We start from the raw sequence: 57,671 nt of genomic DNA, 5'->3' as shown, positions 1-57,671 counted from the left end.
CTTTCGTACGTATTTTAGATGAAGAAAAGAATGCGGAGCTAATTCGTTACGATTTAGGAGAAGATTTCTCTATTGAAACAGCTGTTGTAGTAGGGGAATTATACCGTCATGCAGGTGACTGGAAGTTCAATGCAATCGGAAGTGGATTCCAAGGTGGATTAGCTTCTCTATGTAACAATTTCGGTTTAGATGTAGAGTAATAGCTTCGTATATCCATCGGTGAAACAGATGTTTACTGGTGGATATATTTTTTAAGATTAAAATATAGAGGTGAATATAAATGGTTATTCAATTGCAAAAAGGACAGAAGATTGATTTAGGTAAGACAAGCCCAGGTTTAACAAAAGCGGTAATTGGTCTTGGATGGGATATTAAATCTTATGACGGTGGATCAGATTTCGATTTAGATGCATCAGCATTCCTATTAGATGCGAACGGGAAATGTACGAAGGAAACTGATTTTATTTTCTATAATAATTTACAGTCTCCTTGTGGATCTGTTTTGCATACAGGGGATAACCGTACAGGTGAAGGTGAAGGCGATGATGAGCAACTTGTTGTGGACTTAAAGAAAGTTCCGGCAGATGTGAACAGAATTGCTATTACAGTTACAATTTATGATGGAGAAGGCCGTAATCAAAACTTTGGACAAGTTGGAAACGCGTTCGTTCGTTTAGCGAATGAAGAAACGAATGAAGAAGTTCTTCGTTTTGATTTAGGGGAAGATTTCTCCATCGAAACAGCAGTTGTCTTTTGTGAATTATACCGTCATAATGGACAGTGGAAGTTTAATGCAGTAGGAAGCGGTTTCCAAGGTGGCTTAGGTGCGCTTGTAAGAGCGTATGGCTTGGATGCATAGAAAGGAAACGATATTCGTTTCCTTTTTTTGACCTTTCTATAAATCTAGCAAAGAATAGGGGATAAAGGTAAGATGAGTATTTTGCAAGGAATCCTTGATACGTATGCTCAGTTTTTCGACTTGGACATGTGGATTAGAGTGTTGCAAGATCCAGTATCTTGGGGATTAATAGGTACACTTGTTGTACTTGAAGGTTTGTTATCTGCTGATAATGCACTTGTATTAGCAGTAATGGTAAAACACCTTCCGGAAGAAAAACGTAAAAAGGCATTATTCTATGGACTTATTGGAGCTTATGTATTCCGATTTATTGCGATTGGAATTGGAATGTTCTTAATTAAATTAGCATGGGTAAAAGTGTTAGGTGCACTTTACTTAGCTTGGCTTTCAGTTAAATACTTCATTGATAAAAGAAAAGGTAATGCAGAAGAAGAGGAAGCTCATGGTATGAACCAAAATAGTATTCTCTTCAGAATGTTTGGTGTCTTCTGGGGAACAGTTGCGATGGTTGAATTAATGGATATCGCGTTCTCTGTAGATAGCGTACTTGCTGCATTTGGTGTATCAAATGAAGTTTGGATTCTATTATTAGGTGGAATGCTTGGTATTTTAATGATGCGCGGTATCGCTGGTGTATTCTTAAAATTGTTAGAGCGTATTCCAGAACTGGAAACGACAGCATATATTTTAATCTTAATTATTGCAGCAAAAATGTTACTGTCTGTTATTCATATTGAAATAAGTCATGCAGTGTTCTTTATTATTTTAGTTGTAGCATTTGGAGCAACATTTATACTTCACTACATGAAGAATTCTGGACAAGCTAAAGAAGAAGTTGCAGCGACTAAAAATAATCATAAATAATTGAAATGGGTTTGCTCGTTTTACGAGCGCCCATTTTTTATAACCAAAAATAGTTTATAATAGAAGAAAGACTTAGAAAAAACGTAAATGTTTTTGGAGGTGAACTGTTGTGTTTTCACGTTTTACACTTCAACCATATGGATTAAAAGATGAATCAGATTTAAAGCAATTTGAAACACTTTTAGAAAAACGCCCACAGTATGAACTGACAGAGAATGAGATGAAATTTAGTTATATAGCATGTAGAATCCTTGGTGTTCCTAATGATGTAGATGAATATTTTAATGAGTTATTTGATTATAGTGAAGCGAAAGGAATCGAAGTTTTACACGAAAAAAATTTAAACAAAGTGATTGATTCGGAAAAGCTTCGTCATATTCAAGAAGTGTTCGGATTACATCAAGAAGCACCAAATGGTCTGACAGTAAATAGGTTAGTGGCACACTTATCTGGGAAACAACTTTTACCGAAAGTAGACAATCCTGACTTACAGCATTATATACATACGTCGTTTATTTCTGTATTGAAATTATACGAGAAACAACATAACCAATCGTTAAAAACAGAAGGATTCCGTCGTTTCTTAATTGATATAATTAAATTAAGTGAAAATTACGTAGCGAAGTGGTTTTCTACGGTTAATTATAAGAAACAAATGCCACGTATCGTTTGGTACGGTGATGCGACGGAGAGCCGTATATATTTCTTATACTTCCTTATTATGCTCGGCTGCGATGTACTTTATTATCATCCAGAAGGAAAAGATGGATTTGAGAATGTTGATGAAGAGGGAAAAAGTTTTGTTGTGTCTCATCCAGGTCGTATTTCTCTTGAGCCATTTCCAGATCGCCGCCGCGAACGTGTTGCAACAGTAGCGTATCAAGCTTCAAAAGAAATTGAGCAAGTACTTCACCACGATAATTCACTGCTGTACAAGCCGTGGCAATTCCGTTCATATACGCCTGTAGCTCGTACGCTCAAAACAACGTATGATGAACTCTTTTTAATTACGAAAGAAAAGGCATTTGTACGCCCGACATTCTTTGTTGAGAATAAACACATATATATCCCTTCTTTATTTGCGAAAATATCAGGTGTTTCAAAAAATGATAAAGAGTATTTTCAGCGATTAAAGGCTGTTACATCATTTGATAACAGTTTATTAATTAATACATTCCCGTTTACGAAAGAACAAAAAGCAAATTTCCAATATCATTACCGAGATGCTTTAGACCGCGGGGGGAAATTACATCCAGATTTAATTATGAACAGTCATTGGTGGCCGCATAAACGATTGCCAGAAGGATTACAACATGGTATTGCAGAGGCGATCATTCATGCGTGCGAAAGTGAAATGTGTAAACCAATTGCAAAAGAGACGAAACAAGATGTAGCGCTATATGTTTTCGCACAACTTTCTCAAATACCACCGAACATTTTAGAACAGCTTGAGAAATTTGATTATTCACAAGATGTACCGAAAATTGTTATATTTAATAATGAGAAGAGCGGAGAATTAACTCGTTCTGATGCTGTTTTATTACTATTTTTAAATCAAATAGGAGTAGATGTATTCCACTTCAATCCAACGGGACGAAATGATATTGAACCGTATATTGATGCAGCAGCATTTGATTCACATTGGCTTGAAGAAGTTAATTTCGATCTTGAGTTTCATGGTTCATCAGCCTATAAAAATTTATCACAAACAATAAAAGGACTATTTCGTCCATTTTTATAAGGAAAGGGAGAATACCATATGAATAACCCAGTCGTACTAGATTCGAAAACAGAATTAAATGAGCAAACAGCACAAGATGTTCGCTTGCAACTTAGACAAGATGCAGATGTGCAACGTATTTATAATGCGGTAGATATTAAGGATCAGTTAGAATTAATTGAACTTGGAAAAGAACCTTCTATGGAAATTTCACGTTTTGCTGATCAAATTTTACATACAATGTCTTTATCAAAAATAGAAGACTCTGGAGAATTATTAAAACAGCTTGGTAAAATTATGGACAGATTCGATAGCAAAGACTTTGCGGAAGAGAAAAGTGGTTTCTTCTCACGTATGTTCAAAAAAGCGGATAAAATGATTGAACAAATTTTTAGCAAGTATCAAACGATGGGCCGCGAAATTGATAAAGTGTATGTGGAAATTACGAAGTATCAAGATGAAATGAAAAAATCAATTGGTACGTTAGACGGTTTATATGAGCAAAACTTAAAATATTATTTAGACTTAGAAAAATACGTAGTAGCAGGGGAAATGTTATTAGATCGTTTAAATACAGAGTTAGTTCCGATGTATGAAGAGCGTGTACGTAACAATGACCAATTAGCAGGTATTGAATTAGAATCACTGAAAAACTCTGTTGAAATTTTAGAGCAGCGTATTGATGATTTAGAAAAAGCACGTATGGTTGCGTTACTTACAGCACCACAAATTCGTATGATTCAACGTGGTAACAATAAATTAATCGGTAAAATCAATACAGCATTTATTACAACGATTCCTATCTTTAAAAATGGTATCATTCAAGCGGTAAATGCGAAGCGTCAAAAGCTAGTGGCAGATTCTATGGCTGAACTGGATCGCCGTACAAATGAATTACTTAAGAAGAATGCACAAAATATCGCAACGCAAAGTGTGGAAGTAGCGAGATTATCTGGTTCTTCTAGTATTAAGATGGAAACACTTGAGGAAACTTGGAACATTATTTCAAGAGGTATGCAAGAAACACAACAAATTGAAGAACAAAATAAACGTGAGCGTGAAGAAAGCCGCAAACGAATGGCTACGTTAACTGAGAACATTAAAAAAGAATTACAAGGATAAATTGAAACTTTAATCAGCGGGGACATCTCCCAAAAATAGTGAAATAAATGAAAAGGCAATGAGGAGCAGTCCTCATTGCCTTTTAGTTTCTCTTCACTAATTTAATGATCTCATTCACAACAAGTGGAATGATACTTAATAAGAGAACAAATCCCCAATCTCGCATCGTTAATGCATGCACACCGAATATATTTGCAAGAGGTGGGATGGAGATGATACAAACTTGCATAAGAACACCGATAAGAAGGGAGAAAACTAAATATTTATTTGTAAAGATCCCAATTGAAAAAATGGATTTCGTTCTCGAACGCAAGTTAAATGAATGAACGAGCTGAGAAAAACTAAGAACGACAAATGCCATCGTTTGAGCATGTAATAGAGCATCTTCATCAATTTTCTCTGGGAAAAGAGGGAATAAATTTGTATCACCGGTATAGAATTTTGCTCCGGCGATAAAGGCTGCCAGCGTTAAAAGTCCAATGACAGCTCCATTGAAAATAAGAAAAGGAACGCTACCACTAAATAAGCTTTCTTTCGCATGTCGTGGTTTTTCCTTCATCACGTCTGGATCTTCAGGATCAACCCCAAGTGATAATGCAGGCAGTGTATCTGTAATTAAATTAACCCACAAAATGTGAATAGGTCGTAGTGGTGTTGCCCAGCCGAGTAAAATGGCTAAAAATAAAGCAATAATTTCTCCGAAGTTACAAGAGAGTAGGAAGAGAATTGATTTTTTTATGTTCCGATAAATATTTCTACCTTCCTCAACAGCCTTCACGATAGATGAGAAGTTATCATCCGTTAAAACGACATCCGATGCTCCTTTTGCAACGTCTGTTCCCGTAATGCCCATCGCTACGCCAACATCTGCTTGCTTTAAAGACGGTGCATCATTGACGCCATCACCAGTCATAGAAACGATATTGCCTTTTGCACGTAATGCTTTTACGATCTTTACTTTATGTTCTGGAGAGACCCTAGCGAATACATGTAAGTGATCAATTTTGCTTGCTAGTTCTGTATCTGAAATGTTATCTAATTCAGTTCCAATCATAATTTCAGATATGTCTTCAGCAATGCCAAGTTCTTTGGCAATGGCGAAGGCGGTATCTTTATGGTCACCAGTAATCATAACTGTGCGAATACCGGCCTTTTTACATTCTGTAATTGAATCTTTTACTTCAGTTCGCGGTGGATCAATCATACCGACAAGACCAATAAAGATGAGGTTTTCTTCGAGATGACCTATATCCACATCGCTTGAATTGTATTGTTTAAATGCGAATGAAAGTACTCTTAAAGCCTCTTGAGACATTGACCCGGCAACTTCTAATATTTGAGTTTTATCAGCCTCTGTTAGACCCTCGATTTTACCGTTTTTAAATATGTGGGTACATCTAGGTAAAAGCTTATCGATAGCACCTTTCGTCATGCTATAGTAGCTTTCATCGTATGTATGCACGGTTGACATCATTTTACGATCGGAATCGAAAGGCATCTCGTTAACACGCTCATGTATCTTTTCTAAATGATCTTTTTGCATGTTAAAAGTGCTTCCCGCAACGAGAAGAGCGATTTCTGTAGGGTCCCCTGTTTGTGAGTCAGAACCGTAAGACGCATCGTTACATAGCACCATATTTTCTAACAATAGGCGTTGCGCATCGTTATTTACATTTAAATTTTCTAAGTGATTGTATGTGTTATCGCTATAAAAGTGAGTAACGGTCATTTTATTTTGTGTTAACGTACCTGTTTTATCTGAGCAAATAATTGTGACAGAACCAAGAGCTTCAACAGCTGGTAGTTTCCGAATGATAACATTTTGTTTAATCATGCGCTGTACACCAATTGCAAGAACGATGGAAACGATAGCTGGCAACCCTTCTGGAATAGCTGCAACGGCTAAACTAATAGCAGTCATAAACATTTCTAACGTATCCCGGCCTTGTAAAAAGCCGATGAGAAACATAACGATACAAATAGCTACAGCGACAAAGCCTAAATACTTTCCGACTTGTGCCAAGCTTTTTTGAAGTGGTGTCATATCATCGTCTGCTTCATGTAAAAGGGTAGCAATCTTACCAATTTGTGAGTTCATGCCAGTTTCAACAGCAACACCGACGCCTCGGCCATATGTTACAAGAGTAGACATAAAGGCCATGTTTTTTTGATCGCCTAATGGTACTTGCTCATCACTTTGCATGGAAGGGTGGGAGATTGCATCTTTATCAACAGGGACGGATTCACCAGTTAGAGCAGATTCTTCAACTTTTAAATTTGCGGTTTCGATAAGTCGTAAATCACATGGGATATATCGGCCAGCGTCGAGCATAACGATATCACCGGGAACGACGTGCTCAGATGGAATTTCTTTTAGTTCACCATTTCGCTTGACGATTGCTTTAGGTGTCGCCATCTTTTTCAATGCCTCTAAAGCTTGTTCTGCTTTTGATTCTTGGACGACACCAATAACAGCGTTTAAAACCACAACGAGCGCGATAATACTTGCATCAGCCCATTCACCTACAAAGGCTGAAATAAGAGCAGCAATAATAAGGACATATACGAGGACATCATTAATTTGGGCGAAAATCCGCTGCCATAACGTGCGTTTTTGTTTTGTAGCTAATTCATTAGAGCCGTATTGCTTTAAACGTTCATTTACGATTTCATCTGTTAAACCGTGTTGTTCGTTTGTTTCTAGATCAATTAACGTTTGATCTTTCGTCTTACTGTACCAATTGCTCATAAGTAAGCACCTCCAGTAAAAACAGTTAGCAATGGTAGTGTTGCTATTATTTGTGAGTAGTATGTATCGAGAAAAAATCTAAGGTGAGGTTCTACTTCCATTGTACAATATTTTACAGTTTGTTGAGGGAAAGAGAAGAGTTGTCATGAATTTGTTGGAAATAAAAAAGAGCCTCATAAGTGAGGCTTCTTACTTTTTAATTAATGTACCTAATTCTTCTGTAATAGCTTGCATTTCACTAATGCTGAATGTTTCACGTTTCATAACATGATCATAAATGTCACGTAAGTCTTCGTACATTTCTTCATTAAAGCTAGCAGCTCTCATCGCTCCAGCATTAACCATACGTAATTTTTCTTTAATAGCTTCGACCATATATTCAACGTTTTCTTCTGACTTTACGGATAAATCCACCGAAGTGTCCCCCTTTAAAATAACATAAGGCTATCTTAACATTTTTTATCATTTTCGTTAATGAATCTTTTCAATCCTATTAAATTAGTAGGGATTTCCTTTATATTTAATAATTGGTTGTTTATACTATAAGTATATATTAAGAAATGCACCAAGAAGGGAAGAAACAAAAATATGGTTCAAGTATTGTTTGTTTGTCTTGGGAACATTTGCCGTTCTCCGATGGCAGAAGCAATTTTTCGAGATCTTGTCGTAAAAGAGGGACTCGAAGAGAAAATTGTCATTGATTCTGCAGGAACTGGAGATTGGCATGTTGGCCATCCGCCACATAAAGGAACACAAAAAATTTTAAAAGAAAATGCAGTCACTTTTGAAGGAATTAAAGCAAGGCAAGTAGAAAAAGAAGACTTAACAAAGTTTGATTATATTATTGCCATGGACAACAAGAATATAGCAGATTTAAAAAGTTTAGGTAAAACTGGAGGCTATATTGGTAGACTGTCCGATTTTGTTCCAGACGGTGGCTGGACAGACGTTCCCGACCCTTACTATACAGGGAATTTCCAAGAAGTATATGACCTTGTAACAGAAGGGTGTGCAAAGCTATTAGCTTTCATTCGAAATGAACAAGGAATATGAGGAAGCTTAGAAAGAAATACTTTCTAACATAAGAAATGAAAGGGTGAAGGAATATGGCAAAGAAAAATAATATTGCTCGAAACATTGCGATTGGTGTAGCTGCAGGTGTAGCTGTATCTATGTTGAAGAAGGAAAACCGTGAAAAAGTAAAAAATACTGCGGAAAAAGCAAAAACAAAGATGATTGAAATCGGCGAAAATGCAAAAATCAAAGAAAAAGTGCAAACTGTTACAGATAAAGGGCGCGAACTCGCTGACTTCAATGTAGTAAAAGCGAAAGTAGCAGAAATTAAAAAATTGACGCCGTCTGTTGTAGAGACGTTAAAAGAAACGAAAGAAATTTTTAGTAAGAAAAAGGTTGAGCCAGCAGAGAAGCCAGAAACGATTGAAATTCAAGCTGTATCTACAAAGGTAGATGAGCTGAAAGCAGAGGAAGAGCCAGTAGTTGCTGAAGATGGCGGTATGAAGGAAGCGCGTGAATTATTTATGAAAGACTCAAGTGCAGAGGAAAAAAAAACTGAAGCGTACATTGAGTTAAAGCAAGATAAAGAAGAGAAGAAAAGCGTTTAAACATATATGAGAAAAATTTTAGAAAAGGTGAGGAGACATCGTACTTATTCGTTTGGTAAAGACTTGTATGACCGAACGATGCGCGATGATGTAGCGGGCTTGGCAGCACAGCTCGCTTATTTCTTCTTGCTTGCGATTTTTCCTGGGCTTGTTTTCTTAATTACGCTTCTTGGATTCATTGACCTTCAAACAGAAAGTGTGCTCAATTTATTAGAACCGTACGTACCCGAAGATGCAATGGCCTTAATCGAAGTAAACGTTGATAAAGTTGTAAATGAGCAAAATGGTGGTTTATTATCATTTGGTTTATTATCGATGTTATGGTTTGCTTCAAACGGGGTAAATGCGGTTATGAATGCTTTTAACCGCGCGTATGATGTAACAGAAACACGTTCTTTTATTAAAACGAGAGCTTTATCAATTGTGTTTACGTTAGCAATCATTTTTATGATTGTGTTTGCGCTAATTGTTCCAGTGTTTGGACAAGTGATTGGGGCAGCGGTATTTAAAGCAATTGGTTTATCGGATAGTTTTTCTTACGTGTGGAGTATTACGCGGTTAGTAGCGAGTTTCTTTGTTTTATTCGCATTGTTTAGTTTTTTATATACATTTGCACCAGATCGAAAGTTAAAAAGAAGAGAAGTCATTTCAGGAGCAACATTTGCTACTGTAGGATGGATTGTGGTATCGTACTCATTTGCTTATTATGTAGATAAATTTGCGAATTACGCCAATACATACGGTGGTCTCGGTGGTATTATTATTTTAATGTTATGGTTTTACTTAACTGGATGGGTAATTTTACTTGGCGGTGAAATTAATGGTTTACTCCATCATTATAGAACGGGTGACAATAATTCCCGTAATGAAAAGTGAGCTCTTGTTCCATAATAAAAGGGAACAGGGGGGATATTTCATGAGTAATAATAAAAAGAACCACAACAACAAAAATAACAATAAACAAAAGAGCAGTTCGCATCCAAAGCATAAAACGAGTAGTAGTGCGAACGGGCATAATAGCTACCATTAAAAAAACGGGTCCTCTATGAGGGACCCGTTTTTATCCCGCTTTAATGGGCAGTAAGCCCCCCACCTCAAAATTCAGCGAAAGCAAAGAAGTTAGGTGGGGGATCAACTGCCCATAAAAGTCCGATTGGTTCAACTAATAATCAGTGGGGGATGAAGAAAAACCCCCACTGATTAAAGTTTCACTTTATTTGTTTCCTTTTAATAATCGTAAGCCATTCAAAATGACAAGAATCGTACTTCCTTCATGCCCAATAACACCGAATGGAAGGGCTAAAAATTGCAAGAAGTTTGAACAAATCAGCATTGCAATTACAACTAGTGAAAAGATTACGTTTTGCTTTACAATACGGTTCATACGTTTTGACAAGCGGATTGCTTGGGAAAGTCGAGATAATTCGTTTTTCATAAGTACAACGTCTGCAGTTTCTAAAGCTACGTCCGTTCCTTCACCCATTGCTACACCAATGCTCGCGGTAGCGAGTGCAGGGGCATCATTAATACCATCGCCGACCATTGCTACTGTCCCATATTTTTCTTTTAGCTTCTTAATCGTTTCAACTTTTGTTTCTGGTAAACATGATGCGTAATATTCCTTTATATTACTTTCAGAGGCAATTGCTTTTGCCGTTTCTTCATTATCACCAGTAATCATAATTGCTTCGACACCAATGCTTTGTAATTCGCGAATAGCAGCTATTGTTTCTTGGCGAAGTGTATCTTTTAAAGCGATAAGTCCAAGAATACCTTCTTCATCACTAATATAAACGACAGTTTTACCTTCTTTTTCAAGTGAGGCAGAAATACCACTATGAAATGTCTTTGTTTCTTCACCGATAAAATCAGCTTTACCTATTTTATAAGCTTTGTTTTCGAATATACCTTTTAGCCCGAAACCAGTTACATCTTCAACATTTTCTGGTTTTTTTATTGCAATGTTATACGTATGTTGTGCATATTTAACAATAGATTCAGCTAAAGGATGTGTAGAGTGACTTTCAATTGCTGCTGTAATAGAAAGTACTTCTTTTTCTGTCATATTTTCTCGAACATATACATCTGTTACGGTAGGTTTTCCTTGTGTTAATGTTCCTGTTTTATCAAAAGCGATTGCTTTTACTGAAGCGAGGCGTTCTAAATGTATGCCACCTTTAAAGAGAATTCCATTTCTTGCTCCGTTAGAAATTGCAGATAACGTTGCTGGTGTAATGGCAGCAACGAGTGCACAAGGAGATGCGACTACAAGTAAGATCATAGCGCGATAAAATGTTTCATTCCAGCTCCAGTCCAGTAAGAAATGAGGAACGAACATCATAAGTGCAACAACGAGTAGTACACCTTTTACGTATGTCCCTTCAAACTTTTCGATGAATAGTTGTGATGGTGATTTTTCACTTTGTGCACTTTGGACAAGACGGATAATCTTTTGGAATAATGTTTGATCGCTCGGCTTCGTAATTTTCACTTCGATAGCACCACGTAAATTTACAGTACCGGCAAATACTTCATCACCGAATTTTTTTTCATTCGGAATAGGTTCTCCTGTAATAGCAGCTTCATCGATATTTGTTTCACCGTTATGAATTGTGCCGTCAGCAGGAACACGCTCACCTGGTTTAATTAAAATAATGTCGTTAATTTGTAATCGTCCTACAGGAACACGTTCCTCGGTTCCATTTGAAATACGTAATGCTTCTTCAGGTTGTAAATCAAGAAGCGCTGAAATTTCTTTTTGACTTTTACTTAATGTATAAGATTCCATCGCACCGCTCAGTGCAAAGATAAAGATTAAAATCGCGCCTTCTGCCCAGTAGCCAATGATAGCAGCACCGATAGCAGCAAAGAGCATGAGCATTTCGACATTTAGCTCTTTCTCTTCAATTGTATCTTCAATACCTTCTTTCGCTTTTGCATATCCACCAACTATATAAGCAAGGATATAGCAAGTAATGCCTACATTCATTGCATCGTTCTTTGTGAATAACCAACCAGCTAAAATGAAAATACCAGATGCGATTGCAAAGATAAGTTCATAATGTTTCTTTAATGTATCCCATAAAGAGGGATGAGAAATAGACTTTTGTACTTGTAATGTTTTTACTTCTGAGTTCATTACTACTCGCTCCTTCCAAATTCTTATTGAGAAAAAGAATCAAAATCGAAACCCCTATAAAACGACGAAAGCTGCCATCCATAATGGATAGCAGCATTTCTGTTGAATCTGATTTTAATAGTTATTATGTTGTAATTATTCTATAGTATAGCATATGTTTTCGTTAGATGATATGTTTTTGTTTGCGTATAAACTGAAAACTTGTGTTTTCACACTTCCTTTGGTATATATGAATATTGTTCATAAAAAGATCGGAAAGGAAGACAACAAGTGAAGACAGAGAAATTTTTTACCCATCCGATTGGCGTACTGATTGCTGCAATAGTAGCGACTTTTTTATGGGGGAGCGCATTCCCTTTTATTAAATTAAGTTATGCTGAACTTGGAATTCAGCCACAAGAAGTTGGGGAGCAAATATTATTTGCTGGTTATCGTTTCTTTTTATCTGGAGTCATGCTCTTATTATTCTTTAAAGTGTTAGGAAAAGATATGAGCTTCAAAAAAGGAACGGGGAAGCAGTTAGTACAAATTGGTTTATTTCAAACATTTCTTCAATATATATGTTTTTATATTGGAATGAGTTATAGTTCTGGCATTGAAGGAGCTATCATTTCAGGAACATCATCATTCTTTCAAATTTTACTCGCTCACTTTTTATATAAAGATGACGCTCTCAATATGAGAAAAATAATTGGGGTCTCTATCGGCTTTTGTGGTGTTATTTTAGTAAATGTACCGAGTGATGGTAGTTTGTCATTCCATTTCGGAATCGGTAGCTTATTGCTTCTTAGTGCAGCAATGTTGTATTCATATGGAAACATATTGGCGAAAGAAGGTAGCAAAACATTAGATGTTGGCTATATGACAGCATACCAAATGATTTTTGGTTCTATCGGGCTATTATGTATAGGGGCGTTGCAAGTTGGAGTCATGCCATTTACATTTAGTGTACATGCAATACTTATGCTTATCTACTTATCTTTCTTATCAGCAGCAGGCTTTTGTATTTGGAATACAATTATGAAGTACAACAAAGTTGGAAAAGTATCAATGTACATGTTCTTTATACCCGTATTTGGTGTGTTATTATCGAGCATGATTTTAGGAGAAGCAATTCATTCATTTGTATTATTCGGTTTAGCATGTGTAGCCGCGGGAATTATCGTGGTGAATCGTACGCCAGCTAAGCAGAAAATAGAGCAAGAAAAACAAGTAGCATAAATAACAAGAAAACGATTACAATGGAAGAACAGTACTGTTCTTCTTTTTTTATATAGAAAAAGGATAATAGACTAGGTATAACGAAAAAAGATACAAAAAGCATTTATTGAGGAGAACATGTTATGAATTTACTTTACATGGTGTTAATTGGACAAATCATTCTTTTTTTAATTGGTGCAATGTACGCAATAGGACAGACAAAAAAGACAAGAAATAATATGCCGCTACCTTTAGCGGTACGTCTTATTCTTAGTTTTTCTTTAACAGCAAGTGCAATTTGGATATGGTTACAAGATCCATCAGTAGAGTATAGTACGTGGGTTGCACTAGGTATGACGTTATCAACTGTAGGAGATTTATTTATGGCAGGTTTGATTCCAATTGGTCACAGGTTAATTGGAGGGATGATTACTTTCGCGCTTGCACATTGTTTTTATGTAAAAGCATTTTTGCAAACAGGCATCTCATGGAATGGTTTTTGGATTGGTTTACTCGTATACGGACTCTTTCTCATTATAGGATGGTTCTTCTTTATCCGAAATGAGAAACAAGATAAATTGTTTACGATAGGAGCTCTAATTTACGGACTGTGGGTTGGAGGAATGGCTTGCTTTGCATTCGCCTTATACTATGAAAATACAGGAATATGGTGGATACCGGCTTTTGGCGGTTTACTATTTGTGATTTCTGATTTTATTATAGGCGTGACAGATATTGGAGGGCGCAAATTAAAGTATGAACCACTTTGGATTTGGTTTACATATGTAGCGGCTCAAATGTGTATTGTATATGTGGGAATATAAAAAGATACGCTCAAAATAGTAGATAGACTATTTTGAGCGTATCTTTTTTACTATTTTACTTCAGCCGATTTTTGAGATGGAGTTTTACTGCCGACAAATAGTGAGATAAATATAAATTATGTAAAATAAGAAGTTTATGGTAGTTATTCCAAGTTTACAATATTATGATTTTACAATTCAGAATTTTGTGGAAATTAAGTGGTTGAAGTCCTTATAATAAAAGTAAAAAGATGATGAGATGGTGGAATGATGCAAAAGAAAAAACGTTGGCGTGAATTCTTTGGAACAATTGCAATTGCATGTTTGTTGGTGCTTTTGGCAAAAATCTTTTTGTTTTTTCCTACGACTGTAAAAGGAGCGTCCATGAAGCCAACGTTACAAGATGGGGATAAGGTGATTGTTAATAAGTTGGCAAAGCAATTTGAAAGTTATGGGCGAGAAGATATTATTGTTGTGAAGACAGATAATTTTTATGTGAAAAGGGTTATTGGTTTGCCTGGTGATGTCATTGAGGTGAGAAATGATCAATTATATGTGAATCATGAAGTGATACAAGAAGCGTATTTGTATAGTAATAAAAAACAAGCTGAAAAAAAACTTATGAATTTAACAGAGGACTTTGGACCGATTACAATTCCTAAAAATAAGATTTTTGTTATGGGAGATAATCGCTTAATAAGCAGAGATAGTAGAAATGGTTTAGGACTTATTGATAAAGCGGATGTATTAGGAGAATTAGCGGCAATTTATTACCCATTTGAACATATGAAAATAATGAATTAAAGTAAAAAACCAAGCAAATTTCATTTGCTTGGTTTTTTATCCCGCTTTAATGGGCAGTAAGACCCCCACCTCAAAATTCAGCGAAAGCAAGGAAGTTAGGTGGGGGATCAACTGCCCATAAAAGTCCGATTGGTTCAACTAATAATCAGTGGCGGATGAAGCCCCCCCACTGATTAAAGTTTCACTTTATGTTAAATCGTAGGAGACTCATTAAATTCATAGACATCTTCATTGTTTTTGTTCGTACTTAAAACGAATTTGTGCTGCAATAGTTGCAGTTTAAAGAATGCTAACGGATCGTGATAAGTTTCTGGGTTGCTTCTTAACGTTGCTAATGTTTGCTCGTCTTCCTGTATTTCAAGTTGAGCGGATTCTACATTTTGTTTCAGTATGCTAAGTGGATCTTTAAAGAACATCATGATATCTCGTTCTAATGCGCCTTCAAATACTTCAAATTGAAGGAAGAATTGTTTTGAGATTGTTTGAGCAATTTCCGTATAATCTTCCGTTTCAATGTATTGTTTATATTTGTTTGCGAGCATAGATTGATTTTTTTGCATGTTACCAAATAGTTTTCCCGCACTCTTTAAGAAAAATTGTGTTGGTGTAAAGCGTAATAAAATATTGATGTTCGATACTGTAATTCGGTTTGTCATACGTACAACATCCCGGTGCCAGTCATCTAGTAATTTAAAATCGCAAGGAAGTTTCATACGTTCTTCTTTATATAATTTATTAAACGTTTCACTCATTTCATCTAAATAAGATTGAGCTTGAATAAATTCATTATGCGCTGTTTCAATCCACTCTTGAATAAATCCAGTAAATTTAGGAAGAAGCACTTGCTGTACATGTTTTTGAATGCGTTCGTTCATTGCAGCATTTAATTCTTCATGAACTAATTTGAAATCACTATCTTCTTGAACAAGGTCAGAACAGCTCTGTAATAATTCAGGAATTTGAGAATGGATATCTCGTGTGATTTCTTCTTTCGTTAAAAGATAAGATTCTGTAATAGAACGAATTTTATCTTTTTCAAGAGCAGTAAGATTGTTAATAAATCCGTTTAGTTTTACTGAGATATGTTTATTCCAGCGTACTGATTTCACTAATGTATTTTCTAATTCCACACGTTCATTTATAAGGTATGCGATTGTTTTTTGCGTAAACCATATTAGTTTTTTTACACGTTCTTGTTCTATGTCGCGTTCTGCTAGATTAGAAAGAATAGACTCTGTCACGTCTCCAAGTTGCTGGCTACTCTCTTGTGACGGAGAGTATGGGAAGAACTTTGCATTCGGGAAGTGGACTTTAATCTTACTCATTAGTTTTTCATTATTGGCCGCACTATTTGTGTGTAATACGAAATGAATTTGTAAGTTTGGCACTTGTTCACGTAAATAAAGTAATGTATCAAGCTCTTCACCATGCAATGGTGAAGCAGAATTTAATACGTAAATAAGGCTATCTGCTGCTTGTAAGTATTCAAAATGTGAGCTGTTTTTATCAACTTGCCCTTGAACAGATGGCGTAACAAGGAATGCAAATTTATTCTTTCTCAAAAATCTACTTGGTAACTTAATTTCTATACACTTCTTCTCAAGTTCTGACTCGGAATCGGAAGGTGTAGCCATTATTTGATGGAATTCATCAAAGTTCGGTATATTGTGTACATCTAACGCAGTGAATTCTGTTATTTCAGTTTGGCTATCATCTTTAAATAGAATAGGAGTTGTTACAGTCTCAGTTAAGATGTTCTCTCCTAATATTGAATTGATGAATGATGATTTATCATGGTCACTAGTTCCCGCTATTAGTAATTGTGTAACATTTAAATCACACAGTTCATGAACGAGTAACGTAAATTGATGACTTAAATCCACATCATTTTTTTCAGCCCATACAGCAATTGTTTCGAATAAATGAGAAACGGTTTCCATATCTACATTTGTTTCAGCTGTTGAATTAGAGAGTAGGGCTCCTGCACTTTTTACGAGTAATGACTCTAAAGTTGTAGGTGAAACTTCATTCCATGCTAACACTGCAGCAGAGACAAATAGGGCATCTTTTGCTTTCGTTAAACTAAACCAATTTGTTAATAAATCTGGTACAAGTCCCTGCATTTCATGCATGAAATGTTCACCAGTAATTAATTCAAAGTACGTATCTTGGTAGCGTTCAATAATTTCATGCCAATCGTCATTGTTGTCTGTTTCGATATGTAAGAATAAATGATTTATTGTTTGAATCCAAGGTAGATGCAAGTTCTCATTTTGATAGCTGTTCCAAAGAGCAATAACAAGTTCTTTAAATTGGACTTGATCAATTGCATATAAAGCTTTTAAAGATTCATAGAAATATTCTGGTTTGATTTGTTTCGTAAATCCTTGATTCACATAATTGATTAAAGTATCGAACCAGTGTAATGATTGTGTTCGAATTCCTTCTTGAACGGCAAGTTCGATGGCGTTATTCCAATCTTCTTGTTTTTCATAGAATGAGCGAGCGATTGCAGTAATATTTGGATAGTCAGGTTGAAATGCAACAGCCTCGCTAATCGTCTTAAATGCTAGACCTAAACGATCTTGTTCGATGTAAAGAGAAAGAAGTTGTAAGGAAACTTCCATTGTAAGAGTTGTATCTTCCGTTTGGATAGATTGATATATTTCTTCTGCTTTTGGCAAGAATCCTAGTTCAAAATAAGAATCTGCAATATTTTTGGTTGCCCAAAGTGCAAGTTCGTTATTTACTTTCTCCCATTTAAATATTGCGGCTTCGAAGTCTTTATTTTGGTAATAAAATTCACCTTGAGCAAAGCGGATATTAGAAATGTTGGAGAATTCGTTTGTAGATTCATTTATATATGCTTCACCGAGTACTTCCGATACTGGAGTAGAAGTTTCTTCTGTTAAAAATGTTTTATAGTAAACCTTTTGGATAAATTGATTTTCAATGGTCATGTTCGTTCCCCCTGTATAATTTAGAAAAATGATGTTGTATGTAAAGGGTGCATGTTCTTTTTATAGGTAGAAGTTGCATTATATCGACCAAACTACGTTTTTGCTAGATATATCATTTTTCCTGAGAGTTAAACCGCTGCGAAAAGTAACTTTCCTTTATTGTAACAAAAAAACAAGCATATGAATTTTTATTTTTTTAATCCCGCTATTTATGGATAATGAGACTATCACTTCAAAAAGCGGTGAATACAGGGGAAGTAGGCGAGAGGCGAGCACACGATTAATGGTTCATTAAAGGGATGGATAGAAGTAGAGTTCATTATAAAAACAATGTATAGTGAATATGTATACCATGTTTGTCTGAAAGATAGAAAGGGCACAATGTGGAATAACGATCGTGCATAGGATGTGTCTTCCGAATGGAACAACATATTGGCGAGTTAATCGCGCATTATGGGTATTTTGGAATTATTATAGCGTTGGCAGGTGGGATAGTCGGATTACCGATACCAGATGAGTTTTTATTGACTTTTGTTGGTTATAACGTTTCAAAAGGAGTTATGTCAGGAACGGCTGCTTTTTTAAGTGGGATGGCTGGTGCGATGTTAGGTATTACATTAAGCTACATATTAGGTTTAAAACTTGGACTTCCTGTTTTAAAAAAATATGGGCCAAAAATTAGAATTAAGGAACATCATATTGAAAAAACACACATTTTATTTGAAAAATATGGTCCATTTCTTTTAATGATTGGTTACTTTATCCCCGGAGTACGTCATTTAACAGCATATTTTGCTGGGGTGTCGAATTTAACACTTTGGCGTTTTTGTTTGTATGCTTACGGTGGTGCGCTTATTTGGATAAGTGTTTTTATTGGACTTGGCTGGAAGCTAGGAGAGAAGTGGCGTTTCGTTGAGTATAGTTTACATCATTATGGAATATGGATTTTATTCATTTCAGTAGTTGTTACAGGCGTTGTGTGGTTTTACATAAAGAAAAAGAAAAACCGCTAATAGCGGTTTTTTTAGCTGAAAGCAATAAATAGTACACCAGCTGTAATAAAGACTACACCAATGCCAGTCATAAAGTTTAACTTCTCACCGAGTATAATCATAGCGAGGATGATAGAAAATACGACGCTTAATTTATCGACAGGAGCCACTTGTGAAACTTTCCCTGTTTTGAGGGCAAGAAAATAAAATAGCCATGACGAAGCACCTGCAACCCCACTTAATGTGATAAAGAGCAGTGCTTTTTTATTTAGCAGTACGTCGCCAATATTTTGAAATTTACCTTGTATAATAATAACACCCACCATAAATAATGCCATAATAATAGAACGAACCGTTGTTGCAACATTGGCATCGATTCCATCTAAACCAATCTTTCCGAAAATAGATACAAGGGCAGCAGCAATTGCTGATAATAGTGCGAATAAGAGCCATGAACTCATAGTAAAATTCCTCCAATCTTACATTATTATACATGAAAATCATTCTCAAGTATAAAGTGAAATTTTAATCAGTGGGATTTTACCGCCTCGCAAATGGCTGGATAGATAATGAAATAATCCCACCTTATATTTTTAATAAGGTGGGATTATTATACTACTCTGCAATTTCTTCATATAAAAAGTACGTTACATTATAAATATGTTCTACTTCATCGTCTGTCATAAACAATAATTCGTCACGCTCAATACCTTTTTTCTTTTCAATAAACTCAATCATGTTTTTGCGTTCTTCTCTTTTCATCAATTTTATTTCTCCTCTCAATCTGTTTTAATACAGTTTATTTAAGTTACTGCTATTATATAACAGAATCTTTAGAAAGTTCCACCTATTTTATTGTTTTTTTCAGAAGAACTTTTCGACAAAACAAGCCCACCTAAAGGGGGCTTATTTTATTTTATAGTCGTAAAAACTCGGGCTCCGTCGTACCGGCACCATCGATGTAATAAATTGTGTCGGGATTGATTTTTATTAATACGTAATTAGGGTCTTCAGGACCGAGTAACCAGCGTTTTAAGCTGTTATTCCAAAACTTGTTTTTTAATGTGGAGTCTTCCTCGATTGAAGCTAAGCCTTCAACTTCAATATAATCTTCATCTAATTTTTTTCCTTCTCGTCCAAGTAGTACATAGACATTTGGATTGTTTTCAATATCTGTTATCTTTTTTGATTTTCGATCTGTTGCAATATATAACACAAAATCTTCGTGGAAAAACATCATAAAGGTACTATGAGGTTTATTTTCACGTACAGTAGATAATACACCAGTTCGTTGACCACAAATAATAGTTTCAATTTTTTCTTTTAAATGCATGCTTTTAACCCCTGTTCATAATTTATTGTTTTCTTCGTTTAAACAAGATAATTTGAATATCTTTCATACTGTTTTCTTCAATCCGACTTTTTAAACGTAATTGTGATGAAATCGGACAAGTTAGGAGAAGAATAATAATAATAACGAGGAGAAATACATACGATGGAAGGATGAAAAGCATGTTTAACAAAATATTTCTTATCGTAGCGCTTATAGGTGTACCACTTTCTATACTTGGGAAAACACTTCATTGGCCTCAAACAATTATGTTCGCTGTGTATTGTATTACGATTATCGCATTAGCGGGTTTTATGGGAAGGGCGACAGAAAGCTTGGCAATTGTATCTGGCCCTAGAATAGGTGGATTATTAAATGCTACTTTCGGTAATGCAGTTGAACTAATCATTTCAATTTTTGCACTTCAGGCAGGGTTAATTGAGGTTGTGTTAGCCTCTTTAACGGGTTCTGTACTTGGAAATTTATTATTAGTAGGAGGGCTATCCTTCTTTGTAGGAGGGCTTAAATACAAAAGACAAAGTTTTAATGTGTATGATGCAAGGCATAATTCAGCTTTATTAATATTTGCTGTTGTCGTAGCCTTTGTTATTCCAGAGATTTTTTCAATGAAGATGGACGCTGGAAAGACGTATCAATTAAGTATCGGTGTTTCTATCATTATGATTATTATGTACCTTGCTGCGCTGCTATTTAAGCTTGTTACGCATCGTGGTGTATATCAACATAAAACGGATGAAGTAGCTCATGAGGAAGAACCAGAGTGGTCGAAAGGTAAAGCGTTACTCATTTTAGCAATAGCGACAATTGCAGTAGCTTATGTGTCAGAGGCGCTTGTGCATACATTTGAGACAGTTGCAAAGTCGTTTGGTTGGTCAGAGTTATTTATAGGGGTTATTATCGTTGCAATTGTTGGGAATGCAGCGGAACATGCATCTGCAATTATTATGGCGTATAAAAATAAAGTAAATATTGCAGTTGAGATTGCAATAGGTTCTACGTTACAAATTGCCATGTTTGTTGCTCCTGTATTAGTACTGCTTTCTATGTTTTTTGCACAAAGGATGCCTTTAGTATTTACAATACCAGAACTTGTTTCTATGATTACAGCTGTTTTCTTAACGATTGCGATTTCAAATGATGGAGATACAAACTGGTTTGAAGGAGGTACTTTGTTAGCAGCGTATGTCATTATGGGAATTGGTTTTTATTTATTATGAAAAATAGGCATAACAATTGTGTTGAGAGAAAACAATAAACAAAGTAGTATATATACATTTACGTAGGAAGGAGCCAGACAGGTGAAACGAGTATACAGCATATGTCTTTCAACTATGGTCTCGTTTATTCTATTATTTCCTAACATGAGTTTTGCAAAGACAACGGTAGAAACAAAAATGCCTTCATCTGTTTTAAATATTTCTAAAGACAATACGTTTCCAAATGATGCGCAAGATTTGCCGCGCTTACAGCCGAGTAAGTTTGCTCAAGAACTATTGAAAACAGCAAATATTAAAATTGAAAATCCGGACTTAATTCGAATGTTTAATGAAACGACAATTTCGAATGCGCCGCTTGCGGTAGGGTACCGAGCGAAGATTTATTTAGGTCAATGGGCTTTGAATTATGAATCGGTTGATACATCGATTAATTGGGAATATAAACAAGTAAACCGCAATGTGTACGATAATCGTGGAGGAGATCGTTTATATCCGCTACGCTATAAACAAGAAACGCAAAAGACGGTTGAAGGTGATTTAACAGCAGATATGAAAAATACTGCGGATGTGAAAAAAATGATGCTTCTCAAAGCACTTGAAAAAGTACAATTGCCGCTTTCATTTAAAACGACCATTGGTTATGGTACAGGGCATGAGCGTGTGTATAATATTAGTCCGAGTCAACTTGGATATTTATACGCTTATACACCAGCAGTAAATGAAAAAGGAAAAGTAACATTTGGAGAAGTATATCTTGTATTAAAAGGCAATCAAAAGAGGCTTGTCGTGAAAAACATTACATCACAAGGAATCGGAGCTGCTATTCCAATTCATGATCATTTATATTTTAAATTCATATCTTCTTCTCACTCGCAATAATATGAAAAAAACGTCAGCTTATAAGCTGACGTTTTTATTTATAATGTAATATTTGCTGTTTTTGATAAGAAATCTTCTGTCGGATAGTAGCTGTTTTTTACAAGAACATTCGGTCCAAGGCATTTTACTGCAGGACAGTGACAGCTTAATGATTGTGCTGTTTTTGAGGCACTCCATTTGTCATATGCTTCTTGTAGTGTGTTTGTTTGTACGTTACCTAGAAGGGGAACGTCACCGAAATCAGTTACAATAATATTTCCATCGAAAATGTTGACGTTTAAACGAGAACGGCCATCTGGATCGTTACGAACTGTTACATTTTTGCTTTCTTGTAATTTCTTAAATGTGGCGATATCTCGCTCGTCATCGCTACAAGCGTAGAAAGGTAAAGTTCCAAATAACATCCATACATTTTCATCGCGAATTTCTAGTAAATGCTCAATTGCATCACGAATTTCAGCTTTTGTTAAAATCTCTAGATTACTCGCGAAGTCACTTGGATACATTGGGTGAACCTCATGACGTTTACATCCCATTTCTTCAACGATTTGACGATGAATATGTTCAATGTGTGGTAGAGTTCGTTTATTCAGCATCGTTTCGGCTGATACGAGTACACCTGCATCTGATAGAGCTTTACTATTTGTAATCATGCGTTCAAATAATTTTGCACGTTGTTCATACGTAGGTTTACGCTCCATCATTGCAAATCCGCCTTCAACGAAGTCGTCAATTGTTCCCCAGTTATGAGATATATGCAATACGTCTAAATAAGGAATAATTTGTTCGTAACGTGCTAAATCTATAGTTAAGTTTGAGTTGATTTGAGTGCGAACGCCTCGTTCATGGGCGTATTTTAAGAGTGGTGTTACATAGTTGTCGACGGATTTTTTTGAAAGCATAGGTTCTCCGCCAGTAATACTTAAAGAACGTAAATGAGGAATCTCATCTAATCGTTTTAATAAAAGATCCATCGGAAGCGGATTCGGGTCTTTCGGCTGTAACGTGTAACCAACAGCGCAATGCTCACAGCGCATATTGCATAACGTCGTCGTTGTAAACTCAACATTTGTTAATAGTAGTTTGCCGTACTCTTCAAGGTCCATATACGCTTCCCATGGATCGTAAGAAGGAGTAATCGGCTTCATTTTTTGTGATATCGTCATATGAAATACTCCTTTGACTATTGAAATAACAATTTGTCCATTCTCTATAATAGAAGAATATGTGCTTTTTATAAAGTGAAACTTTTTTGTGAAAAAAGAGATAGGGCTTACATTTGAATGAATTACTGTGACAAAATTGATGAAATTACATATCCACAGCAATCATTTTTGCGGTATAATAAAAGCAACTCGAATTAAAAGGAGAGTGCCTTCATGGGAAAAGCAATTCAAGATAAAGATACACAATTAGTATATTTAAAAGAACGTTTAAATATGTTCATTGAAGTAATTGATACAATTGAACCTGAAGAAGTAGAATTAGAAGATGTGGATCGTCTTCTTGCAATGTTAGATGAATTAGAATTAAAATGTGAGCAATTTAAAAAAGACGAATAATATATTAAAAAGGCTGCCAATTCCAATTTGGTAGCCTTTTTCTGTGCGGATAATAGAAGGACGATAGAAAAAGAGGTATAATCAAGTTGTGAAAAATTTCATTTATGCTTGAATAGCGTGAAACAAATAAAAAGCTGAAGAGCATAACAATGGGATTTTCATCTCATAACGTTTTGGTAGCGTTCACAATTGAGGGGGAAGTAACAATGGAAAAGCTTCAAGAAAGCATGTATCAACTAATTGTTGAAACGTCAACGAACTTACCGAAAGATGTTCGTCGTGCGATTCAACAAGCAAAAGAACGAGAAAATGCAGGGACTCGTTCTGCGATGGCACTTGGCACAATTACGAATAATATTAAAATGGCTGATGATAACATCTCACCAATTTGCCAAGATACAGGGATGCCAACGTTTAAAATTTATACACCAGTTGGTGTGAATCAACTAAAGTTGAAGGAAGCTATCTATCATGCGCTTGAGCGGGCGACAAAAGATGGTAAACTGCGTCCCAATTCTGTTGATTCTCTTTTTGGAGACAATAGTGGAAATAATTTAGGACCAGGTACACCGGTTATTAAGTTTGAACAATGGGAAAAAGATTATATTGATGCACGTTTAATTCTAAAGGGTGGCGGCTGTGAGAATAAAAATATTCAGTATAGCTTACCATGTGAATTAGAAGGACTTGGACGAGCTGGCCGTGATTTAGAAGGGATTCGTAAATGCCTTCTTCATGCAGTATATCAAGCACAAGGTCAAGGATGTAGTGCAGGTGTAATTGGTGTTGGTATCGGGGGAGACCGCACATCGGGTTACGAATTAGCAAAAAATCAATTATTCCGTACATTAGATGATGTCAATCCAGTACCAGAGTTACAAAAACTTGAAGAGTACGTATTAGAAAATGCGAATAAGCTTGGCATTGGTACGATGGGATTTGGCGGAGAAACAACTTTACTTGGCTGTAAAATTGGCGTGTATAACCGTCTGCCAGCTAGCTTCTACGTATCTGTTGCATATAATTGCTGGGCATATCGTCGCCTTGGCGTAACAATCCATCCTGAAACAGGTGAAATTATGGATTGGCTATACCAAGAAGGTGACGATACACTTCAGCAAGAAGCACAAGAAAAAACAGAGCAACGTGAGATTGTATTACAAGCTCCAATTACAGAAGAGCAAATTCGTGAACTTCGCGTTGGTGATGTTGTAACAATTAATGGCATGATGTATACAGGGCGTGACGCAATCCATAAGCATTTAATGGATAACGATTGTCCGGTAGATTTAAATGGACAAGTTATTTATCACTGTGGTCCAGTTGTCGTAAAAGATGAAAATGAAAACTGGCAAATTAAAGCGGCGGGTCCAACGACAAGTATTCGTGAAGAACCGTACCAAGGCGATATTATGAAGAAATTCGGTATTCGCGCTGTCATTGGAAAAGGCGGTATGGGTGCGAAAACATTAGCGGCTTTAGAAGATCATGGTGGTGTATATTTAAATGCAATTGGCGGTGCAGCACAATATTATGCTGAATGTATTAAAGAAGTAAAAGATGTTGATTTCTTACAATTTGGTATTCCAGAGGCAATGTGGCATTTACGTATTGAAGGATTTAAAGCAGTTGTAACGATGGATTCTCATGGTAATAGCTTACATGCAGATGTTGATAAAACATCACTCGAAAAATTAGCTAGCTTTAAAGAGCCAGTATTTAAGTAAACAAAAATGCATCTCGAATCATTCGGGATGCATTTTTTTGGCATATATAGAAAAACATGTTCAGCATGAAAGAATGCGTAGAAACAGAAACTACAAGTACGATTATATATGGAAAGGAGACTATTTATGAAATATAAATGGTTATATATCGGTCTCATTTTTTCAATTATGATGGCACTTGTTCCAGTTTCAACATTAGCTTATACAAACACTCCACATAACTGGGGAATCCCGCGCCCTAAAAATGAAACAGTACCAGATGCTGGAAAGTTATATACAGATTTACTACAAAAAAATGGTGGGTTTTATTTAGGGGATACAAAGAAAAAAGATATTTATTTAACATTCGATAATGGGTACGAGAATGGATACACAGGAAAAATCTTAGACGTATTAAAAGAGAAAAAAGTACCAGCAACGTTCTTTGTAACGGGTCATTATATTAAAACACAAAAAGATTTGTTATTAAGAATGAAGGATGAAGGACATATTATTGGAAACCATTCGTGGAGTCATCCTGATTTTACAACGGTAAATGATGCGAAACTTCGTGAAGAATTAACGAGTGTAACAGAAGAAATTAAAAAAGTAACTGGGCAAAAAGAAGTAAAATATGTACGACCGCCACGAGGTGTGTTCAGTGAAAGAACGTTAGCTCTTACGAAAGAAATGGGCTATTATAATGTATTTTGGTCACTTGCATTTTTGGATTGGAAAGTGGACGAGCAAAGAGGATGGCAATATGCACATAATAATGTCATGACGATGATTCATCCAGGATCTGTTTTATTACTTCATGCAATCTCGAAAGATAATGCAGAAGCACTTGCGAAAATCATTGATGATTTGCGCGAGAAAGGGTATCATTTTAAAAGTCTAGATGACTTAGTAAAAAGCAATCAACCGTAAGCATGTATGCTTGCGGTTTTCTCATGCTATAATGATGTGTAAAAAGGATGGGGAAACGTATGTGGAGCGAACATGTTACGTTAGAGTATCCGTATCATTTTGAAGAGGTATTAAAACGGTTATCTTTTGATCCTCTTAACGTCATTCAATTAGATGAGAAAGTTATTTATGTCCCGCTTTGTATAGATGAGGAACAGGTTGTTGTTCGCTTGCAAGGGATTGGTACTGTTCAAAATCCACAGTTTTGGATTTCTAGTCAAACAGGAGATCCGGAGAAAGTCATGAAACGAATGAGAGCCATTTTTCATTGGAATGAACCGTTTCAAGATATACAAAATCATTTTTTAAACACATCATTACGTCCACTATTTGAAACATATGCTTATACTCCAATTATTTTAGAATTTGATTATTTCGCTTGTCTTCTTCGCTGTATCATTCATCAACAAATAAATTTGAAATTTGCTACTGTGTTAACAGAACAGTTTGTGAAACGATATGGAACAGAGAAGAATGGTGTATTCTTTTTCCCCACTCCGGAAATAGTAGCAAATATTTCAATAGAAGAATTGAGAGAGCAGAAGTTTAGTCAACGAAAGGCTGAATATATAGTAGGATTAGGTCAGAGTATTGTCAGCGGTACATTAGACTTAGCGAGTATAGAAATCAGGGCGGAAGAAGAGGTTTCGGCACAATTGTTACCGATTAGGGGGATTGGTGCATGGACAGTGCAAAACTTTTTAATGTTTGGGCTTGGACGGAAAAATATGTTTCCGAAAACGGACATTGGAATTCAGCGTGCGGTGCAAGGGATATTTCAATTAGATGATAAACCTGATGATGTATTTTTAGAAAAAGTGAAACAAGAGTGTGAACCATACTGCAGTTATGCAGCGTTATATTTATGGAAAAGTATAGAGTAGAGGTGTAATAATGATACAAAAGCAACATGAGAGTAAGTTGGAAGTTGGTCAAACATTTCCTGTAACAATTAAGCGTCTTGGGATTAACGGAGAAGGCGTTGGCTATTTTAAGAGACAAGTCGTTTTCATTCCAGGGGCATTACCAGGAGAAGAAGTTGTTGCAGAAACAACGAAAATTCAGCGTGGCTTCGCTGAAGCGAAAGTGAAAAAAGTTCGTAAAGCTTCACCACATCGTGTGAAAGCACCATGTCCGGTATATGAAGAGTGTGGCGGTTGTCAGCTGCAACATTTAGATTATAAAGAACAATTAAATCAAAAGCGTGATATCGTTGTACAAGCATTTGAGAAGTATATGAACAACAGCCTGGAAGAGAAAATTCGTCCAACGCTTGGTATGGAAAATCCATGGCATTATCGTAATAAGAGTCAATTACAAGTGGGACGTAAAGACGAAAAGGTTATTACAGGGCTGTATAAGCAAAACTCACATCAGTTAATTGATATTGCTCATTGCATGATTCAACATAAAGCAACGAATGAAGCGACAAAAGTTGTACGACGTATATTAGAAAAGTTAAATGTTTCTATTTACAATGAGAAAAAACAAAAAGGCTTAGTACGCACAATTGTGACACGTACTGCAGTTCAAACAGGTGAAGTGCAAGTTACACTTATTACAACAAAAGAAGAATTGCCAAATAAGGAGCAGTTTATCGCAGAAGTACAAAAGCAAATGCCTAGTGTGAAATCAATTATGCAAAACGTGAATTGGCGTAAAACATCAGTTATTTTCGGTGATAAAACATTTAAATTAGCTGGAAAAGAAGTAATTCAAGAAACACTAGGTGATTTATCATTTGAATTATCAGCACGTGCATTCTTCCAGTTGAACCCGGAACAAACGGTTGTTTTATATGATGAAGCGAAAAAGGCAGCTGCTTTAACAGGCGATGAGAAAATTGTAGATGCGTATTGTGGTGTTGGTACAATCGGTCTTTGGCTTGCAAATGATGCAGCGGAAGTACGTGGTATGGATGTAATTCCAGAAGCGATTGAAGATGCAAGAAAAAATGCGAAGCGTCACGGATTTACAAATACGAAATATGAAGCGGGTAAAGCTGAACAATGGTTACCGAAATGGGTAAAAGAAGGATGGCGTCCAGATGTAATTGTTGTCGATCCACCACGTACAGGTTGCGATGATAAATTACTGGAAACAATTTTAAAAGTGAAACCGAAACAAGTTGTTTATGTATCTTGTAATCCTTCTTCATTAGCACGTGATGTACAAGCATTAATGAAGAGTTATGAAGTGGAGTATGTGCAACCAGTTGATATGTTCCCGCATACAGCTCATGTAGAAAATGTAGTGAAGCTTGTTAGAAAGTAAAGTGTATTCATATTCCCTCACGATATGAGGGAATATTTTCTATGAAGGAGAGTAAAATGAATAATTATAAATTAACGATTCAGTACGATGGTGCACGTTTTAAAGGATGGCAACGTCTCGGTAATAACGATAATACGATTCAAGGGAAAATCGAAAGTGTTATATCTGAAATGGTCGGAAAAGAAATTGAAATTATCGGTTGTAGTAGAACAGACGCTGGTGTACATGCTTTGAATCAAGTTGCTAACTTTCAAAGTGATGAGAAGTTAGTGGAACATAAAGTGAAAAAATATTTAAATCAATATTTACCTAACGATATTAGCATTACGGATGTAGAAGAAGTTCAAGATCGCTTCCATGCTCGTTACAATTCTAAAGCAAAAACATATCTTTATAAGATTTGGAATGAAGAGCATACAAATCCATTTATGCGTAAATACAGCATGCATGTGAATAAAAAACTAAATGTGAAAAGCATGAAAGAAGCTGCGAAACATTTAGTTGGTTCACATGACTTTACTGCTTTTTCAAATGCGAAATCAAAGAAAAAGTCTATGGTTCGAGAAGTATACACACTTGATGTGATGGAAGAGGCAGGATTTGTACAAATTAGAGTAAGTGGTAACGGATTCCTTCATAACATGGTACGAAAAATTGTTGGGGCATTAATTGAAGTTGGATTAGGACAATTAGATGCAGAAGCAATTCCACACATTTTAGAGGCGAAACAACGCAATCAAATTAATTGCCTTGCTGAGGCGAGTGGTTTGTATTTGGAGGATGTTGAGTTTTAATAGTCAGTAAAAAAATCGAGCTGTGTAGGCTCGATTTTTTTATGTTTTGGCATTAAGAAGATTTTTCTTTCTTCATACGTATCTTCAAATTCCAAAAAACAGCAAGCATAATAGCTGCAAAGGAGCCGCTAATTGTTGCGAATAGCTTTGCGTAAGGAAAGCTGTTCATATCCATGAGTAACATCATACATACAAGGGTAGGGAAGAAGGCTAAGTATTGTAATAACTTTAATTTGTTATTATTACTCATATATATCATTCCTTTCTAGTATGTTATATGTTTATTGTAGCATATTTTACCAATTTGTATTTCCACTTGGAAGTAGATTGATCCTGCATTAACAGGAAATAAAGGTCCAATTGGTGAGGGTGGGCAAAACCTCCACAGATTAAAGTTTCACTTCATTTCATATGTGTAAATGCAATTTTTTAATTCGATATTGTAAGTTTTGCCTACTTAATCCCAAAAACTTTGCAGCTTGTGAGATATTACCGTGGTACTCTTTCAGAATTTGATTGATGTAGTTCTTTTCCATTGCCTCTATTGTGTGCTTTAACGTTTTAGGTGCATCAGCATCGTTATTAGTTAGGAAAGGTTGCATATTGAATTCTTTTTTTATTCGTTCGCGAAAGCGAGTGGGAAGATGAAACGCTGTAATGATATTTTCTTCTTCAACTAAATTCATTGAACCTTCAATGATATGTTCTAGTTCTCGTACGTTTCCAGGCCAATCATATGCATACAAGAATTCTCTTACATGTGCATCTAAATTCGTCACGCTGAGCCCAAATTGAATGTTGTACTTTTCGATAAAGTGCTGAACAAGAGCTGGAATATCTTCTTTTCGTTCGCGTAAAGGCGGGAGACATAAAGTAACGACGCTTAATCGGTAATATAAGTCTTCCCGTAATCGATTGTGTGTAATAGCTTCAAGAGGGTCCTCATTAATAGTTGCTATAATACGAACATCAATTTCTTTTTCTTGTGTGCCTCCGATTCTTCGTATTGTTTTTTCTTGTATAGCTCGTAGTAATTTCGCTTGAAGAGCTGGACCCAATGAGTTGATCTCATCTAATAATAAAGTGCCTCCGTTTGCCTCTTCAAATAAACCAGCTTTATCGATGGCTCCTGTAAATGCACCTCGGTTCGTACCAAATAATAAGCTTTCCATGAGTGTGTCAGGTATGGCGGCACAATTTTGTGAAATAAATGGTTTTGTGGAACGCTGACTTTCATTATGGATGCTTTGTGCAAATAGTTCTTTACCGGTTCCTGTTTCTCCTACGAGAAGTATGGATGAGGATGTACGAATTACTCTCTTCGCTTCTGTAATGACGGATTGAATAGCACTAGAATCACCGATTATGTGATCAAAGGTAAACTTATTATTTGTTTTTCGAGAAAGGTTCGTTTTCATTGTTTGTTTGGAATGGCTAATCTCTGTTGAAATTTCAATAGCGCCTTTAATTTTTCCGTTTTCTATTATAGGGAAAGTGTTGTTAATCGTAGTAATTTCTTGTCCTTTATTGTTAAAATACGTTTGTTTTATATTTTTGTTTGTTTTTCCTAATTTTAATGCCTCTATAAGAGTACTATTTTTATTTTCTTCAAATGCGAATACTTCTAAAGGACTTTTATATAGCACATCTGAGCGTTCCATTGATTCAATTTCCATCATTTTGCGGTTGTAGATAATCGTTTTACTTTCCTCATTAATAATATGAATCCCGATATCGAGCTCATTGAGTAAAGTTTCATATAGCATATTCATTTCAATGATCTGTTTAAAATTAATTTCTTCTGTACGCATAGATTATCTTCTCCTCATTTCACCCTATGAAGACTGACTTTTTATAATTTTATTAAAATTCTTATAAAATCGCAAAATTTTTTTGCTATTTTCCTTTTAAAACTTCTCAAATGATAGAAAAATTTTGCGGTTATGAAGATTTTTTTTTGAGAAACCTTCATTTTAAATAGGAATTGGAGATTGGTACGCATTTTGCATAAATAATAGTTGAAATCTCTAAAGGAGGGATATGCAACGTTTCAGTAGCGATTAATAAGAAGGAGGAGTTTATAAAGTGAAGATGGTTATAGAAGGCGTGTATAGTCCTTGTTACGGGAAAGTAGAGAAGCTATTTGTTGCGGAAAGTTCATACGTATACGAGTGGGAGAAATTAGCGTTAATTGAAACAATAGATAAACAGAAAGTAGAAATTAAGGTAGGAATCAGTGGGTATATCGAATCATTAGAAGTAGTAGAGGGACAAGCTATCGCTGATAAAAAGTTATTAATAACAGTGAGGGATGATCTTTTAATAACAGGTAGTGATTAATACTATGTATTTTGCTCTTTTCAATAATTATTCTTATTATGAAGATTTTTAAAAACGCTTACATGAAATGGGGGGATTTATATGATGGATCAAAACCAAGGGTTAAAAAGGGAATTAAAAAGCAGGCACATATTTATGATTGCACTTGGGGGAGTTATTGGTACCGGTCTTTTTTTAGGATCTGGGTATACAATTCATGAAGCTGGGCCTGGAGGAGCGATTGTAGCGTATCTTGTTGGAGGATTTGTTATGTATTTAACGATGCTCTGTCTTGGAGAGTTAGCTGTTGCGATGCCTGACGCAGGATCTTATCAAACGTATGCTACAAAGCACATTTCCCCTGCAGCGGGTTATGTAGTTGGATGGATGTCATGGCTAAACTGGTCTGCTACGATAGGTATTGAGCTGATTGCAGTTAGTATTTTAATGAAACGATGGTTTCCTGATGTACCGTCATGGATTTGGTGTGTAGTGTTTGCGGTACTGCTCTTTGCTATCAATGCGTTATCTTCAAAAAGTTTTGCAGAAGTTGAATTTTGGTTTGCAAGTATTAAAGTCATTACAATTATTGCATTTATTATTCTAGGCGGGGCAGCGATGTTTGGTTTTCTAGATATGAAAGGAAACGAACCAGCACCGATGTTCTCCAGCTTTACTGATTATGGTGGGTTGTTTCCAAATGGATTATCAGCTATTTTAATTACGATGATTGCAGTTAATTTCTCTTTCCAAGGCACGGAACTAGTTGGTATTGCGGCTGGAGAGAGTGAAAATCCAGAAAAAACGATCCCGAAGGCAATTAATAATACAGTTTGGCGTATACTGGTGTTCTTTGTGTTATCTATTTTTATTCTTGCAGGACTATTTCCTTGGCAGCAAGCGGGAGTAATAGAAAGTCCATTCGTAGTTGTATTTGATAAAATTGGTATTCCTTATGCGGCTGATATTATAAATTTCGTTATTATTACAGCAGTTCTATCTGTTGCGAATTCAGGGTTATATGCAACTTCTCGTATGCTATGGTCTATGTCTAATCAAGGAATGATTAGTCCGATTTTTGGTAAGTTATCTAAAAATGGTGTTCCTATTTATGCATTGATTGTAAGTACAATTGTAGGTTGTCTCTCATTACTATCAGGTATTTACGCGGAAGATACAGTTTATTTATGGCTACTTTCTATTGCTGGATTTGGGGCGATATTAGTTTGGGCATCTATTGCTCTATCTAACTTATTAGCTAGAAGGGCATATATTAAGCAGGGCGGGGATGTGAAGGACTTGAAATTTAAAACACCGCTATATCCATTCGTACCACTGCTTGCGTTAGTATTAAATATAACAGTAATCGTAGCTATGGCTTTTATCCCAGAGCAAAGAATGGCGTTATATTGTGGAATTCCATTTATGATTGTTTGTTTACTGTTTTATCGTGCGACAAAAAATAAGGGAAGCAAGATAGAACATGTTGAAAAAGTAAATACAACAGAAGCAGAAAGTTTATAAATATATTAGAAACCTATGCTGAAGAAAGAGACTGTAAAATTGTAAACAGTCTCTTTTTTTGTGACAATAAAGCTGGAAACATACTATGTATGCAAAGGGGAATTAGTGATGAATCAAGAAGTTTCACAGCTATTAGAACAGATTGATTTACGAAAAGACGAATTACTAGAGCTTACAAAGACCTTAATTCGTTTTGAAACACCGGCACCGCCGGCGAGAAACACAAATGAGGCACAAGAATTTGTTGCAGATTTTCTAAGAAAACGAAATTTTAGTGTTGATAAATGGGATGTATATCCGAATGACCCGAACGTTGTTGGGGTGAAAAAAGGGATAGAAAGTGACACACATAAAAGTCTTATTATTAACGGACATATGGATGTAGCTGAAGTGTCAGCAGATGAGGCGTGGGAAACCAATCCGTTTGAGCCGTTTATAAAAGATGGTTGGTTAGTTGGACGTGGTGCGGCAGATATGAAAGGTGGACTGGCTGGAGCGCTATTTGCTATTCAGCTTTTACAAGAAGCAGGCATTGAATTACCTGGAGATTTAATCTTTCAATCAGTAATTGGGGAAGAAGTTGGAGAGGCAGGTACACTTCAATGCTGCAAAAGGGGATATGATGCTGATTTTGCAGTCGTAGTGGATACGAGTGATTTACATATGCAAGGACAGGGCGGCGTAATTACTGGATGGATTACTGTGAAAAGCCCTCAAACGTTTCATGATGCAACACGTAGGCAAATGATCCATGCTGGCGGACGTTTATTTGGAGCGAGTGCGATTGAAAAAATGATGAAAATTGTGCAAAGTTTACAAGAATTAGAGCGTCATTGGGCAGTTATGAAAACATATGAAGGCTATCCATCTGGAACAACAACAATTAACCCAGCTGTTATTGAAGGTGGACGGCATGCAGCGTTTATTGCGGATGAGTGCCGGTTATGGATAACGGTGCACTTCTATCCGAATGAAACACATGAACAAATAATAAAAGAAATTGAAGAGTATATTGGGAAAGTAGCAGCTGCCGATCCATGGTTAAGTGAAAATCTACCACAATTTAAGTGGGGAGGAGAATCAATGATTGTGGATCGTGGCGAAATTTTTCCTTCTTTAGAAATAGATAGTGAACATGCAGCAGTAAAAAATCTTAGCTCAGTACACGAAGCAATTCTATCTAAAAATGCAATTTTAGATATGTCTGCAACGGTAACGGATGGTGGTTGGTTTAGTGAATTTCATATTCCAGCTGTTATTTACGGACCAGGTACACTAGAAGAAGCTCATTCAATAAATGAGAAAGTTGAAGTAGAACAGTTAATTGAATTTACAAAAGTAATAACCGCATTTATATATGAATGGTGTCATACAAAAAAATAGATTAGTATGTGGAAATCGTACAGGTATGTATACTTGTACGATTTTTTAGTGAACTATTTCAGAGTTGAACAGAAACAACTGAAATAGTTCTTTGTTTTTCTATGTCTTTCGCTTTAGTTCGATTAATTTCTCTTTCGCTAATTCAACAGCAATTGCATCATCTAAATAGCCAATTGGAAAGAGATAGTCGGGGATAATGTCTGTTGATAAAATGAAATATAATAATGCGCCTCCGAGAACTGCACGTTCCTCGTTTGAAATAGTCTCATTGCAAAATTGTTGATACATATCTGTTAATTGTTCAATAAAAGGGCCAGCGCTATCAATTTGTTCTAATTTACTCGCGAAGCTTTCATGAATCCGTTTTTCACCTTCTGTTGTTTGAGCATAGCGTTCATAGTTTTCAAGTTCTTGTTTTACGCGCGTTGTTGTGTAGTCGAAATCGAATAAGTTAGAGGATTGCAGCGTTTGCTGAATGGTATCAAGAGATGTGTACATATCCGTCTTCTCTTTATTAATGTGAGGAGAATCAGGATACATTTCATCAAATAACAATTGGGGTGGAACTTGCAAACATTCTGCAAATTTTTGTAGATGTTTTTGTTTTGGTGGTTGTTTACCATTCATAATTCTTGAGATTGTTGCGGGATCAATATTTGTATGCATTCCTAATTGGCGCATGGATAAGGCACGCTCTTTTAAAAGTTTTTTTATTAATGTACTAAGCCGCTCATTTGGATTTTCTTTAGGCATAGTGAAGGCACTCCTTTCTTATTGTTGAAAAAATGTTGAGCATTTATTACATGTATATGAAACAGACAGGCACAGTTGCTCAACATTTTCATAATATGCATGGAAAAGTGAGAAAAGGGGTGGCTGTTTATGAGTACTGCAGGTTTATTTTCAATTTTTTTAATCGGAATTGCTTCTAATTTAGATAATGCAGGTGTTGGGATTGCATATGGCATTCGTAAAATTCGAATTTCGTGGTTTAATAATTTTATCATTGCATTTTTTGGATTTTTATTTACTTTATTAGCTGGATTTTTTGGGAACTGGATCGCATTATTTATTTCAGAGTTTACGGCAAATTTGATTGGGGCCATTGTTTTAGGCATAATTGGAGTGTTTATTTTATGTCAGCCTTTCTTGGGGCAAAGAAATATCGTAGACTCTAAAGATGGTAATGTACTTATGGGGATTTTACGTGATCCAGAAAAAGCAGATTTCGATGGATCTAAAACAATTAGTTTTTCTGAAGCAATTGTGTTAGGCGTTGCATTGTCTATTAATAATATCGCAGGTGGATTTGATGCTGGGGTAACAAACTTGAATCTGTGGCTTACGGCATGTATTTCTGGGGTGTTTAGTTTTATTTGTATTAGTGGTTTTGCGTATATAGGAAAACGATTTTTAGCAGCATACTTAGGGAAATGGGCTACTGTTATTGCAGGCGTGCTATTAATTCTTATTGGGATAGATCAGTTATTGTAACATACAATGTTCGAGCATTTCCTCGGAAATACTCGAATGAATTGCATATATCGACATCGAATGTGCAATTACCGAAACGTTACTGTTTATATAAATATGAAAGCACCTACATAGGTGCTTTTTCAACGTATATCTTCAATTAGTTGTTCCGATTCTTCATGCATACTGTACTCACTTAAAACTTGAATACAGAGCCACTTTAATTCTTCGATAGTATGTTCAAGTTCTTCAGGAAGCACGTGATGAATGTCTTCAAGTCCCATTCCGAAATGAATAAGTTCAAGCACTTGATCATCGATGTTCCGATCCATTAATAGTTCAAGTACTTCTAAATTGAATATGTATCGGTGAGCTTCATCGAGTGAAACCACTTTTAACTTCAAGCTTTCTACAATACTCAATATAAAAAGAAGTATTGTTTTTTCAAGAACAGGCTGTTTTTCCATTTGAAATATTAGTTTCATCTTTCACACCTCCACATATAGCGTTAGGTTGTACTATATTATTCAGGAGGGGGGAGCAAATATGCATAATATAGAGAAACTTTCAGTACGGTTTTTGTGAGGGGACGGATAGCTGATAAAGTTGAGTGTTTTATGTAATAAAAAAATCCTGCTAGTATAGCAGGATAGCTCTCAATTAAAAAATGCTCCAACCTTCTTGAGCAGAAAGAAGTTCAAGAATTTTAAAACCAGCGATACTATTTCCGTTTGCATCTAAAGCCGGTCCGAAAATACCAATTCCCATTTCTCCTTTTACACAGCCGAAAATGCCACCAGCTACACCACTTTTTGCTGGAATACCAACACGAATCGCAAATTCACCAGATTCGTTGTACATACCACATGTAACCATAAATGTTTTACAGATTTTTGTAATATGTTTAGGGATAATTTGTTTTTTCTTATATGGATCATATCCATCCATCGCAAAAATTAAGCCGATACGTGCTAAATCGATACAGTTTACTTCAACTGCACATTGACGAGTGTATAGATCCATAAGTTCTTCGATGTCACAATCGATAATTCCGTTTTGTTTCATATAGTAACAAAGTGAACGGTTTAAATAAGCTGTCTCTAATTCTGAATTGGCAACTTTAGAAGAATAATTAATAGTAGGATTATCTGTTATTTCACGTACAAAATGAAGGATACGCTCCATTTTTTCTTCATTATCTTTTCCTGTTAACATGCTTGTAATGGCTAATGCTCCTGCATTAATCATTGGATTAAGTGGCTTAGAAGGACTTGTCGTTTCTAACTTAATAATAGAATTAAATGGATCACCAGTTGGTTCCATTCCAACTTTAGAAAATACGTATTCTTCACCACGATCTAAAAGGGCAAGTGCAAGTGTAATTACTTTTGAAATACTTTGAAGAGTAAATAGTGTTTGTGAGTTGCCAGCATGGATGTATTCTGTTTCTTTATGGAAAATGGCAATCCCTAAATCATCTGGATTTGCATTTCCTAGTTCGGGGATATAAGTAGCAAGCTTTCCTTTTTTCGTATATGGTTTTACTTGTTCTAACAACTGTTGTAAGTTGTTTGTTTCAATGCACTGCATAGTACCAACGCTCCTATTTCGAATTAAATACGTTTACTTTTCCCGATATGCTCGGAAATAAATAATAACATGAAAAAGTGGAATGATAAAACGAAAGTTACATGTTCTATAGTAGGTATTTCGTTTCGAGTATTCTATATTTAAAAAGGAGAATTTTCCTTTTATATAACAGTTTGGAAATAGGAGATTTATCCATAAAAAATTCAAAAATAAAAACTACACATCTATACAACTATATGTTATTATGGTTATGTAAATAGAAAGCGTTTTCTAAGGCGTACTTATAATGATAACGATTTCATAAATTTGATAGGGGGAATTAAAATGTTGCAGTTTCTACAACGTATTGGTAAAGCGTTAATGCTTCCAATCGCCGTACTACCAGCAGCAGGATTATTGCTTCGTTTAGGACAAGAAGACGTATTTAACATTCCTGTTATGGCACAGGCCGGTGCAGCAATTTTTGATAATTTAGCACTTATATTTGCAATTGGTGTTGCAATCGGTTTGTCTATTGATGGTAGTGGAGCAGCTGGACTTGCCGGAGCAATCGGATATCTTGTTTTACAAAATACAACGAATGCTCTAAGTAAGACATATTCAGCAGCAGAGTTAAATGATAAATTAAAAAGTGTTCAAGATTTAGTCGGTTCAGTAGATCCAACTAAATTAGCAGATACAATGACAAAGGTTTCAAAAGCAGCGGCGTTAACGCCGAAAATTAATATGGCCATACTCGGTGGTATTATTGCAGGGGTTGTTGCTGGGTTACTATACAACAAATTCCATAAGATTAAACTACCAGAATGGTTAGGATTCTTTGCAGGAAAACGTTTTGTACCAATCATTACTTCAATCGTAATGCTTCTTTTAGGATTAGTATTCGGTCAGATTTGGCCAACAATTCAAAGTGGTATTGATGCAGTAGCACATGGCATCGTGAACTTAGGTTCAATTGGTGCTGGTTTATTCGGATTATTAAACCGTTTATTAATTCCAATTGGTTTACACCACGTAATGAACACATACTTCTGGTTCGTACTTGGTGACTTTACAAATGCAGCTGGCGATATCGTTCATGGTGATATTGCACGCTTCTTTGCAAAAGATCCATCAGCAGGTATGTTTATGACTGGTTTCTTCCCAATCATGATGTTCGGTTTACCAGCAGCATGTTTTGCAATGATTGCGGCTGCTAAACCAGAAAAACGTAAAATGGTTACAGGTATGTTAGGTGGTCTAGCATTAACTTCATTCTTAACTGGTATTACAGAACCAATTGAGTTCTCATTCATGTTCTTATCACCAGTATTATATGGTATTCATGCTGTATTAACAGGTCTGTCCTTATTCATTACAACAACACTTGGCATTCACGATGGTTTCTCATTTAGTGCCGGGGCAATAGATTACTTCTTAAACTTCGGTATTGCAACAAAACCATTGTTACTAGCAGGAATCGGTTTAATTTACGCAGCAATTTACTTTGTAGTATTCTACTTCTTAATTAAGAAGTTCGACCTAAAAACTCCTGGTCGTGAAGACGAAGAGGAGATAGCTGAAGGTGAAGAAGCTCCAGTTGCAGGTTCAATTGGTGAAACTTACGTAGCAGCTTTAGGTGGAAAAGAAAACTTAACGGTTATTGATAACTGTGCAACACGTTTACGCTTACAAGTGAAAGATGCTGGTCAAGTAAACGAAGCAGCATTAAAACGTGCTGGTGCAAAAGGTGTTATGAAATTAAGTAATACGAGTGTCCAAGTTATCGTAGGTACAAATGTTGAATCTGTTGCCGATGATATGAAAAAACACGTATAAATAATGAGATAAGAGGATATCCGAAAAGATTGATGACATCAATTTTTTAGAGGATATCCTCTTTTTTTGTTAACAATTTAACAGCAATCTTACTTTTGTAAATTTTCTTTTTCTTTTTTATACATATAGGTTGGTAATATGTGCAGTGCGTGATAAAGTAGGGATGACATAGAATTGAGTATCCATAATCTACTAAAAAAATCTTTAGTAGAGGAAGTAAATTATTGTTGAGTAAGGGGAAAAAAGCAATCATGGATCAAGAAAAAAATAATGCGAATGGGAAATCACGTCGGCCGATTGTATACATAAAAAGAACAATCATTCTCGTCTTACTATTTTCACTTGTATATTTCATGTATACAAAAATTGTTGCGCATAATAAGAAAGAAGAAACTTTAAAAGCAGCGGCAGAAATGAAGAAACAAGAAGAGCTGAAAAAGAAAGAAGAAGAAAAAAAGAAGCAAGAAGCACAAAAACAAAAAGAGCAGGAAGAACAAGTGAAGCAAGTACAAGCTTTGGAAAAGCCTGCTGAGGGACCACCTCAAGAAATTAATGAAAACGCTCAATTAGATCAATATTTACAAAACGCAGGATTTAGCGGGACAGCTGTTATTGTGAAGAACGGAAAAGTTCTTTTGAATAAAGGATACGGTATGGCGAACAAAGAGAAACAAGTACCGAATAATTCAGAGACAACTTTTTATATTGGTTCTATTTCAAAGGCGTTTGTAGCGACTGCTATTATGCAATTAAAAGATCAAAATAAATTAAACGTAGAGGATACGGTTGCGAAGTATATTCCAGATTTCCCTCAAGGTAATGGGATTCAGTTAAAACATTTACTAACACATACATCAGGAATTCCAGAGTATGAACAGGGAATAGAAGATATTTCTCATGAAGAATTGATAAAACGAATAGGAAAGCAAAAGCGTATTGGGAGTCCAGGAGAGAAATGGAAGTATTCCGATTCGAACTATTCTATACTGGCCTACATCGCTGAGAAGGTAAGTGGACAACCGTTAGAAGAGTACATTAAACAACATATTTTTGCTACTGCGGGTATGAAACATTCTGGTTTCGGTAAAGCGCTAGAGCAAACAAGGTTTCCGTCGACAGGTTATAAAATAGTAAATAACAATATGACAACACCTAATATTCCAAGTATGTCACAACTATATGGTTGTGGTGATATATATACAAGTGCACATGATTTATATTTATTTAATGAAGCACTCTTCTCTGGAAAGTTGATTTCAAAAGAGAGTTATGATCAAATGTTTACGGCCGTGAAAAAGGATTACGGATTTGGTTGGTATGTAGACCCAGGAAGTTATTCAAACCACGGTGTAATGCCAGGATGGAATTGTTTAAATGGATTTAGTAAAAACGGAAGTGTGTATGTCGTTTTATTATCTAACATTCAAAACAACATTAAATCATTTGGTAAAGTGAATAACGACATTTACACGATGTTGCGAAATATCGAAGTGTAAGAGACTATCCTTTTGGATGGTCTTTTTTTATTGAGGAAGTGTATGTGCAATGAGATAATGAAAAAAATGGAAAAGGGGGAGGGGTATGAGTATACATAAACATCACGCACGTAACGCGAAACGAATTTTTTTTGTATCTGTCATCGTATGGATTATTGTCGCAATTGGACTAGTAATGGAATATAAAAAAGGGGTGCTATTCACTTCGGAGAAAGAAAATCTAAAATTAATAGGTATTGTACTGCCAGCATTTGGATTGTTAATATATAGTTTTATAGAAAAAAGAAGATCAAAAATGCTTAAACAGGAAAATTATAATATAGAGACTTCTGAATTGTTTGAGCAACAAAAATTTGTTGTTCGCAAAGAGGTAGGGATATTTCAAGTAATAACATACTTTGGGTTAGATGGCAGTGCAGTAGGTTTTTTAAAAGAAGAGTATGATTTTGTTATGCAACGTGTATGGCAAGTTGTACTTTCTTTTTTTGTTAAGGGACTACATAAGCAACAATTTTATTTATATAACCACTCGGGAGAAAGATTGTTGCGTGTTCAAAAGAAGATGGGAGTACGCAATTTTTATATTTTTTCCGATGTAGAGGGAAAGAAAATTGGAGAATTGAAACAAGTAATAAGTTTAAAGAAGTGGGAATGGATCTTTTTAGGAGTGGATGGTAAAGAATTTGGTAAAGTGACGGGGGACCTTTCAGCAACAATGCAAAAAATAGACTGGCGAGATGGAACGCATATTGATGTGAAAGAAGATGGTATTCCGTTAGAAGCTGTTAAGTATTTCTCGGCCAGTGGTGGTTCACTAGTTACAGCTTCTATAAGTGAACAGGCAGAATTACCACGAGCGGTTTATTACAGCGTCTCTGCCATAATTACAATTAAAAATTAAAATATATATAAGGATAGATGGGACACCATCTATCTTTTTTTTGTGATTAGAAAAGATTGTTTCTTTGAAAAATGTATGTCTTACCTATCACAAAAAAAGTCTGCTTTGTATACATTAAGATGTATGAATGTAATTTTTATATTAAAAAAAATAATAGGAGGAGAAGTGTATGTGTCTGTTCGGTAAGTATTGGAAAAAGTTATCGAGATTGTTTAATAGGCAATTAGATTATTTTTTAGATAATAAGTTATTGCCGGCTGTGGAACGACTTTTATTTTCACAAAACTTCGCAAGGTTTATTCAAAGAAATTCAAAGAAAGCTACGGAAGAGTTTATTGAATCAAGTCAATTTCAATCTATTATTTGTAACATATTAAAAGAATGTAATACATCACCTTTTAAAGAAATTGCAAAGCAGTATTTGGGTAAAAATGTAGAAATTACTGTAACGGTTGGACAGTTAACGGGTGTGATTGTCGCGGTTGGGGATGATTTCTTAACACTGCAAGAAGGAATAGGAACAGAAGTTTTATTACCATTTATAAGTATTATATCAATTAAAGAAGTGTAAGAAAGGAGACTTATATATGTTATTTACTGATGAATTGCGTAACCATGTTGGTGAGTTAGTGCAAGTTGTGACAGCTGTTGAAATTGTTGCAGGTATTCTGTTATCTGTGACAGACGGGGCAGTAAGCGTTCGTACTTCTCCTTCTTATGGGCCACCGGAAGATGTAGTTGTACGTATTCCTATTATTTCTTATGTTCGCTTGGAAGGGTAAGAGTGATACAAGTATGAGAGTATCAGTTGTTATTCCAGTGCATAATGAAGCGAGTACTTTATCACAAGTTTTAGTAGAAGTAGAGAAATTGAAACCATATGAAATTATCGTAGTAGATAATGGATCGACAGATGGGACGAAAGAAATAGCGTTACAACATCATTGCCATGTCATTTATTATCAATATTCTCTTGGTAATGATGTTGGACGGGCAATTGGAGCAAGAGAAGCGAAAGGTGACATTGTTTTATTTGTAGATGGTGACATCGTTATTGATAATAAAGAGTTGCAACGTTTCATAAAAGGAATTCAGCAAGGCCACCAAATTGTTGTGAATAATTTAACATGGTCCGTATATTTAAAGGTGAGACCGCATTATACGACAGTTGGCAAATTTATGTTGAATCGCTATTTGAATAAAAAAGAGCTTGTTGTTGGATCTTTAATCGCAATTCCACATGCAATGAGTAGGGAAGTTATTCAGAAATTTGGTTGGTGGAATTTAGCAGATCCAGCACTATTTCAAGCGATGGCGATGTCTAGAGGAGTAGATATTGTCGATATGGCTTCGGTCGATGTTATTCATACAAATAAAGTGCGTCCTGTTCATACTGGTACATCACCCGGTTCTCCTTATCCGAAAGCGACTAGTCGTATTATGGGAGATCATTTACGTGCTTTGCAATATGCAATCGAAATATATGGTAAGCGTGGTGGTTTTTCAGAAGGAAATAGGGATAGAGCGTTTATAGGAAAGTATAAACCAGTTGTATTACAAAAGAAAAAAGCGAAATATAGTGCCATTATCCCCGTATCAGAAGAGAAAATGACTATAAGATCTGTTATACAAGAAGTGAAAAAAGCAGGTGTAGATGAAATTATAGTGGTTGCGAATGGAGCTGATATGGAGACAATTAAACAAGCAAAGTTAGAGAATGTTATCGTTATTGAATTCGAGGAAGCGCTCGGACATAATGTGGCCCGAGCGATAGGAGCTATGCATGCCACGGCCGACATTTGTTTATTTGTCGATGGTGATTTTGTTATTCCAGGAAAAAAACTAATTCCATTTTTACATGCGATTGAAGATGGACATGATGTGGCATTAAATGATTTACAGTGCTTATTAGATATGTTTCATCCGGCAGATCCAATTAGCATGGGAAAATATTTTGTGAATTTGGTAGCGAAACGACCAGATTTATGGAATAACTCATTAACGGCAGTACCACATGCTATGCATAAAAAGGTAATAGAGAAAATAGGATACGATTCTCTTATCATTCCGCCACTAGCTCAAATGAAAGCTATTTTGGAGGGATTCTCTATTACAGCGGTAGAGTTTGTAGATGTTATAAAAACAAATCGGGTACGCCCAGAGCAACATGGATTTGTAAATGGACGTATTCCAGCATTTGACCGTATTTTCGGTGATCAGCTTGAGGCAATTGCATATTTATTGCAATCCACAGATGAGCGTGGGAGTTTTACAGATGGAGAGCGGGATAGAAATATAATTCAACAATTGAGAAAGGAAGAAGAGAATACAGATGAATGTTAGTAGTACAGTTGCTATTATCGGATTAGGATATGTTGGCCTTCCTTTGGCAGTTCATTTTGCAGAGAGAGGACATACAGTAATTGGATTAGATAAAGATACTAGAAAAATAGAATCGATTATAAAAGGAGAAAGTTATATTCCAGATGTTTCTTCTAAATTGTTACAAAGTTTATTGACTAAAAAAAAATTAATAGTAAATACACCAGATCAAGGCATTGTTGATTTTCAAAATAGTGATTATGTTATTGTCACTGTTCCGACTCCAATTAATGAAAAAAGAGAACCAGACTTAAGTGCCCTCATTTCAGCTTCTCATTATATACAACAACATCTTCAAAAAGGACAAACCTTCATTTTCGAAAGCTCCACATATCCAGGCACACTTGAGGAAGTTATTATTCCGATTATTTCTCAAGCAGGTCAAAAGGTAGGAGAAGATTTCTATATCGGATATTCCCCTGAGAGAATTGATCCGGCTAATAGTCATTACTCCGTTCAAACGATTCCAAAAGTTATTAGTGGACAAACAGAAACGTGTAAACAAAAAGTACAGGAGTTGTATAGTACTACATTTGATGTAGTTGTTCCAGTTAGTTCTCCGAAAGTAGCGGAAATGTGTAAGTTATTTGAAAATATTCAGCGCCTAGTCAATATTTCATTAGTAAATGAGTTAAACACATTATGTGAAAGTTTAGGAATTGATTTTTATGAGGCGCTTGAAGCTGCATCTACAAAACCGTTTGGATTTACTCCATATTGGCCAGGGCCAGGGATAGGGGGACACTGTATTCCAGTAGACCCTCTATATTTTCAATGGAGAATAAAAAAGAATGGAGCAATCAGTCAATTAATTGAGGCGGCACATGTAATTAATGAAGAAATGCCAGAGAAAATAGTCAGGAAAGTAAAGGGCGTGGTGCAATCACCTGCATCGGTTTTAATTGTAGGGATTGCGTATAAGAAAGATGTAAATGACTTAAGAGAATCACCAGCGTTGCCAATTATTGAATTGTTAATAGAAGAAGGATATGAGATAGAATATCATGATCCATATATTTCTTCTGCAAAATTTGGAGATAAGGTGTATCAATCTGTTTCTTTGGATGAACAAGTCATGAAACAAGCGAGTTGTATTTTAATTTTAACTGATCACTCTAATATCGATTGGAAGCTTTTTAAAGGAATGAAGCGAGTAATAGATACACGTGGAATTGTAAAGAAGGTGAGTGTATGAGTAAGAAATGTTTAATTACAGGTGGAGCAGGATTCATTGGATCGCATCTAGCTGAAGAATTGGTGAAAAGAGGTTATGGGGTCACAATTGTTGATAACTTCTATAAAGGAAAAAATAAATATCATGATGAGTTAATGAAAGAAATTCGGGTTATTCCAATAAGCGTTTTAGATAAAAATTCAATTTATGAATTAGTAAATCAACATGATGTAGTGTTTCATTTAGCAGCAATTTTAGGTGTGAAAACGACAATGGAGAAGAGTATAGAGCTTATTGAAACGAATTTTGATGGAACGAGAAACATTTTACAAGCGGCGCTAAAAGGAAAGAAGAAAGTGGTCTTTGCGTCTACTTCAGAAGTATATGGCAAGGCAAAGCCACCCTTCTCTGAAGAGGGGGATCGATTATACGGGGCGACTTCTAAAATACGTTGGAGTTATGCAATTTGTAAAACGTTAGAAGAAACATTGTGTTTAGGATACGCTTTAGAAGGTTTACCTGTAACGGTTGTTCGTTATTTTAATATTTATGGTCCAAGAGCGAAAGATGGTCCGTATGCAGGGGTAATCCCACGATTTATTAGTGCGGCCCTGCAAGGAGAAGACATTCTCGTATATGGAGATGGAAAGCAGACACGTTGCTTTACGTATGTGAGTGATGCGGTAGAGGCAACGATTCGAGCGATGGATGAGAAGGTAAATGGCGAGATTATTAATATAGGTTCTGAGAACGAAAAGAGTATAAAACAAGTAGCAGAAGTAATTAAAAAGCTAACGAAATCTTCTTCAAAGCTTGTCCAAGTTCCTTTCGAAGAGGTATACCCACATGGCTTTGAAGAAATTCCAAATAGAAGACCAGATGTAACGAAATTAAAAGAACTTGTGCAGTTTGAAGCGACAGTAACGTGGGAACAAGGATTGAAAGAAACTATTAAATGGTTTCGTGAAGAAAACAATGGCTAAGTCGCTATCAATTATTATACCTGTATGTAATGAAGCGGATACGATTTCAGACGTTATTCAATCGGTAAAAGGATTAAATCCAATAGAGATTATTGTAGTAGCAAACGGTTGTAACGATGGTACAGAAGAGGTTGCCAGTCGTTTAGGGTGTAAAGTAATCGAGTATACAGAGCTACTCGGGAACGATGTTGGACGTGCGGTTGGCGCAAAACACGCGATAGGTGATGTACTACTATTTATAGATGGAGATTTTGCTATTCAAACTTCAAAATTACAATTATTCCTGAATCCAATTTTACATGATCAGGCCGACATCGTTTTAAATAATTTGGACGCATTATTTTTAAAGAAACAAAAACCACACTCTATAACAGTATGGCGCCAAATATTAAATGCAATGCTAGAGCGTGAAGAGTTAAAAATCGATTCTTTGTTATCTGTACCTCATGCGTTGACGAAAGAAGTTGTTCAAAGCATTGGATATGAATGTTTTGTGAATCCTATTGTCGCCCATTTACGCTTAGTTCAAAGCAAATGGAGAATTAGCCGCCATTGTGCAATTGACGTTATTACGCCGAATAAATTTCGGCCGACCGAGCATGCAGCGTATGGCACGGGTCTTTCTCAATCTGAAAAACGGATGATAGGTGACCATATAGAAGCTGTAGCGGAGCGAATAGCGGGCAGTGATGAGCGCGGAGGGTATTATGATGGAAATAGGAAAAGAGAGTGTGTTTATCATACTTTAAGTTTCGAAGATTTTTATCAAGGATGGGGCGTCGTATCTAAGTTGTATAAAGGAAAGCAATTATCGGTCATTATTCCTGTACAAGATGAAGAGAAAACAATTGGAAACGTTATAGAAGAGCTTCGCAAAATTGAACCTTTTGAAATTATCGTTGTTGTAAATGGTTCGTCTGATAAAACAGCAACGATTGCAAAAGACAAGGGAGCAACAACAATTGTATATAAAGAAGCACTTGGAAATGATGTAGGGCGTTCACTTGGAACTTATTTTGCAAAAGGAGAAATTGTATTATTTATAGACGGTGACTTTGTTATTCCAGCTAGGGAATTATATCCTTTCGCAAAAGCTATTGCAGATGGAATGGATGTCGCCTTAAATGATCTAAATCATTATTTAGATTTAAGAGTACCGCTTCATCTTGTAACTGCATTTAAATATGCATTAAATTTAGCTTGTGATAGAAAAGATCTAGGAGTAGGCTCTCTTATCGCTGTACCAAATGCGTTTAGTCGTAAGTGTTTGAAAGAAATCGGATATAGATCTTTACTTTCACCTTGTGTAGCCCAAGTGAAAGCTATTCTGTCAGGATTCGAGATCGCGTGTGTTAGTCGTGTAGAGGTCGATAAGATGAACCGTATTCGTCCCAGTGAACATTTTGCAAAAATAGGTCATCCTCCAGCTGTCTTGCGAATTATAGGTGATCATATAGAAGGATTAGAGCAATTAATTGTATTAGAAGGTAGTCGTGGTGGATTCTATGATGGGAATAGAAAAAGAGATGTTTTAGAGTAGTAACAAAAAAAGTGTACAACATATGTACACTTTTTTGTTCTGTTATAAAAACTATAACAGATTAGGAGATAAGAGTATTACAGCTCTACAATGGGTATTGTTTTTATATTACAAAATAGGACTCGTATATAAGGATACCAAAAAAATACAATTAAGGAAAGGGTTAATTATAAAGACTTTTAAGTGAAGTTAACACTATGCATATAGTGGTTTGCTCAACATTTCACAAACATGTCACAACTATTTCGTTCACTTTCGCAAAAAAGTAGTATTCTAAGTGTGTAAGCTGTTATATAAAAAATCTTATTCCTGTACTAATCAAAAATGGAGGAGATTAGGATGACTCAAGTATTAGAAAATGTTAAAAACGCATGGGAAAACTTTAAAGGTGAAAAATGGAAAGCAGAGATTGATGTTCGCGATTTCATTTTAAATAATGTAAACGTTTTCGAAGGAGATGAATCTTTCTTAGCGGGAGCAACTGAAGCAACGAAACAACTTTGGGATCAAGTAATGGATTTAACAACGAAAGAACGTGAAAACGGTGGCGTTCTTGATATGGATACAAAAATTGTTTCTTCTATTACATCACATGACCCAGGATATTTAAATAAAGATATTGAAAAAGTAGTTGGTTTCCAAACTGAAAAACCATTTAAACGTTCTTTACAACCATATGGTGGTATTCGTATGGCGGAACAAGCTTGTGAATCTTATGGATACGAAATGGATAAAGAACTTAGTCGTATTTTCAGAGACTGGAGAAAAACTCATAATCAAGGTGTATTTGATGCATACACACCAGAAATGAAAGCAGCTCGTAGATCAGGTGTAATTACTGGTCTTCCAGATGCATACGGACGTGGACGTATTATCGGTGACTACCGACGCGTAGCACTATATGGTATTGATCATTTAATTGAAGTGAAAAAAGCTGATTTGAATTTAACTGGTGGTGTAATGAGCGAAGAGACAATGCGTTTACGCGAAGAGTTATCTGAGCAAATGCGTGCACTTCAAGAGTTAAAACAAATGGCTGCTTCTCATGGCTTTGATATTTCTAAGCCTGCAACAAACGCGCAAGAAGCATTCCAATGGTTATATTTCGCATATCTTGCAGCTATTAAAGAGCAAAACGGAGCTGCGATGAGTCTTGGACGTACTTCTACATTCTTAGATATTTATATTGAAAGAGATTTAGCAAATGGTACTTTAACAGAAGAAGAAGTACAAGAAATTGTGGATCACTTCATTATGAAATTACGTCTTGTGAAATTTGCAAGAACACCTGATTATAATGAATTATTCTCTGGTGATCCAACTTGGGTAACTGAGTCTATCGGTGGTATGGCATTAGATGGTCGTCCATTAGTAACAAAAAACTCATTCCGTTTCTTGCATACATTAGATAATTTAGGACCAGCTCCAGAACCAAACTTAACAGTTCTTTGGTCTAAACAATTACCACAGAACTTTAAAAACTACTGTGCGAAAATGTCTATTAAAACATCAGCAATTCAATATGAAAATGATGATATTATGCGTGCTGACTACGGTGATGACTACGGAATTGCTTGTTGTGTATCTGCAATGAGAATTGGTAAACAAATGCAGTTCTTCGGTGCACGTGCAAACTTAGCAAAAGCATTACTATATGCGATTAACGGTGGTAAAGATGAAAAATCTAAAGCACAAGTTGGTCCTGAGTACGCACCAATTACTTCTGAAGTATTAGATTATGAAGAAGTTATGCATAAGTTTGATATGACAATGGAATGGTTAGCGGGTCTATATTTAAACACATTAAATGTTATTCACTACATGCACGATAAATATAGCTACGAACGTATTGAAATGGCACTTCATGATACAAATGTTCTTCGTACAATGGCAACAGGTATCGCGGGTCTATCTGTAGTAGCAGACTCTTTAAGTGCAATTAAACACGCAAAAGTAAAACCAATTCGTGATGAAAACGGAATTGCAGTTGACTTTGAAATCGAAGGAGATTTCCCTAAATACGGTAACAATGATGATCGTGTAGATGAAATCGCTGTAAATCTTGTGAAAACATTTATGAATAAACTTCGTAAACATAAAACATACAGAAATTCTGTTCATACAATGTCGATCTTAACAATCACATCTAACGTTGTATACGGTAAGAAAACTGGTAACACTCCAGATGGTCGCCGTACTGGAGAACCATTTGCACCAGGTGCGAACCCAATGCATGGCCGTGATACAAAAGGTGCATTAGCTTCATTATTATCTGTAGCTAAATTACCATATGAAGATGCACAAGATGGTATTTCTAATACATTCTCTATTATTCCAAAAGCACTTGGTAAAGAAGATGATGTACAAGTACGTAACTTAGTATCAATGCTTGATGGTTATGCAGTAAAAGAAGGTCATCACTTAAATATTAACGTATTTAATCGTGAAACATTAATGGATGCAATGGAACATCCTGAAAAATATCCACAATTAACAATTCGCGTATCTGGTTACGCTGTAAACTTTATTAAATTAACTCGTGAACAACAAATCGATGTAATTAACCGTACAATGCATGAAAGTATGTAAGTGAAAAAGTGTCCCTCTGCTTTATATAAATAGCAGGGGGAGGCTGCTTCAATAAAGGAGGAAGTAACATGGTAAAAGGAAGAATTCATTCTGTAGAGTCTTGTGGTACTGTTGATGGCCCAGGAATTCGTTATGTCATATTTACACAAGGGTGTTTATTACGTTGTCAATATTGTCATAATGCTGATACGTGGGAGATTGGTAAAGGAAACGAAATAACAGTTGAAGAAGTAATGCAGGATGTGACATGTTACCTTCCTTTTATTGAAGCTTCTGGAGGCGGTATAACAGTTAGTGGTGGTGAACCTTTACTACAGCTAGATTTCTTAATTGAGTTATTTAAGAAATGTAAGGAAGCTGGAATTCATACAACAATTGACTCTTCGGGTGGTTGTTATTCTGAAGAACCAGAATTCCAAAATAAGCTAGATATTTTAATGGATTACACAGATTTAGTTTTATTGGATTTGAAACATATTGATTCAAAGAAACATCGTAAATTAACAGGAAAACCAAATGAACATATTTTACAATTTGCTCGTTATTTATCGGATAAAAATAAACCGATTTGGGTACGACACGTATTAGTTCCTGGTATTACGGATAATGAAGAGGATCTACAAAAATTATCTAGCTTTATTCAAAGTCTGTCTAATGTTCAGAAAGTTGAAGTGCTACCGTACCATAAGCTTGGTGTATATAAATGGGAGGCACTTGGGCATAAGTATCCACTTGCAAATGTAGAACCACCTACTGAAAAAAATGTAGAGCAAGCAAGACATATTTTACAAACAGTCTAATCCAAATATTGGATTAGGCTTTTTGCTTTCTTTACAATAAAACCTAGAGTATGTATATAGAAAAGAGTATACTGAAAATAGAATATCCATATTTTTGTAAGGAATAAGTGGAGAAATTTACATAATTGTAAAGGGAAATCAAAATAGTAAAAAGAATTAAGAAGTAAAAGAGTGAGTATCATGGAATAGAGAACATTTGTAAGTTATTGCGAAAGCTCTTATAGGAAAGTATAATGTAAAGATATGAGCACAGATAGGATTAAGGGGTCAATCTTATATGCTTTGCATATCCACGACAGGTACATAGCTGAAAGAGAAGTATTAGAATCTGTTTATGTAATTTTTAAGGAAAATGTTTTTCCTATTGTCGTATATGCAATATGGAGAAACAATAAGCTAGGAGTGGATTTGTTTGATAAAAAACCCCAAGGTTTTAATATTAACTGCACATTACGGTAACGGTCATGTGCAAGTAGCGAAAACATTAGAACAAACATTTCGCCAAAAAGGAATTGAAGATGTAATTGTATGCGATTTGTTCGGAGAATCCCATCCAGTTATAACCGATATTACAAAATATTTATATTTAAAAAGTTATACAATAGGAAAAGAATTATACCGCTTGTTTTATTACGGCGTAGAAAAAATTTATGATAAAAAAATAGCATCTTGGTATGCGAACTTTGGAAGAAAACGTTTGAAATTACTTTTACAAGCCGAGAAACCGGATATTGTTATTAATACATTTCCGATCATAGCTGTACCAGAGTTAAAAAAGCAAACAGGTATTTCAATTCCTGTGTATAACGTATTAACGGATTTTTGTGTGCACAAAATATGGATTCATCGGGAAGTAGATCGTTATTTTGTAGCAACTGATCACGTGAAAAAAGTTATGGTTGATATCGGTGTGCCTGCGGAGCAAATTGTTGAAACTGGAATTCCGATTCGTAGTAGTTTTGAGCTGAAGATAAATCCAGACATTATATATAATAAATATCAGTTATGTAAGAATAAAAAGATTTTATTAATTGTAGCAGGTGCTCATGGGGTATTAGGAAGTGTAAAAGAACTATGCCAATCATTTATGTCAGTACCTGATTTACAAGTAGTTGTCGTTTGTGGGAAAAATGAAGCGTTAAAACAGGATTTATTAGGGGTACAGGAAAAAAATCCTGATGCATTAAAAGTATTTGGTTATGTTGAAAATATTGATGAGTTATTCCGTGTTACTTCTTGTATGATTACGAAGCCAGGCGGTATTACGTTAAGTGAAGCGGCAGCATTGCAAGTACCTGTCATTTTATATAAGCCTGTCCCAGGACAAGAAAATGAAAATGCGATGTACTTTGAAAGAAAAGGAGCTGCAGTTGTCATTCGTGATGATAGTGAGGTTTTTGCAAAGACAGAGGCATTATTACAAGATGATATGAAGCTTCTTCAAATGAAAGAAGCGATGAAAAGCATTTATCGTCCGGAGCCAGCTGGTCATATTGTGGATACAATTTTGGCAGAAAATCATGCAGAACCGAATCATATACCTATTAAATCACCTGCTCTTGCACAATTATTTACTTAATATGAAACCCTCTTTTATATGTTTAAAGAGGGTTCTTTATTGTTTTATAAGATAAAGTAGTAACTTATCCACATGAAGATTGCGCTTTCATTAAACAGTAAAGTCGAAATATTAACAACTATATCCACATTGTCCACAATTTTTAGAAAAATATCCACAATTCTAACATTTACTATGCGTTACAACATATAAACTTGTGAAGGGTTTGTTGAATTTATTCACAATTCTATAAATTTTGTGGATAACGTTATCCACACAAAAAGGTTCCTTATTTATAAGGAACCTTTTGTCTATTCTATCACGTAGAAAAAATATGTAATGAGAATGAATAATTAGGGGGGAAAACTTCTAATTATTCATTCTCACTTTAAATACTTTTCGAGCGATAACCCGCTGCGCGATCTGCTTTGCGGAATTCTCGTTGGTAGAGAACTTCCTGTGTACTAGATAATGTGTTTTTTGTTTTGTCACGTTTCTTTTTATCCATTACAAATCACCTCGTGTCCTAAAGTCACTATCTATCGTTTCCAAAGACATGGGGTGATATACGTATATGGCAAAATGTTAATGATTAATTATTTTTTTCTGAAAATTTAGATTATGCTTCTTTTAATTGGTGAGCATCTTGGAACGTTGTATCTCGCATTGTAGCAAGTGTATATTGATCTTTTGGAATTTCATATAAGTTATATACTTCTTCATTTGCGTTAATTTCATCATAAACGGCTTTTCTTGTTTCGTTTGCTAGATTAACATATTGTAGTTTTTCGGCAGCTTTAATAGAACGAATATTTATTTTGCGAATACGCATAAAGATTGTTTCAATATCTAATTCATAGAAAAGTTCACTAAAAAATGAATCTTTCGCCAATTTATTATAGCCTTTTCCATGATAGGGTTTGCCAAGCCATGTTCCAAGAAATCCGGCTTTTTCTTGCACATCAAATAAAGTAATTGTTCCGATAGGGTTACCCCATTCATCTAAAATTGTGCGTGAAATTAATTCCCCACGCTCTTCAGCTTCAATCGTTTGTTTCGTTAAAAATAAATATTCCTCATAAGAATAAGCCTTTTGACGCACAAAAGGGAAGACAGCTGGATCCACCATTAACTCGTATAGAACGTGGCTGTCGTGTAAGTCGCGTTTTTTCAACATACTAACTCCTCCTCACACGAGGGTAGCATGACGAAAAAGCACCCCACCCTCGAAATTTTTATATCAATCTTTAAAAAATTTCGGGGTGGGAATCGAACCCACTAGAACCAGTTTCTAACGCTGGTGGCGCACCATTTGCCTTCCCCATTCATCAATTTGAAAATGATAATCACGACACAAATTGATTATGGTTTCATTCAGTTTATAATCGTATAATACTTTATCTAGTCAAAAAAATAAACTAGTTTTTTTTATTTTTTTTGTAAATTATTTTTCCATCAATCATGGTTAGTACAGGCTTGGCTAAATAATGGAAAGGATGATGAGTCCATAACACGAGATCAGCGTCTTTTCCAACCTCAATGCTTCCAATTCTATCCTCTAAACGTAAATTTCGTGCTGGAAATATAGTGATTCCTTCTAGTGCAGTTTTTTCGTCTAATCCTTCTCTTACTGCAACAGCAGCACAAACATTTAAATATTGAATTGGTGTATAAGGGTGATCTGTTGTTATAGAAACTTCCACTCCATTTTTCGATAATATATGGTAAGTATCCCATGTTTTGTTTTTAAGTTCGATTTTAGAACGGCGTGTAAGAGTGGGGCCAACTGAAACCTTCAAATTGTGTTTCGAAAGCTCTTCAACAATAAAGTGTCCTTCTGTACAATGTTCAATACGTAAATCGAGATTGAACTCTGTTGCAAAGCGTAGAGCAGAACTAATATCATCTGCTCGGTGAGCGTGGATACGTACGGGTATCTCGCGGCGTAATGCTTTTAAGATAGGAAGCATTCGAAAATCAGCTTCATGCCCGTAGTGCTGTGCTTCATAGAATGATTCTCGAAGTAATCCCATAATTCCCATACGTGTTATGGATTCTTTTGTTCCATTACTATGGACCTTTTTAGGATTTTCTCCAAAGGCAATCTTTAAGCCGGCAGGTTCTTGAATAATCATATGATCAATACAAGTTCCAGCTGTTTTTATTACACAAGTAGTACCACCAATAATGTTTTGACTTCCTGGCATAACGTGAACAGTTGTGATTCCATTTTGTACAGCATCTTGAAATGCAATATCAAAAGGGTGGATTCCGTCCAAAGAACGGATATGTGGTGTTGAAACTTCAGATGTTTCATTTGCATCATTGCCAGCCCAGCCAGTACCTTCATCATAGAGACCAAGATGAGTATGGACATCAATAAATCCAGGTAAAAGATGAAGAGCACGAGCATCTATAACTGTCATATCTGGAGTAGGTTGAATGGAAGGCTTGACCTTGGCAATTTTTTCTCCTATAACGAGTACATCCCCTTGAAATTTTTGGGATGTAATAGGATAGACAATGGCTTGTTTGAGCAATATTTTCATAGGTACCTCATTTCTGTTACTTTACAAGGTTAATGGAATTTAAGGGAAAGTAACTGAAAGGTTATTTGTGTAATAATGCTCCGGATGCTAGAAAATGAAAGTTTTGAAAGGGGCCCCTGTAAAACTGTGTTTTAGAAGTACTACATTGTATGCGAAAGTATATTTTGTAATGCATGGTCTATTGCTGGAAATGTGTATTGATACCCATGTTCAATGGCTTTACTAGGTAATACATGTTGTCCTTCTAGTACGAGTATACTCATCTCACCTAATAAAGTGTGAAGCATAAATGAAGGGACAGGTAACCAATGAGGTTTTTTCATTATAGTTGCAATGGTTTCTCCAAATTCCTTCATTCTTATAGGTAGGGGAGCTGTAATGTTAAGAGGTCCATCAATTTCTTCTTTGTGTATGATGAAATCAATTAGGCGAACAACATCGTCTATATGAATCCATGATAACCATTGGTTTCCGGATCCAATTGTACCTCCGATATAGAATTGATAAGGGAGTAGCATTTTGGGAAGAGCTCCTCCGTCTGCGCCTAATACAACTCCGAGTCTTGCGTAGATTGTTCGTATTCCGAGAGAACGAGCTTTAGATGCTTCTTGTTCCCATGAATATACTGTATTTGCTAAAAAGTCATTTCCAGGAATCTCATGCTGTTCTGTAAAAGACTCAGTTTCAGACGTTCCATAGTAGCCAATAGCACTTGCGTTAATAAATGTGTTTGGTTTTGTATTTAGTTCTTGCAATTGTTTAATGAGTCCTTTTGTTGTTTGAATTCTACTGTTTAAAATGGAGTCTTTTTGTTTCTTTGTCCATCTACTATTAATAGACTCTCCAGCTAGATTAATAACTACATCAATAGAAGAGAGGGGGAATGTTTGTAAATCTGGTGTCCATTGTACGTATTGAAGGTTAGGGTGGGAAGTTTCAATAGTTTTGTTTCGAGTAAGAATGTAAACATTATATCCTTTTTGAATAAAAAAAGTAGAAAGGTATGTACCGATAAAGCCGGTACCACCAGAAATTGCGATTCTCACAATTATTTCCTCCTCATTATATATATTCTTGAAAAGCAAAAACGTTCCTTGACTATGGTAAAATAATAGAGAGGTGAGAGTATGGCTGTCATTACAAAAATAGAAGTGCAAAAACGATCGAAAGAACGGTTTAACATTTATATTGATAAAGGTCAAGGTGAAGAGTACGGGTTTAGTGTGGATCAAGTAATCTTAATGAAACATGGATTACAAAAGGGTTTAGAAATTGATGAAATAGCGTTAGGAAATATTTTGTACAATGAAGAGGTACAAAAAGCATATTTACAAGCAATCTCCTATTTATCCTATCAAATGAGAACGAAACAAGAAATAGAAGATTATTTACGAAAAAAAGAAGTGGGACAGGCCATCATCTCTGAAGTCGTTTCGAAATTATTACATGACCGATATATTAATGATAAAGAGTACGCTGTTTTATATACGAGAACGCAAAGTAATGTGAATCGAAAAGGTCCCACTGTTATTAAAAGAGAGTTGTTAAATAAAGGTGTTCAGGATCTAATTATTACGCATAGTTTACAAGAATATCCGAAGGAAAAGCAAATTGAGAATGCTTTAATTCTTATAGAAAAGAAGAAAAGGTCTTATCAAAAGCATTCCTTTTTACAAATGAAGCTAAAGTTAGACGAAATGCTCGTTCGTAAAGGATATTCTAGAGATGTGATTCAAATTTGTTTGGAAGAATTGAAAGACGAAAAAGATGACGAACAGCAACAAGAAGCGTTACACTATCATGGGAATAAATATTATGAGAAATATAAGAAGCATGATGGATGGACATTCGAAAATAAGATGAAACAAGCGTTATATCGCAAAGGATTCTCTATTGATGAGATAGAGATATTTTTGCAGATGAAACGCGAAGAGGGATGAGGGGAATAAGATGAATATGCCAAAGCGCTACAGTGAAATGACACCACATGAGCTAAGGGAAGAAAT

General features: G+C 35.6%; 54 protein-coding genes and 1 pseudogene (1 of these 55 running past the window's edge). 38 read left to right on the top strand and 17 right to left on the bottom strand.

What is annotated here, in order from left to right; genetic code table 11:
- The 5 genes from MR113_RS12755 to MR113_RS12735 all read left to right on the top strand — a co-directional run.
- Positions 1-200, top strand: the end of a protein-coding gene (locus tag MR113_RS12755; protein ID WP_000146729.1) for a TerD family protein. 385 nt of this gene lie to the left of the window's left edge; the window shows 200 of its 585 coding nt (coding positions 386-585); its start codon lies beyond the left edge, outside the window; the stop codon is at positions 198-200.
- An 80-nt stretch (positions 201-280) separates the two neighbouring features.
- Positions 281-859 (top strand): TerD family protein, encoded by a 579-nt coding sequence (locus tag MR113_RS12750; protein ID WP_073518147.1) that lies wholly within the window; start codon positions 281-283, stop codon positions 857-859.
- Between the two features lie 72 nt (positions 860-931).
- On the top strand, positions 932-1,723 hold the full coding sequence (locus MR113_RS12745; protein WP_242254613.1) for a TerC family protein: 792 nt from the start codon (positions 932-934) through the stop codon (positions 1,721-1,723).
- Positions 1,724-1,832: 109 nt separating this feature from the next.
- Positions 1,833-3,464: a YceG family protein gene (locus tag MR113_RS12740; protein ID WP_242254611.1), complete on the top strand. Its 1,632-nt coding sequence runs from the start codon at positions 1,833-1,835 to the stop codon at positions 3,462-3,464.
- An 18-nt stretch (positions 3,465-3,482) separates the two neighbouring features.
- Positions 3,483-4,565, top strand: coding sequence for a toxic anion resistance protein (locus tag MR113_RS12735; RefSeq protein ID WP_001064411.1), 1,083 nt, complete (start codon positions 3,483-3,485; stop codon positions 4,563-4,565).
- Positions 4,566-4,647: 82 nt separating this feature from the next.
- Here MR113_RS12735 and MR113_RS12730 read toward each other — a convergent pair whose 3' ends face one another.
- Positions 4,648-7,314: a cation-translocating P-type ATPase gene (locus MR113_RS12730; RefSeq protein ID WP_242254608.1), complete on the bottom strand. Its 2,667-nt coding sequence runs from the start codon at positions 7,312-7,314 to the stop codon at positions 4,648-4,650.
- 189 nt (positions 7,315-7,503) lie between these two features.
- Positions 7,504-7,728 carry a DUF1128 domain-containing protein gene (locus tag MR113_RS12725; protein WP_000366196.1) on the bottom strand — a complete coding sequence of 75 codons (225 nt, stop codon included), beginning with the start codon at positions 7,726-7,728 and terminating at the stop codon, positions 7,504-7,506.
- Between the two features lie 174 nt (positions 7,729-7,902).
- On the opposite strand from MR113_RS12725, the gene MR113_RS12720 reads away from it, so the two are divergent.
- The 3 genes from MR113_RS12720 to MR113_RS12710 are packed head-to-tail and all read left to right on the top strand — an operon-like array spanning position 7,903 to position 9,812.
- Positions 7,903-8,367, top strand: coding sequence for a low molecular weight protein-tyrosine-phosphatase (locus MR113_RS12720; protein WP_000250910.1), 465 nt, complete (start codon positions 7,903-7,905; stop codon positions 8,365-8,367).
- 53 nt (positions 8,368-8,420) lie between these two features.
- The gene (locus MR113_RS12715; RefSeq protein ID WP_242254606.1) at positions 8,421-8,936 is read left to right on the top strand and encodes a DUF4075 domain-containing protein; all 516 of its coding nucleotides are present in this window, start codon (positions 8,421-8,423) and stop codon (positions 8,934-8,936) included.
- A 6-nt stretch (positions 8,937-8,942) separates the two neighbouring features.
- A complete protein-coding gene (locus MR113_RS12710; protein ID WP_242254604.1) occupies positions 8,943-9,812 on the top strand; it encodes a YihY/virulence factor BrkB family protein in 870 nt (289 codons plus the stop codon).
- A gap of 337 nt (positions 9,813-10,149) precedes the next feature.
- Here MR113_RS12710 and MR113_RS12705 read toward each other — a convergent pair whose 3' ends face one another.
- Positions 10,150-12,075, bottom strand: a complete 1,926-nt coding sequence (locus MR113_RS12705; RefSeq protein WP_242254603.1) for a heavy metal translocating P-type ATPase — start codon at positions 12,073-12,075, stop codon at positions 10,150-10,152.
- A gap of 270 nt (positions 12,076-12,345) precedes the next feature.
- Here MR113_RS12705 and MR113_RS12700 point away from each other — a divergent pair, with 270 nt between their 5' ends.
- From MR113_RS12700 to lepB, 3 genes are all read left to right on the top strand, one after another.
- Positions 12,346-13,296, top strand: a complete 951-nt coding sequence (locus tag MR113_RS12700; protein WP_242254602.1) for a DMT family transporter — start codon at positions 12,346-12,348, stop codon at positions 13,294-13,296.
- Positions 13,297-13,418: 122 nt separating this feature from the next.
- A complete protein-coding gene (locus tag MR113_RS12695; RefSeq protein WP_242254601.1) occupies positions 13,419-14,099 on the top strand; it encodes a lysoplasmalogenase in 681 nt (226 codons plus the stop codon).
- Between the two features lie 246 nt (positions 14,100-14,345).
- A complete protein-coding gene (lepB, locus tag MR113_RS12690; RefSeq protein WP_242254600.1) occupies positions 14,346-14,882 on the top strand; it encodes a signal peptidase I in 537 nt (178 codons plus the stop codon).
- A gap of 191 nt (positions 14,883-15,073) precedes the next feature.
- Here the strand turns inward: lepB and MR113_RS12685 are convergent, their stop codons facing one another.
- Positions 15,074-17,842: a tetratricopeptide repeat protein gene (locus tag MR113_RS12685; RefSeq protein ID WP_242254599.1), complete on the bottom strand. Its 2,769-nt coding sequence runs from the start codon at positions 17,840-17,842 to the stop codon at positions 15,074-15,076.
- 419 nt (positions 17,843-18,261) lie between these two features.
- Between MR113_RS12685 and MR113_RS12680 the strand changes: the two genes are divergently transcribed.
- A complete protein-coding gene (locus MR113_RS12680) occupies positions 18,262-18,855 on the top strand; it encodes a DedA family protein (protein ID WP_063263194.1) in 594 nt (197 codons plus the stop codon).
- An 11-nt stretch (positions 18,856-18,866) separates the two neighbouring features.
- On the opposite strand, the gene MR113_RS12675 is transcribed toward MR113_RS12680, so the two are convergent.
- The 3 genes from MR113_RS12675 to MR113_RS12665 form a co-directional block, all read right to left on the bottom strand.
- Complete coding sequence (locus tag MR113_RS12675; RefSeq protein WP_000100306.1) at positions 18,867-19,295, bottom strand: EamA family transporter; 429 nt, start codon at positions 19,293-19,295, stop codon at positions 18,867-18,869.
- Positions 19,296-19,449: 154 nt separating this feature from the next.
- Complete coding sequence (locus tag MR113_RS12670) at positions 19,450-19,596, bottom strand: BH0509 family protein (protein ID WP_000817786.1); 147 nt, start codon at positions 19,594-19,596, stop codon at positions 19,450-19,452.
- Between the two features lie 154 nt (positions 19,597-19,750).
- Entirely contained in the window at positions 19,751-20,167 is a 417-nt protein-coding gene (locus MR113_RS12665) for a pyridoxamine 5'-phosphate oxidase family protein (RefSeq protein WP_242254598.1), read from the bottom strand.
- Between the two features lie 179 nt (positions 20,168-20,346).
- Between MR113_RS12665 and cax the strand changes: the two genes are divergently transcribed.
- Together cax and MR113_RS12655 are read left to right on the top strand one after the other, a co-directional pair.
- Entirely contained in the window at positions 20,347-21,402 is a 1,056-nt protein-coding gene (cax, locus tag MR113_RS12660) for a calcium/proton exchanger (protein ID WP_242254597.1), read from the top strand.
- Between the two features lie 81 nt (positions 21,403-21,483).
- The gene (locus MR113_RS12655) at positions 21,484-22,281 is read left to right on the top strand and encodes a YfkD famly protein (protein WP_033662157.1); all 798 of its coding nucleotides are present in this window, start codon (positions 21,484-21,486) and stop codon (positions 22,279-22,281) included.
- A gap of 38 nt (positions 22,282-22,319) precedes the next feature.
- Here the strand turns inward: MR113_RS12655 and yfkAB are convergent, their stop codons facing one another.
- Positions 22,320-23,447 (bottom strand): radical SAM/CxCxxxxC motif protein YfkAB, encoded by a 1,128-nt coding sequence (gene yfkAB / locus MR113_RS12650; protein ID WP_242254594.1) that lies wholly within the window; start codon positions 23,445-23,447, stop codon positions 22,320-22,322.
- A gap of 213 nt (positions 23,448-23,660) precedes the next feature.
- Between yfkAB and MR113_RS12645 the strand changes: the two genes are divergently transcribed.
- The 6 genes from MR113_RS12645 to truA all read left to right on the top strand — a co-directional run bounded on the left by MR113_RS12645 (position 23,661) and on the right by truA (position 29,586).
- The gene (locus MR113_RS12645; protein WP_000513558.1) at positions 23,661-23,843 is read left to right on the top strand and encodes an SE1561 family protein; all 183 of its coding nucleotides are present in this window, start codon (positions 23,661-23,663) and stop codon (positions 23,841-23,843) included.
- Positions 23,844-24,049: 206 nt separating this feature from the next.
- Positions 24,050-25,570, top strand: coding sequence for a class I fumarate hydratase (fumA, locus tag MR113_RS12640; RefSeq protein WP_242254591.1), 1,521 nt, complete (start codon positions 24,050-24,052; stop codon positions 25,568-25,570).
- Positions 25,571-25,696: 126 nt separating this feature from the next.
- Positions 25,697-26,479 carry a delta-lactam-biosynthetic de-N-acetylase gene (gene pdaA, locus MR113_RS12635; protein ID WP_061676720.1) on the top strand — a complete coding sequence of 261 codons (783 nt, stop codon included), beginning with the start codon at positions 25,697-25,699 and terminating at the stop codon, positions 26,477-26,479.
- A 59-nt stretch (positions 26,480-26,538) separates the two neighbouring features.
- Positions 26,539-27,402 (top strand): DNA-3-methyladenine glycosylase family protein, encoded by an 864-nt coding sequence (locus tag MR113_RS12630; protein ID WP_242254587.1) that lies wholly within the window; start codon positions 26,539-26,541, stop codon positions 27,400-27,402.
- Between the two features lie 10 nt (positions 27,403-27,412).
- Positions 27,413-28,792, top strand: a complete 1,380-nt coding sequence (rlmD, locus tag MR113_RS12625) for a 23S rRNA (uracil(1939)-C(5))-methyltransferase RlmD (RefSeq protein ID WP_061676722.1) — start codon at positions 27,413-27,415, stop codon at positions 28,790-28,792.
- Between the two features lie 56 nt (positions 28,793-28,848).
- Positions 28,849-29,586 (top strand): tRNA pseudouridine(38-40) synthase TruA, encoded by a 738-nt coding sequence (truA, locus tag MR113_RS12620; RefSeq protein ID WP_242254585.1) that lies wholly within the window; start codon positions 28,849-28,851, stop codon positions 29,584-29,586.
- Positions 29,587-29,638: 52 nt separating this feature from the next.
- On the opposite strand, the gene MR113_RS12615 is transcribed toward truA, so the two are convergent.
- Together MR113_RS12615 and MR113_RS12610 are read right to left on the bottom strand one after the other, a co-directional pair.
- Positions 29,639-29,836 carry a hypothetical protein gene (locus MR113_RS12615; protein WP_242254583.1) on the bottom strand — a complete coding sequence of 66 codons (198 nt, stop codon included), beginning with the start codon at positions 29,834-29,836 and terminating at the stop codon, positions 29,639-29,641.
- 157 nt (positions 29,837-29,993) lie between these two features.
- The gene (locus MR113_RS12610; RefSeq protein ID WP_242254581.1) at positions 29,994-31,397 is read right to left on the bottom strand and encodes a sigma-54 interaction domain-containing protein; all 1,404 of its coding nucleotides are present in this window, start codon (positions 31,395-31,397) and stop codon (positions 29,994-29,996) included.
- A gap of 274 nt (positions 31,398-31,671) precedes the next feature.
- Between MR113_RS12610 and MR113_RS12605 the strand changes: the two genes are divergently transcribed.
- The 3 genes from MR113_RS12605 to MR113_RS12595 all read left to right on the top strand — a co-directional run bounded on the left by MR113_RS12605 (position 31,672) and on the right by MR113_RS12595 (position 34,812).
- Positions 31,672-31,926 carry a biotin/lipoyl-containing protein gene (locus MR113_RS12605; RefSeq protein WP_242242735.1) on the top strand — a complete coding sequence of 85 codons (255 nt, stop codon included), beginning with the start codon at positions 31,672-31,674 and terminating at the stop codon, positions 31,924-31,926.
- Between the two features lie 81 nt (positions 31,927-32,007).
- Complete coding sequence (locus tag MR113_RS12600) at positions 32,008-33,429, top strand: amino acid permease (protein WP_242254579.1); 1,422 nt, start codon at positions 32,008-32,010, stop codon at positions 33,427-33,429.
- 108 nt (positions 33,430-33,537) lie between these two features.
- Complete coding sequence (locus MR113_RS12595) at positions 33,538-34,812, top strand: acetylornithine deacetylase (RefSeq protein ID WP_242254576.1); 1,275 nt, start codon at positions 33,538-33,540, stop codon at positions 34,810-34,812.
- A gap of 99 nt (positions 34,813-34,911) precedes the next feature.
- Here MR113_RS12595 and MR113_RS12590 read toward each other — a convergent pair whose 3' ends face one another.
- Positions 34,912-35,565 carry a DUF1232 domain-containing protein gene (locus MR113_RS12590; RefSeq protein ID WP_088022750.1) on the bottom strand — a complete coding sequence of 218 codons (654 nt, stop codon included), beginning with the start codon at positions 35,563-35,565 and terminating at the stop codon, positions 34,912-34,914.
- 129 nt (positions 35,566-35,694) lie between these two features.
- Here MR113_RS12590 and MR113_RS12585 point away from each other — a divergent pair, with 129 nt between their 5' ends.
- On the top strand, positions 35,695-36,306 hold the full coding sequence (locus tag MR113_RS12585; RefSeq protein WP_242254574.1) for a manganese efflux pump: 612 nt from the start codon (positions 35,695-35,697) through the stop codon (positions 36,304-36,306).
- A gap of 122 nt (positions 36,307-36,428) precedes the next feature.
- Here the strand turns inward: MR113_RS12585 and MR113_RS12580 are convergent, their stop codons facing one another.
- Positions 36,429-36,770: a DUF3969 family protein gene (locus MR113_RS12580; RefSeq protein ID WP_000766602.1), complete on the bottom strand. Its 342-nt coding sequence runs from the start codon at positions 36,768-36,770 to the stop codon at positions 36,429-36,431.
- Positions 36,771-36,945: 175 nt separating this feature from the next.
- Positions 36,946-37,875: a glutaminase A gene (gene glsA / locus MR113_RS12575; RefSeq protein WP_063221674.1), complete on the bottom strand. Its 930-nt coding sequence runs from the start codon at positions 37,873-37,875 to the stop codon at positions 36,946-36,948.
- Between the two features lie 69 nt (positions 37,876-37,944).
- Here glsA and MR113_RS28485 point away from each other — a divergent pair.
- From MR113_RS28485 to MR113_RS12515, 13 genes and pseudogenes are all read left to right on the top strand, one after another.
- Positions 37,945-38,016, top strand: a pseudogene (locus MR113_RS28485) (transcriptional regulator); the annotation flags it as partial.
- 183 nt (positions 38,017-38,199) lie between these two features.
- The gene (nagE, locus tag MR113_RS12570; protein WP_242254571.1) at positions 38,200-39,693 is read left to right on the top strand and encodes an N-acetylglucosamine-specific PTS transporter subunit IIBC; all 1,494 of its coding nucleotides are present in this window, start codon (positions 38,200-38,202) and stop codon (positions 39,691-39,693) included.
- A 251-nt stretch (positions 39,694-39,944) separates the two neighbouring features.
- Positions 39,945-41,189: a serine hydrolase domain-containing protein gene (locus MR113_RS12565; protein WP_242254569.1), complete on the top strand. Its 1,245-nt coding sequence runs from the start codon at positions 39,945-39,947 to the stop codon at positions 41,187-41,189.
- Positions 41,190-41,274: 85 nt separating this feature from the next.
- The gene (locus tag MR113_RS12560; RefSeq protein ID WP_242254568.1) at positions 41,275-42,090 is read left to right on the top strand and encodes a sugar ABC transporter ATP-binding protein; all 816 of its coding nucleotides are present in this window, start codon (positions 41,275-41,277) and stop codon (positions 42,088-42,090) included.
- A 169-nt stretch (positions 42,091-42,259) separates the two neighbouring features.
- Entirely contained in the window at positions 42,260-42,661 is a 402-nt protein-coding gene (locus tag MR113_RS12555) for a DUF2642 domain-containing protein (RefSeq protein WP_242254565.1), read from the top strand.
- A 16-nt stretch (positions 42,662-42,677) separates the two neighbouring features.
- The gene (locus MR113_RS12550; protein ID WP_002166988.1) at positions 42,678-42,872 is read left to right on the top strand and encodes an LSm family protein; all 195 of its coding nucleotides are present in this window, start codon (positions 42,678-42,680) and stop codon (positions 42,870-42,872) included.
- Positions 42,853-44,433, top strand: coding sequence for a glycosyltransferase family 2 protein (locus MR113_RS12545; protein WP_396022453.1), 1,581 nt, complete (start codon positions 42,853-42,855; stop codon positions 44,431-44,433). Before MR113_RS12550 ends, MR113_RS12545 begins: the two co-directional genes overlap by 20 nt.
- Positions 44,423-45,667 carry a nucleotide sugar dehydrogenase gene (locus MR113_RS12540; protein WP_242254553.1) on the top strand — a complete coding sequence of 415 codons (1,245 nt, stop codon included), beginning with the start codon at positions 44,423-44,425 and terminating at the stop codon, positions 45,665-45,667. Before MR113_RS12545 ends, MR113_RS12540 begins: the two co-directional genes overlap by 11 nt.
- Positions 45,664-46,629 carry an NAD-dependent epimerase/dehydratase family protein gene (locus MR113_RS12535; RefSeq protein WP_242254552.1) on the top strand — a complete coding sequence of 322 codons (966 nt, stop codon included), beginning with the start codon at positions 45,664-45,666 and terminating at the stop codon, positions 46,627-46,629. Before MR113_RS12540 ends, MR113_RS12535 begins: the two co-directional genes overlap by 4 nt.
- On the top strand, positions 46,622-48,169 hold the full coding sequence (locus MR113_RS12530) for a glycosyltransferase family 2 protein (RefSeq protein ID WP_242254551.1): 1,548 nt from the start codon (positions 46,622-46,624) through the stop codon (positions 48,167-48,169). The genes MR113_RS12535 and MR113_RS12530 overlap by 8 nt, the downstream gene beginning before the upstream one ends.
- A gap of 339 nt (positions 48,170-48,508) precedes the next feature.
- On the top strand, positions 48,509-50,758 hold the full coding sequence (pflB, locus tag MR113_RS12525; RefSeq protein ID WP_242254550.1) for a formate C-acetyltransferase: 2,250 nt from the start codon (positions 48,509-48,511) through the stop codon (positions 50,756-50,758).
- Positions 50,759-50,826: 68 nt separating this feature from the next.
- On the top strand, positions 50,827-51,558 hold the full coding sequence (pflA, locus tag MR113_RS12520; RefSeq protein WP_242254549.1) for a pyruvate formate-lyase-activating protein: 732 nt from the start codon (positions 50,827-50,829) through the stop codon (positions 51,556-51,558).
- A 412-nt stretch (positions 51,559-51,970) separates the two neighbouring features.
- Positions 51,971-53,137: a diglucosyl diacylglycerol synthase gene (locus MR113_RS12515; RefSeq protein ID WP_242254548.1), complete on the top strand. Its 1,167-nt coding sequence runs from the start codon at positions 51,971-51,973 to the stop codon at positions 53,135-53,137.
- A gap of 367 nt (positions 53,138-53,504) precedes the next feature.
- On the opposite strand, the gene MR113_RS12510 is transcribed toward MR113_RS12515, so the two are convergent.
- The 4 genes from MR113_RS12510 to MR113_RS12495 form a co-directional block, all read right to left on the bottom strand.
- On the bottom strand, positions 53,505-53,624 hold the full coding sequence (locus MR113_RS12510; protein ID WP_000358487.1) for a YfhE family protein: 120 nt from the start codon (positions 53,622-53,624) through the stop codon (positions 53,505-53,507).
- Positions 53,625-53,735: 111 nt separating this feature from the next.
- Positions 53,736-54,293, bottom strand: a complete 558-nt coding sequence (locus MR113_RS12505) for a GNAT family N-acetyltransferase (protein WP_000914737.1) — start codon at positions 54,291-54,293, stop codon at positions 53,736-53,738.
- Positions 54,294-54,534: 241 nt separating this feature from the next.
- Positions 54,535-55,665 (bottom strand): amidohydrolase, encoded by a 1,131-nt coding sequence (locus MR113_RS12500; RefSeq protein ID WP_242254547.1) that lies wholly within the window; start codon positions 55,663-55,665, stop codon positions 54,535-54,537.
- A gap of 140 nt (positions 55,666-55,805) precedes the next feature.
- Positions 55,806-56,711 (bottom strand): TIGR01777 family oxidoreductase, encoded by a 906-nt coding sequence (locus tag MR113_RS12495; protein WP_242254546.1) that lies wholly within the window; start codon positions 56,709-56,711, stop codon positions 55,806-55,808.
- 81 nt (positions 56,712-56,792) lie between these two features.
- Between MR113_RS12495 and recX the strand changes: the two genes are divergently transcribed.
- A complete protein-coding gene (gene recX / locus MR113_RS12490) occupies positions 56,793-57,605 on the top strand; it encodes a recombination regulator RecX (protein WP_242254544.1) in 813 nt (270 codons plus the stop codon).
- Positions 57,606-57,671 lie beyond the last annotated feature (66 nt).

It is taken from the genome of Bacillus cereus group sp. BfR-BA-01379, from assembly GCF_022663605.1.
Lineage (GTDB): Bacteria > Bacillota > Bacilli > Bacillales > Bacillaceae_G > Bacillus_A > Bacillus_A mobilis.
The sequence above is the reverse complement of the archived record's forward strand: the minus strand, read 5'-3'. Positions and strand labels throughout refer to the sequence as shown.

What these genes read in the sequence shown, in the direction of transcription:
- MR113_RS12550 (WP_002166988.1), top strand. Translation starts at nt 42,678, where the DNA reads ATGTTATTTACTGATGAATTGCGTAACCATGTTGGTGAGTTAGTGCAA.
- MR113_RS12535 (WP_242254552.1), top strand. Translation starts at nt 45,664, where the DNA reads ATGAGTAAGAAATGTTTAATTACAGGTGGAGCAGGATTCATTGGATCG.
- MR113_RS12695 (WP_242254601.1), top strand. Translation starts at nt 13,419, where the DNA reads ATGAATTTACTTTACATGGTGTTAATTGGACAAATCATTCTTTTTTTA.
- MR113_RS12615 (WP_242254583.1), bottom strand. Translation starts at nt 29,836, where the DNA reads ATGAGTAATAATAACAAATTAAAGTTATTACAATACTTAGCCTTCTTC.
- MR113_RS12540 (WP_242254553.1), top strand. Translation starts at nt 44,423, where the DNA reads ATGAATGTTAGTAGTACAGTTGCTATTATCGGATTAGGATATGTTGGC.
- pflA (WP_242254549.1), top strand. Translation starts at nt 50,827, where the DNA reads ATGGTAAAAGGAAGAATTCATTCTGTAGAGTCTTGTGGTACTGTTGAT.
- MR113_RS12585 (WP_242254574.1), top strand. Translation starts at nt 35,695, where the DNA reads ATGAGTACTGCAGGTTTATTTTCAATTTTTTTAATCGGAATTGCTTCT.
- pdaA (WP_061676720.1), top strand. Translation starts at nt 25,697, where the DNA reads ATGAAATATAAATGGTTATATATCGGTCTCATTTTTTCAATTATGATG.
- rlmD (WP_061676722.1), top strand. Translation starts at nt 27,413, where the DNA reads ATGATACAAAAGCAACATGAGAGTAAGTTGGAAGTTGGTCAAACATTT.
- MR113_RS12750 (WP_073518147.1), top strand. Translation starts at nt 281, where the DNA reads ATGGTTATTCAATTGCAAAAAGGACAGAAGATTGATTTAGGTAAGACA.
- MR113_RS12630 (WP_242254587.1), top strand. Translation starts at nt 26,539, where the DNA reads ATGTGGAGCGAACATGTTACGTTAGAGTATCCGTATCATTTTGAAGAG.
- MR113_RS12610 (WP_242254581.1), bottom strand. Translation starts at nt 31,397, where the DNA reads ATGCGTACAGAAGAAATTAATTTTAAACAGATCATTGAAATGAATATG.
- MR113_RS12645 (WP_000513558.1), top strand. Translation starts at nt 23,661, where the DNA reads ATGGGAAAAGCAATTCAAGATAAAGATACACAATTAGTATATTTAAAA.
- MR113_RS12510 (WP_000358487.1), bottom strand. Translation starts at nt 53,624, where the DNA reads ATGGATAAAAAGAAACGTGACAAAACAAAAAACACATTATCTAGTACA.
- MR113_RS12730 (WP_242254608.1), bottom strand. Translation starts at nt 7,314, where the DNA reads ATGAGCAATTGGTACAGTAAGACGAAAGATCAAACGTTAATTGATCTA.
- MR113_RS12600 (WP_242254579.1), top strand. Translation starts at nt 32,008, where the DNA reads ATGATGGATCAAAACCAAGGGTTAAAAAGGGAATTAAAAAGCAGGCAC.
- MR113_RS12670 (WP_000817786.1), bottom strand. Translation starts at nt 19,596, where the DNA reads ATGAAAAGAGAAGAACGCAAAAACATGATTGAGTTTATTGAAAAGAAA.
- MR113_RS12505 (WP_000914737.1), bottom strand. Translation starts at nt 54,293, where the DNA reads ATGTTGAAAAAACGCGACTTACACGACAGCCACGTTCTATACGAGTTA.
- glsA (WP_063221674.1), bottom strand. Translation starts at nt 37,875, where the DNA reads ATGCAGTGCATTGAAACAAACAACTTACAACAGTTGTTAGAACAAGTA.
- MR113_RS12710 (WP_242254604.1), top strand. Translation starts at nt 8,943, where the DNA reads ATGAGAAAAATTTTAGAAAAGGTGAGGAGACATCGTACTTATTCGTTT.
- MR113_RS12545 (WP_396022453.1), top strand. Translation starts at nt 42,853, where the DNA reads ATGTTCGCTTGGAAGGGTAAGAGTGATACAAGTATGAGAGTATCAGTT.
- MR113_RS12530 (WP_242254551.1), top strand. Translation starts at nt 46,622, where the DNA reads ATGGCTAAGTCGCTATCAATTATTATACCTGTATGTAATGAAGCGGAT.
- nagE (WP_242254571.1), top strand. Translation starts at nt 38,200, where the DNA reads ATGTTGCAGTTTCTACAACGTATTGGTAAAGCGTTAATGCTTCCAATC.
- recX (WP_242254544.1), top strand. Translation starts at nt 56,793, where the DNA reads ATGGCTGTCATTACAAAAATAGAAGTGCAAAAACGATCGAAAGAACGG.
- MR113_RS12560 (WP_242254568.1), top strand. Translation starts at nt 41,275, where the DNA reads ATGAGTATACATAAACATCACGCACGTAACGCGAAACGAATTTTTTTT.
- MR113_RS12735 (WP_001064411.1), top strand. Translation starts at nt 3,483, where the DNA reads ATGAATAACCCAGTCGTACTAGATTCGAAAACAGAATTAAATGAGCAA.
- MR113_RS12555 (WP_242254565.1), top strand. Translation starts at nt 42,260, where the DNA reads ATGTGTCTGTTCGGTAAGTATTGGAAAAAGTTATCGAGATTGTTTAAT.
- cax (WP_242254597.1), top strand. Translation starts at nt 20,347, where the DNA reads ATGTTTAACAAAATATTTCTTATCGTAGCGCTTATAGGTGTACCACTT.
- fumA (WP_242254591.1), top strand. Translation starts at nt 24,050, where the DNA reads ATGGAAAAGCTTCAAGAAAGCATGTATCAACTAATTGTTGAAACGTCA.
- pflB (WP_242254550.1), top strand. Translation starts at nt 48,509, where the DNA reads ATGACTCAAGTATTAGAAAATGTTAAAAACGCATGGGAAAACTTTAAA.
- MR113_RS12675 (WP_000100306.1), bottom strand. Translation starts at nt 19,295, where the DNA reads ATGAGTTCATGGCTCTTATTCGCACTATTATCAGCAATTGCTGCTGCC.
- MR113_RS12595 (WP_242254576.1), top strand. Translation starts at nt 33,538, where the DNA reads ATGAATCAAGAAGTTTCACAGCTATTAGAACAGATTGATTTACGAAAA.
- MR113_RS12685 (WP_242254599.1), bottom strand. Translation starts at nt 17,842, where the DNA reads ATGACCATTGAAAATCAATTTATCCAAAAGGTTTACTATAAAACATTT.
- MR113_RS12680 (WP_063263194.1), top strand. Translation starts at nt 18,262, where the DNA reads ATGGAACAACATATTGGCGAGTTAATCGCGCATTATGGGTATTTTGGA.
- MR113_RS12665 (WP_242254598.1), bottom strand. Translation starts at nt 20,167, where the DNA reads ATGCATTTAAAAGAAAAAATTGAAACTATTATTTGTGGTCAACGAACT.
- MR113_RS12745 (WP_242254613.1), top strand. Translation starts at nt 932, where the DNA reads ATGAGTATTTTGCAAGGAATCCTTGATACGTATGCTCAGTTTTTCGAC.
- MR113_RS12500 (WP_242254547.1), bottom strand. Translation starts at nt 55,665, where the DNA reads ATGAAAATATTGCTCAAACAAGCCATTGTCTATCCTATTACATCCCAA.
- lepB (WP_242254600.1), top strand. Translation starts at nt 14,346, where the DNA reads ATGATGCAAAAGAAAAAACGTTGGCGTGAATTCTTTGGAACAATTGCA.
- MR113_RS12705 (WP_242254603.1), bottom strand. Translation starts at nt 12,075, where the DNA reads ATGAACTCAGAAGTAAAAACATTACAAGTACAAAAGTCTATTTCTCAT.
- MR113_RS12565 (WP_242254569.1), top strand. Translation starts at nt 39,945, where the DNA reads ATGGATCAAGAAAAAAATAATGCGAATGGGAAATCACGTCGGCCGATT.
- truA (WP_242254585.1), top strand. Translation starts at nt 28,849, where the DNA reads ATGAATAATTATAAATTAACGATTCAGTACGATGGTGCACGTTTTAAA.
- MR113_RS12715 (WP_242254606.1), top strand. Translation starts at nt 8,421, where the DNA reads ATGGCAAAGAAAAATAATATTGCTCGAAACATTGCGATTGGTGTAGCT.
- MR113_RS12580 (WP_000766602.1), bottom strand. Translation starts at nt 36,770, where the DNA reads ATGAAACTAATATTTCAAATGGAAAAACAGCCTGTTCTTGAAAAAACA.
- MR113_RS12720 (WP_000250910.1), top strand. Translation starts at nt 7,903, where the DNA reads ATGGTTCAAGTATTGTTTGTTTGTCTTGGGAACATTTGCCGTTCTCCG.
- yfkAB (WP_242254594.1), bottom strand. Translation starts at nt 23,447, where the DNA reads ATGACGATATCACAAAAAATGAAGCCGATTACTCCTTCTTACGATCCA.
- MR113_RS12590 (WP_088022750.1), bottom strand. Translation starts at nt 35,565, where the DNA reads ATGCCTAAAGAAAATCCAAATGAGCGGCTTAGTACATTAATAAAAAAA.